Origin of the sequence: Desulfurobacterium atlanticum (assembly GCF_900188395.1) — a bacterium.
Taxonomy (GTDB): domain Bacteria; phylum Aquificota; class Aquificia; order Desulfurobacteriales; family Desulfurobacteriaceae; genus Desulfurobacterium_A; species Desulfurobacterium_A atlanticum.
Window position 1 is genome coordinate 1 of sequence record NZ_FZOB01000014.1, and the last position, 45,156, is coordinate 45,156.

The window sequence follows — 45,156 nt, forward strand, 5'->3', positions numbered from 1 at the left end:
CGTGGTATAGGTTTATATTTAGCTGCATGGTTGTCCTCCTGGTAGTGGTTTTGGTTTTCTGAAAATTTGAATGTTTAGTGCTCTTAATATTTTAACTACCAGGTGGGCAGCCTTTTTCCTTTGGTGTGGGTGGGGAGTATGTGTATACCTATGCAGGAACCTTGCCATAAGAAGCATTGACTCTTCACAGGTAAAATGGAATTCTGAAGGTTCATTCCTTAATGATGCTCATAAAGACCTGAAAGCTGATTTTGTCATGGCAAATCCGCCATTTAACGATAGTGACTGGAGTGGTGATTTATTACGAAAAGATGTCAGATGGAAGTATGGAGTGCCTCCTGTCAGTAATGCAAACTACGCATGGATTCAGCATTTTATATTTCATCTTGCTCCTCATGGAAAAGCCGGCTTTGTTCTTGCAAAAGGAGCTCTTACTACAAAACAAACAGCCGAATATGAGATAAGGAAAAACATAATAGAAGATGACCTGATTGACTGTATCGTAAATCTTCCGTCCAAGTTGTTTTTAAACACCCAGATTCCAGCCTCTTTATGGTTTATCCGTAAAAACAAAACTACCCGTAAAGGTGAAATTCTTTTCATAGATGCCAGAGATATGGGAAAACTCATAAACAGAAGAACAAGGGTTTTAACAGAAGAAGACATAAAAAAGATTGCTGACACCTACCACAAATGGCAAAAAGGAGATGAAACTTATGAAGATATAAAAGGCTTCTGTAAATCTGTAAAAATTGAAGATGTTAGAGAGCTTGACTATGTTTTAACTCCCGGCCGGTATGTTGGTCTTCCTGAAGAGGATGATGATTTTGATTTTGAAGAAAGATTTACAAAGCTAAAAGCTGAATTCATGGAACAGTTAAAGGAAGAAGAGAGACTGAATAAACTGATACTTGAAAGTTTAGAGAGAATAGAGATTCCACAGAAGGAGCAGGATAGTGAAGCTTGAAAAAATATTAGAGCAACCTGAAGGAAAATAAAAATGGAATGCTCTGAGCCCGGTTTTGCTTTTAGAGTTACATTTAAAAAAGTTAATTATGTAGAACTTGAAAAACCAGTTGCGACCGATTACGACCGATTAACAATAAAAGAAAAAGAAATTCTTCTTTATTTACTTGAGAATCCTGAAATAACAAAGAAAACGGAAGAGGAAGTATTAAAAGCTGCTGAAACAAAAGTAAAAAAGGAGAAAAGCAATGACCGATAAAGTGCCGAAGGGATGGAAAAGAGTGAAGTTGGGGGATATTATAAAATGAAAGAAATCTTTGAACAACTTGAATTGAAGCTAAAAAATAGTATTTTTAATAGAGCATCTGATATTATAAAAGCTCTTTTAGAATTTCTCCATAAAGAGAAGTTTTTACTTCAAAATGACATTAATGAAAGAGCTCTTACACACAAATTGGCTTTGTATTTGCAAAATTATTTTCACGATTACGATGTTGATTGTGAATATAACAGAATGATGAAAAACAATGAGTATATAAAAAAGACATTAAATCTTCCGGCAGACGAAGGAATAATTATTTCCGATACAACTCAAAAGACTGTATATCCCGACATAATAATTCATAGAAGGGGAAATAATGATAATAATTTGCTGGTGATAGAAGTTAAAAAATCAGTAAATGTTAATGAAAATGAAAGAAATTTTGATTTTCAAAAATTAAAAGCATTTACAGAGCAATTGCGCTACAATCTTGGATTATATCTTGAATTTAATGAAAATGGAATTTCCGACTTTAAGTTGTTTGAAAATGGGGAGAAAGTAGGAGAGTATGATGGGTGAAAAGATACCAAAAGGCTGGAAAAAAGTGAAACTCGGTGAGGTAGTGTGGTTTAATCCTAAAGAAAAGCTATTAAAAGGACATTTTGCAAAAAAAATACCGATGGAAGCTTTGTCCCCTTTTACAAGAAAAATTCAGTTTTTTTATTTAGAAGAATATAAAGGAGGTGTAAAATTTAGAAATGGAGACACACTGGTGGCAAGAATAACACCGAGTTTAGAAAATGGAAAAACTGCTTTTGTTGACATTTTAAAAGCAGATGAAATAGGTTTCGGTTCTACGGAATTTATTGTTTTAAGAAATAAAAAAGGTATAACTGATAAAAAATTTGTTTATTACTTAGCTCTCTCTCCAGTTTTTAGAGAGACAGCTATAAAGTCTATGACAGGTAGTTCTGGGAGACAAAGAGTTCAAACAGAGGTTGTTAAAAATCATGAAATCCTTCTCCCTCCGCTCCCCGAGCAAAAAGCCATCGCATCGGTGCTTTCGTCGTTAGATGATAAAATAGACCTTCTCCACCGCCAGAACAAAACCCTTGAAAAAATGGCAGAAACCCTCTTTCGCCAGTGGTTTATTGAAGAGGCAAAAGAGGATTGGGAGGAAGTTTCTTTAGGGGATAGTGAACTTGCCAAAATAATTAAAAGTGGAATTAAGAAATTTGACGGTATAAAAATTTATCTTGCCACTGGTGACGTTAATGATACTAAAATTCAAGGTGGTGAATGCATTACATATTATAAAAGACCTTCAAGAGCAAATATGCAACCAGTAGAATTTTCGGTTTGGTTTGCTAAAAAAGGTGGTGTAAGGAAACTACTTATGTTTGATGATTATTCAGATATTGATAATATTATTCTATCAACTGGATTTACTGGATTAAAGACGACTGAATTAAGTCATTATTATATTTGGTGTTTTATATTATCAGAAGAGTTTCAGGAAATAAAAGATTCTTATGTTAGCGGAACAGTTCAACCTGATATAAATAATGAAGGGGTAAGACAAATAATGATATTAAAGCCTGATAAAGAGACTTTGGAGAAATTTAATAAAATCGTTAAACCTTATTTTATGAAAATTCAATCAAACAAAAACCAAATCCGTACATTGGAAAAACTGCGGGATACACTCCTGCCAAAACTGATGAGTGGAAAAGTAAGGGTGAAAGTATGAAAAACGGAAGGGGAATCTATTTCCATCTCCATCTTTAGACTCTATTCCAGATTTTTAGCCGAAAATCTGGACTTCACTCCAGAAATATCCTATATTCCCTTATGATACTGGAGTAGAGTCATATTTTTTGGAGGTATAGATGGAATTCCTGCTAAAGCTATCAAGAAGAAAGATAGAAAATAACAGTATCAAAACTAAAAGATATCTTTACGAAAAATTTGACCTTAATAACAGATTAATCGCCATATTAGGAGCAAGAGGAACAGGTAAAACAACTCTAATGCTTCAAATTATCAAAGAAAAATGCAAACCTTCAGAAACTGTTTATCTTAGTCTTGACCATATCTTTTTCCTTGATAACAGGTTGATTGATGTTGTTGAAAATCTTTACACCCGATACGGGATAAGAAATTTCTTTCTGGACGAAATACATAAATATCAGAACTGGCAGCAGGAAATAAAGAACATCTACGATTTTTATAACGATATAAAAATTGTTTTTTCAGGCAGTTCAAGTATTAACATCCAGAAATCAAAGTATGACCTTTCCAGAAGGTGTATCACTTACTTTTTAAATGGGCTTTCTTTTAGAGAGTTTTTAAATATTAAATACGGAGAAAACTATAAACCTTACTCTTTAAATGAAATTATAAAGAATTATAAAGACATAGCTTTTGAGATTGCAGAAAACGATAAGATTCTTCTGGATTTCCATGAATACTGCCGCTATGGTTACTATCCTATATATTTTGAAAATCCAAAAACGGTTGTTTCTAAAATAGTTAACATGTATGAAAAAGTGATTTATGAAGATATAGTTGAAGTGACAAATCTAAATACCGAAAATCTTATAGTTTTAAAAAAACTTATCTACTTTATAGCAACTATACCTCCCGGCGAAATTTCCATAAACAGTCTGAGCAGAAATTTAAAAAAAGATAATAAAACTATTATGAGTTTTATCTCAAAACTAACAGATGCCAGACTTTTAAACTTGATTTATAAAGAAGGAAGTTCTTCTGTCATGATAAGAACCCCCAGAAAAATTTACATTGAAAACGGAGCTCTTTATAACGCTATAAATGAAGAGATAAGAAACCCTGTGAATACAGGAAATTTGCGAGAAATCGTTTTTACAAATCAATTAAAAAACAGCAATTCCAGTATAAAATACAGCAAAGAAATCGGAGACTTCATAGTAGATGACTTCTACTTTGAAATTGGAGGAAAAAACAAAGGGAGAAGACAGATAAAAAAAGCAAAACAAAGCGGTTTCCTTGTAAAAGACGATATTCTCTACGGAGAAGAGGGAACTATTCCCTTATATCTGTTTGGATTTTTATATTAAACTGTGGATAACTTTTATTTAGCATTTGATAAAATTTCATAAATGGAATCTGAGGATGGTGAATGTTATGCCTGACCTGAACGAAAACTCCATTGAAAATTTTGCCATAGACCTTCTTAAATCCCAGGGCTGGGATTATGCTTTTGGGCCTGATATTGCCCCTGATGGAGTTAGACCTGAAAGGAAATCTTTTGAAGATGTTATTTTAGAAAGCAGGTTAAAGAAGGCGCTAAAAATTATAAATCCGAATATACCTGAATCTGCAATAGATGATGCAGTAAAGCAGGTAAAAAATCTTAATTTTCCTGAATTAATTTCCAACAATGAAGCCTTTCACCGTATGCTTACAGAAGGGGTAAGGGTCAGCTATCAAAAGAATGGAGAAGAAAGAGGGGATTATGTCTGGCTTGTTGATTTTGAAAATCCTGAGAATAATGATTTTTTGGTTGTTAATCAATTTACTGTAATTGAAAACAATGTAAATAAGCGGCCGATATTGTTCTTTTCTTAAATGGCATTCCCATTGTTGTAATGGAGCTTAAAAATCCAGCAGATGAAAATGCAACCATTAAATCAGCGTATAATCAGATTCAAACGTATAAGCAGGCAATACCTTCCCTATTTAACTACAATGAAATTTTAATTATCTCAGATGGACTTGAGGCGAGAGCTGGAAGTCTATCCGCCGGATTTGATAGGTTTATGGCGTGGAAATCTGTTGACGGTAAGAGAGAAGCATCAAATCTCATGGGACAGTTTGAGGTTTTAATAAAGGGACTTTTAAATAAAAATACCCTTCTTGACTCCATCAGATTTTTTGTTGTTTTTGACAAATCAAAAAAAGAAGATGAGAAAGGACAGGCAACCGTTACGATAACAAAAAAAATAGCCGCATATCATCAATACTATGCTGTAAATAAAGCTATAAAATCAACACTCAGAACAGCAAATAACAGTAAAGGGAATAATCTTTTAAAAGAAAGTCCGGCATCCTACGGCCTTCCCGATGTAAAAACTCAACCTGAAGGAGATAGAAAAGCAGGGGTTGTATGGCACACGCAGGGGGTCAGGAAAATCCCTTTCTATGTTGTTTTATACAGCTAAAATTATTCAGATAATGGACAATCCTACAGTTGTTGTGATTACAGATAGGAACGACCTTGACGACCAGCTATTTGGCACTTTTGCAGCTGCAACTCAGGCTTTAAGGCAGGAACCGATACAGGCAGAAAGCAGAGAGCACCTGAAAGAACTTTTAAAAGTGGATGCCGGAGGAGTGGTTTTTACTACCATTCAAAAATTCTGGCCTGATGATGGGAATGTTTATGAAACCTTATCAGAGCGGAGAAATATTGTTGTTATTGTTGATGAAGCTCACAGAACGCAGTATGGATTCAAGGCAAAAATAGATAAAGAAACAGGAGATATATCCTACGGTTTTGCCAAATATTTGAGAGATGCCCTGCCAAACGCAACCTATATAGCTTTCACAGGAACACCTATTGAGAAAACAGATAAAAACACTCCGGCAGTTTTTGGAAATTACATTGATATTTACGATATTTCTCATGCTGTAGAAGATGGAGTAACTGTCCCGATCTATTATGAAAGCCGGTTGGCAAAGGTTGAGCTTACTAAAGAGGGAAAAAAACTGATTGAAAAGTTTGAAAAAGAACTTGAAGAGCAGGACTTATCAGATTTAGAAAAAATAAAAGCAAAACGGATGAAACTTGAAGCTCTTATAGGAAGTAAAGAAAGAATAAAAAAGATTGCAGAAGACATTGTGAACCATTTTGAACAGCGTCTTGAAGCAATGGACGGCAAAGGTATGATTGTAGCGATGACAAGAAAAATTGCCGTAAGGCTTTACAACGAAATAGTTAAACTTCGCCCAGCCTGGCACAGCGACGACCTTAAAAAAGGATTTATAAAAGTTGTGATGACAACTGCTCCTTCTGATGAGCCGGAAATTTCAAGATTTCACCTGACAAAAGAACAGAGAAGAATTCTCGCAGATAGATTTAAAGATCCTGAGGATGAATTAAAATTGGTAATAGTTGTTGATATGTGGCTTACTGGCTTTGATGTGCCATGCCTTCATACCATGTATATTGATAAACCGATGAAGGGACACACCCTGATGCAGGCAATAGCAAGAGTCAACAGGGTTTATAAAGACAAAGAAGGTGGTTTAATTGTTGATTATCTTGGGATAGCTGCTGATTTAAAAGAGGCTCTTTCTTTTTATGCTGAAAGTGGAGGGAAAGGAGATCCAGCAAAATTACAGGAAGAAGCTGTAAAGATAATGCTTGAAAAGATGGAAGTTGTAAGAGACATGCTCTTTGGATTTGATTATGAAAGATACTTTAAATCTGGTACAAAAGAAAAGCTAAACATTATCCTTGAAGCAGAGGATTTTATTCTTGGCCTTGAGAATGGCAAAAAGCGGTTTATTGATGCAGTAACTGCTCTTTCAAAAGCTTTTGCAATTGCGATTCCGCATCCTGAAGCTCTTAAAATAAAGGAGGAAGTTGCTTTCTTTCAGGCTGTTAAGTCAAGGCTTATAAAATTCACATCGGGAGAATACGGAAAAACACCTGAACAGATAGGAACAGCTGTAAAGCAGATAATTGATAAAGCTATAGTTTCCACTGACGTAATAGATATTTTTGATGCCGCAGGACTTAAGAAACCTGATATATCAATCCTTTCTGATGAGTTTCTTGAAGAAGTAAGAGCGATTAAATACAAGAACGTTGCAATAGAAGTGCTTAAAAAACTCATAAATAATGAAATAAAAGGAAAAATGAAAATAAACCTTGTTAAGAGCCGCTCCCTGATGGAGTCTCTTGATTCTCTTATAAAAAAGTATAACAATAGATTGCTGACAGCTGCAGAAGTTATTGAAGAACTTATAGAACTTGCAAAAGAGATAAAAGAGAGTGAGAAAGAACCGGCGGAGCTTGGACTTACAGATTATGAATACGCTTTTTATTGTGCTATTGCTAACAATGAAAGTGCAAAGGAAGTTATGGGAAAAGAGAAGCTGAGAGAGCTTGCGGTTGTTCTCTTTGAAAAGGTAAGAAAAAATACATCCATTGATTGGACGATAAGGGAGAATGCAAGGGCAAAGCTCAGGGTTATAGTTAAAAGGACACTTAGAAAATACGGCTATCCACCTGATATGCAGGCTCTTGCCACAGAAACAGTTTTAAAGCAGGCAGAAGCTATTGCAGATTCTCTGATTTAAAAACATTAAAGGTCAGTATCATTTATTTTTATTCTAAACTGGCAGTTTAAAACTTTGCTGGCAGTTTTACACATTTTCATTCTTTCATTGAAAATATTGAAAAATTCAAGAATATCCGAAATTTCTGTATCCATCTTTATAACAAGCTTTATAATTCTCTCATTTCTGTCTATTTCTATATTGTTGTAATACACAGCATAATTAACTCTATCATGAATATCTTCTCTTAAATGGTCTCTGTTTCTTACTCTGTTCCTTGTTACATGGCACTTATCGGCAATAACCACAGCTGCAGCTACAGGTGTTACAGGCACTCCGGTGTCAGATTCATGGTTTCCTATTGCATACATTAGCTCTGTTAATTCTTCTTCTGTTAGCTCTTTGTATCTTTTAAGCAGCTGATATGCAAGAAGTGCTCCCGACTGAGCGTGATTATGTCTTGAAACTATATTTCCTATATCGTGTAAAAGCCCTGCTATTCCAGCAAGCTCTGTTTCTTTTTCTGAGTAGCCAAGTTTTTTAAGAATTTCTCTTGCCTTTCCTGCAACCCATACAACATGTTTAAGACCGTGGTATGTGTATCCCATATTTTGAAGAAAGAAATCTGCTCTTTCTATATAAAATTTCACCTTATCGTCTTTCAAAAGTTTCCTGTAGGTTAATTTAAATTTTCTCATTTTATTTCTTCCTTATATTCTACACCTGTAGTGCTAATTTTAATAAATATGTTTGAATATCTCTCCGCAATAAAATAGAATATTTACGACAAGTTTAAAGTCAAGGAGCGATGTATGAAGGAAACAATAAAAAGAAAGGTGCAGACAGCTTTAAAAGATATATACGGAAAGGAATTTGAAGTTTTAAATAAGGCATCTTTTGAACCGCCAAAAAGAAAAGAGTTTGGAGATGTGGCTACAAATATTGCTTTTCTTCTTGCGAAAGAGCTTAAAAAAGCACCTAAAGATATTGCACAGGAAATTGCAGCAAAGCTTTCAGAAAATCCAGAATTTGAGAAAGTTGAAGTTGCAGGTTCTGGATTTATAAATCTTTTTCTTTCAAAAGAGTTCTATATAGAGCTCTTAAAGAAAATTGTAAATACAGAATTTTATCTGTCTGATATTGGTAAAGGGGAAAAAATCCTTCTTGAGTATGTTTCTGCAAACCCAACAGGTCCCCTGCACGTAGGACACGGAAGGGGAGCAGTTGTGGGAGATGTGCTTTCAAAGATTATGGAAATAGCAGGCTATAAAGTGGAGAGGGAGTTTTACATTAACGATGCAGGAAGACAGATAAAACTTCTTGGTATCTCTGTTTATTATAGAATGCAAGAACTTGCAGGAAGAAAACTTACTCTACCAGAAGATGCATATCGTGGAGAATATATTGTTGAGATAGCAAAAGAACTTATGTTAGCTCATCCTGAACTTATTGATATGGAAGAAGATAAGGCGATTGAGATTATTGCAAACTACGCAAAAGAAACTTTACTTAAAGAGATAAAAGAAACGCTCAGTAAACTTAAGGTTGAATTTGACAGATGGTATAGTGAAAAAAGTTTATACAGTTCTGGGAAAGTTGATGAAGTTCTTAGAAAACTTCAGGATAAGGGACTTGTTTACGAAAAAGATGGAGCACTATGGCTTAAAACTTCTCTTTTTGGAGATGATAAAGACAGGGTTGTTAAGCGTTCAAATGGAGAATACACCTATTTCGCTTCAGATATTGCATACCACTACGACAAAATAGAGCGAGGATACGATAAAGGAATAGATATATGGGGAGCGGACCATCATGGCTATATTCCAAGAGTGAAAGCTGCAATTGAAGCTCTCGGACAGTCGGCAGACTGGCTTGAAGTTATATTGGTTCAGCTTGTTAAACTGTTTAAACATGGAAAAGAAGTTAAAATGTCAAAAAGAGCCGGAAATTTTGTCACTCTTGACTGGCTTATTGAAGAAGTTGGGGTAGATGCTGTAAGGTTTTTCTTTCTTACAAAAAGACACGATACACCGCTTGATTTTGATATTGACCTTGCAGTTTCAGAAAAAAGCGAAAATCCCGTCTATTATGTGCAGTATGCTCACGCGAGAATATCCAGCATCCTTGATAAGGCATCTGAAGCCGGTCTATCTCCTTCAGAAGATCATCTTGGGCTTATAAAAGATGATGAGTTTGACCTGATAATCAAATGTTACGGCTTAAAAACAACTCTTGAAAATGCAGCGGTGAAAAGAGAACCTCACCTTCTTCCATACTATCTTATTGACCTTGCATCTTCATTTCATAAATATTACAACAAAAACAGAGTTATAGATAATGACAATCCGGAACTTTCTTCTGCAAGGCTTTATATTGTTAAAGCTGTGAAAAGAGTTATAAAAATAGGACTTGATATATTAAACGTTAATGCTCCAAGGAGGATGTAAAAATGGAGGGGAACAAAAAGCTTTACTACATTTTGATGGGAGCGGCTGTTGTTTTATTAACAGCATCCTACGGTGTTGGTTTTTATGTAGGAAGAGATACAGGGTATTCAGAAGCAAAAAAGGAGTTTGAAATTGAAAAGAAAAAGCTTCTTAAAACTATTGCTTCTTTAACTCCCCTATCAAGGCCAAAGCCTGAAGAAAAAGTGGTCGTTGTTAATGCAAAACCTGAAGAAAAAAAGTCTGAAGAGAAGAAGACTCAAACAGAAAAAGAAGCAACCACTGAAGTTAAAACAGTGAAACCGGAAACTTCTGAAAAGAAACAAAACAGTGCAGAAAAGCAAGCTGAAATAGCAAAGAAAGAGGAAAAACAGATTAATAAACCTTCCGTGAAAACAGAAAAAGTTTCTACCAAAAAGAATTACTTTATTCAGGTTGGAATCTTTAGAAGTGAGGTAAATGCAAAGAAACTTGTTAAAAAACTATCTCAGAAAGGTATTCCAGCCACTGTAGATAGGTGGAAAGGTTACTACAGGGTTAAAACCCAGATGCTTACTCAGGATGAAGCTAAAGCTCTTCTGAAAAGGTTAAAGGAAGAGATGAAGCTTTCTGGGATTGTAAAAAGGAGGTAATTCTTGATAGATACACATGCTCATCTTCATTTTCCACAGTATGATAAAGATAGAGATAAAATAATAGAAGAATGCAACCAGAAACTTGATGCGGTTGTTACTGTAGGTTGCAATTTTGAAGACAGTAAGAAAGCTTTGGCTTTAGCAGATTCCAATTATAAAATTTACGGTACTGCTGGAATTCATCCTCACGATGCAGTCAATTATGATTTAAATATTAAAGAAAGTTTGAAGAATCTTTTACAACATGAGAAAACTGTTGCCGTAGGAGAAGCAGGACTTGATTTTTACAGAAATCTGTCTCCGAAAGAAAAGCAGGAAGAGATTTTTAGATTACAGATTGAACTTGCAAGAGAGTTTGAAAAACCGATTGTAATTCATACAAGAGAAGCTTCTACTGAAATGTCAGAATTTATCAAAACTGAAATGGAAGGAGTGAAAGGAATAATTCACTGCTTTAACGGTGATAAGGAACTGCTTGAAACCGCTTTGAAACACGGATTTTTTATCTCTTATGCTGGCCCTGTAACCTATCCTAAGAATGAATTTTTAAGAGAGACGCTAAAGAATGTTCCATCATCAAGACTTCTTGTTGAAACCGATGCCCCTTACCTTTCTCCACAAAAATTCAGAGGAAAGAGAAACCATCCTGTTTATGTGGCCTATACGATCAAAACTATAGCCGAATACCTTGGACTTAACTTTTCAGATGTTGACCGTATAACAACTGTAAACGCTAAGAGAATTTTTAACCTTCCAATGACAAAAGAGGAAAAATCTCCAAAACTTGTTTATAAAGTTAGGAATACTCTTTATATCAACCTTACAACAAAATGTCCATGTCACTGCACTTTCTGTTTCAGGGGAAAAGAAGATTATGTGCTTGGTTATAACCTTAACCTTGATAGAGAACCGATAGCGGAAGAGTATATGTATAGAATTAAAAATCCAGGAATTTACGATGAGTTAGTATTTTGCGGTTATGGAGAGCCTTTTGAGAGATTTGATGCCCTTTGTAAGATTGCAGAATGGATAAAAAAGATGGGGGCAAAAAAGGTAAGAGTAAATACCAACGGACTTGGATATCTGATTACAAATGATAAAAAAATTCTTGACAAACTAAAAGGTCTGGTGGATTCCTTTAATATCAGTATTAACGCTTCCACTCCTGAAGAGTATTACAAAATTGTCAGGCCGTCTTTTGGAAAAGGAAGTTTTGAAAGTGTGTTAAAATTCATTCAAGATGCGAAAAAAGCTGGATTTGAAGTTGTCATTTCCGCCGTTGATATAGAAGACTTTGACAAAAATGCATTTATTCAATTTGCAAAAAAACTCGGTGTCAACTGGAAAATAAGAAACTGGAAAGTTATTTAACGGAGGCAGCTGGAAATGGCTGGAATTGTTAGGTTTGGTATTTCAATAGATGAAAAGCTCCTTGAGAGATTTGATGAATACATAGAAAAAAAGGGATACGTAAGTCGTTCAGAAGCTGTCAGGGATCTTATAAGAAATGCTTTAATAGAGGAATCTGTAGGAGAGGATAAGGAAGTTTTCGGAACTATTACTATTGTTTTTGACCACCACCAGAAAGAGCTTGAGGATAAACTTACTGATATAGAACATGACCATATGAACAATATAGTTTCCTCTCTTCACGTTCATATAGACCATCATCATTGTATGGAAACAATTGTTGTTAAGGGAAAAGCAAGTGAAATCAGAGCACTTGCAGATAGGATAATAAGCCAGAAGGGAGTTAAACACGGTAAACTTGTTGTTACCGGTATAGAGCCTTGATTTTGTGTAACCTCTAACCATATTTATTTCATCAGAAATCAAGGAGGTTTCAAAATGGCTGGACATTCCAAATGGGCAAATATTAAACATAAAAAAGCTGCGCAGGATGCGAAAAGAGGAAAAATCTATACAAAACTTGCCCGTGAGATAACAGTTGCAGCAAGAGAAGGTGGTGGTGACCCTGAGTTTAATCCGAGACTTAGAACCGCTATTGAGAAAGCAAAAAAATTTAACATGCCAAAGGAAAATATAGAAAGAGCTATCAAAAGAGGAACAGGCGAGATAGCTGGAGAAACCTATGAGGAAGTAACCTATGAGGGATACGGTCCCGGGGGAGTAGCAATCATAGTTAAGTGTTTAACCGACAACAGAAATAGAACAGCTTCTGAAGTAAGGCATGCATTCTCAAAACATGGTGGAAATCTTGGAACTTCTGGATGTGTATCATGGATGTTTGAGAGAAAAGGCGTTATCACGGTTTCAGCTGAAGGGCAGGATGAAGAATCTGTAATGATGGTTGCCATAGATGCAGGAGCTGAAGATTTTGTTGCTGAAGATGGCACATTTATCATTTACACACAGCCATCAGACCTTGAAACTGTTAAAAAAGCGCTGGAAGAGGCCGGGATAAAAATAGAGGAAGCCAAACTTGACCTTATACCTCAAACCACAACAAGGGTGGAAGGTGAAACGGCACAAAAAGTTTTGAAACTGCTTGAACATCTTGAAGATCTTGATGATGTTCAGGAGGTATATTCAAACTTTGATATGCCTGAAGAGGTCCTCAATAATGCATAAATACATAGCTGCGACAATTTTCTCTTTATTGCTTTCTTCTTCAGCAATTGCTGTAGATATCAATTCAGTTGTAAAAAAAGAGTCATTTGCACTTTTAAAAGACCAGTTTGGTGTTGAGATAAGGGAAAGTAGTTCTTCGTCTGTTCTTGATATTCCATGGAATGAACCTGGAGTTCAGTTCTGGTTGCAGTATTACAATAATGGAATGAATAGATTGAAGCTCGTTCAGCAAATTAAAAGATATGAGATGTTTCTCCCTTATGTATTACCTGTTATTAAGGAGGAAGGAGTTCCTGAAATCCTTGCATATCTTCCTATTATAGAAAGCAATGGAAACCCAGCTGCTGTGTCAAGAGCAGGGGCAGCAGGATTGTGGCAGCTTATGCCAAGAACGGCAAGACTTTATGGGCTCAGAGTGAACAGATACATAGATGAGCGTTTTGACATAGAAAAATCAACAAAAGCGGCTGTAAAATACCTTAAAAACCTTTATAAAATTTTTGGAAGATGGGATCTTGCAATAGCCGCCTATAATGCGGGACCGGGGAAGATAAACAGGCTTTTAAAGAAATATAACACAAATTCTTTCTGGGATCTGGCTAAACTTCCTGATGAAACTCTCAATTACGTTCCTAAATTTTACGCTGTTGCTCATCTTATAAATTCTGGAAAAATAAAAGTTGCAAAGAATGAACGTGAGCTTTTAAAAATAAAGATTCTCTCCAAAACAAGTTTATATACCATTTCACGTAAGTTAAAAGTGAAATACTCCCTTCTTAAAACATATAACAAACAATACCGTTCAGGAGTTGTTTATCCACACAGGTATGTTTACATTCCCTCTTTTGCCATCAGAAACAGGACATTTCTTGCAAAGGCAAAGGACGCAAAAATCTTCATTTATAGACCTTATAAAACGGAAAAAGTTACAAAAATTGCCAGAAAATTTGGTACAGATATAAAAACCATGAAAGTGATTAATAGAATTAAAGGGAAATATGTTTATAAAGGTCAGGTGCTTATAATTGTTGCTTATAATGCAGATAAGGAGAATGTGGCAATAAGATGAACAATACAGTGAAACCCACAGATACTGTTATTTTTTATGATAGAGAGAAAAACAAAAAGTATTTTATAAATCTTTCTATTACTCCGAAATTTGGAACAGAAAACGGAGTTATAGAAACCAAAGATGTAATAGGTATTGAATATGGTAGCGAAGTGAAAACCCACAAAGGATATCCTTACCTTATCTTACCTGCAACCCTTTACGATTTTATAATGTATAAACTTAACAGACTAACCCAGATAGTTTACCCGAAAGATGCTGCCTATATAGCTTTACGTCTTGATGTGAAGCCTGGAGATAAAATTATTGAAAGTGGCGTCGGAAGTGGTGCAATGACAGCCATATTTGCTCATATTGTTGGTCCTTCAGGAAAGGTTATTTCCTATGAAAAAAGAGAAGAATTTATCAAAAATGCAACTTCAAATCTGAATAAATTAGGTTTTCTTGATAGAGTTGAAATAAAGCACAGAGACATTTCTGAAGGTTTTGACGAAGATGATGCGGATGCTGTTTTTCTTGATGTAAGAGAACCGTGGCTTTATCTTCATCATGCCTATAGCGCTCTTAAAAAAGGTAGAATGCTTGGAATTCTTATTCCTACTGTAAATCAAATTATAGAAACTCTAAAAAAACTTGAAGAACTTTCTTTTATAGATATTGAGGTTCTTGAAATTTTATTAAGACATTATAAAACAGTTCCAGAAAGATTAAGGCCAGAGGACAGAATGCCTGCTCACACAGCATTCCTTATTTTTGCCCGTAAAGTTTAGATTCAGTAAAAAATTTTTCATACAAAATCGTAAGAAAAAATGAAACAGTTATCGCAAGTATTACCCTGATTCCTATCATAACAAATCCGTTGGCTCCAAAAAGCATAAAAAGAGCAGGATCTTCAATTATTGCATGGGATATTAAAAGAAATGTTGCTACAAAAAAGATATTCTTACTTTTTAAGTTTCCCGATCGAAACTCACTTATTAAAATTCCAGCTCCATAGGTTATACCGAGAAAAAGACCTATAAATATGGGGAATGATGTGTTCACCTTTTCCTGATATTTTTTTATGAAAGGTAAAGACTTAGAAAAGTTTATAAAGAAAATAATTATAGAAATTAGGACAACTATTTTAAAAGATAGCGTTGTTGCTTTTGTTATTGAAGATACTATCATTTTACTAAAACTATTAAATCTTGAAAGCTCTATAGCTGAATTTGTATTTATGTTAGAAGAAAAACTAAACGGGATAAAAGTAACAAGTAAAGCACCTATAAAAGCAGTAAAAACTCTCAAAGCTATAGAGTAGAACACAGAAATTTCCAACTTTTTCATAATTGCAGATTCAATTAATATAGCATGAGCTATTCCAAGAAAAACTCCTATAATGGTCCATTGATATGGTGAGAGATTTAAAGGTGCAAGGAAGGCAACAGCTGCATAGATGTTAAAAAGCATTCCTGCAGCTATACCTACTGCGCTTTCAGGTGGAAGGTGTAAAATTCCTGTTACAGGTTCAAATATAAAAGATATCTTATTTAGGATGTTAAAATAGAAAAGCACATCTGCAAGTATGTAAAGGGGGAAGATCAGCTTTATTATGAAAATAGATGTTTTAAATGCAAGGAGCAATGTTTCTCTAATATTTATCATTAAGACACTCCAGAACTTATGATTTAATTAAAGTTAAGATGTGCAAGATGTAAGTCAAGTAGAGATTTTTTTCTGAAATTTTAGAGATTGGAGCCCGAAATGGGCTCCAAAAAAAATTTATTCAGTTTCTATATTAACTTCATATATAGCTGTTGTTCCACTTTCTTCAAAAGATACTATAAGTAAAGGCTTTCCGTTTGGAGATTTATCAGCAGGCACAAAAGTTATTCCTTCCGGTGCTTTGTTACCTTTTGTAAACTCAGGTAGATAATAAACAAATTGAGGATTTTCAGGGTCAGAGATATCGTAAACAACTATTGAACACTGTCTTTCAAGAGCTATAAATGCGTATATTTTGCCGTTTATCTCTCCTATAGCAACTCCTTCAGGTTCAACACCTTTATTTCCACTTCTTCCATCCATTTCTCCATCGTCATGGTTGAACAGTTCAGGCTCCTTCGCTTTAACTATTTTGCTTAACTCATCACCGCTATCCCAGACAAGATTTCCGCTTTCATCCCAGATAGCGAAGCTTCTTCCGCCAAAAGCGTAAAGCTCTTCGTATTCTCCATCATTATCAGTATCTCCAAGATCGGTCATCACTTTCAGGTCGTTATCGTCTTCATAATCGGCTGCTATTGAGCTGTCTAAATCGATTTTTTTTATTTTTTCTTCATCAGAATATCCATCATAATCTCTACCGTCTCCTTCGTTGGCGGTAACAAGATAAGTTTTCCCATCAACAATGTAAGTAGCTATTCCATCCGGTTGGTAAAGTGCAAATAATCCATTGAAGTTTTTCATCTCTATTTTGCCGTTTTCTTCAATATCTATTGTGTAATTACCAGGTGTATAGCTTTTTCTACCAAGTGACTTAACATAATCAATCGCAAGATTTCCAAGGTCTATCTTTGCTATAGCATTATTTTCCTGTAATGTAACATAAGCGTAATTCCCACTTACTGCTACATACTCAGGCTCAAGGTCTTTTGTTTGATTATCACTTGGTGTTCCTCCGAGCCTTACAGGTGTTCCGTCATCTGCTGGTGTTAAAGTAATATTTCCAAAATCTAATTCTGTGTAGCTATAATCTGATGTGTTAATTATTCCAACAGTTCCCTCAGGATCAAAAGTATAATCGTCGTTTGGTTCTCCTTCGTTGGCAACAATAATTTTACTTCCATCCTCATTAAAAGTTACCATATCAGGTAGATAACCTACTTCTATCTCTTTTTTGAAGTTTCCATCAACATCAAAAATTACAATTTTCCCTCTTTCCTGCTTTGAATCATCTGTAGCATCGACAACTTCAATAGCTACCGCAACTTTCCCGTTTTTAACAGCTACTGAATTTATTCCATCACCGTAAGCTGTAATGTCTATACTTTTTATTAAAGTAGGAGATGTGATGTTTGAAACATCAAAAATGTCAAGAGTATCATTTGCACCGTTTGTTACAAAGAGTCTTTTAGTATCAGCATCATAAGCATTAATTTCACTACTGCTTTCAGTACCGTTGATTGTGGAAAGGAGTTTTAATGTGTCACCAGTAAACTTTTGTATTGGTTTTTCTTCTAATGGAAGTGCCTCAAGTTCTTTTCCTTCAGCATTAAGTGCTTTAATGTAATCTATAAATGTCTCAGCGTATCCAAAATATGTATCTGTTCCACCTCTTTCAGACAACACTTCACCAAAAGTTATATATCCGTCTTTTCCACTTGCAATATAACTGTTTGTTACAACCTTATACATTTTGCTTTCATCTATCGCTTGCCATTCTCCGGTAACTCTATCCATTATTTCAAGATTTGAAATTCTCTGGTTTTTAGGTTGGGATAAGTCAACTTCATATCTTATTCCATAGGCATAAGGGAATGAACCTGTGGAACCGCCATTGTCTTCAAAGTTTGTAATTGCATCTTCAAGCACCTGCTTAATTTCAGCACCTGTCATTTCAAGTGTATAAAGGGTATTGCTGAAAGGTAGTAAATCATAAACTTCACCTACGGTAATATTTCCCTCATCTATAGCTATTCTTACACCGCCGGCATTTTGAATAGCAAGATCGGCATCGTCAACTTTCTCATAGAAAGATTTAGCAACTAATGGAGCTATCTCGCTTCCGTGTTCATTTAATTCACTTACTCCGTCGTACTTATCTCCTGGAATTCTATTGTGCCCTAAAAATTCTTTTGAAACTCCTATTGTTAAGTTTTTAAGCTCATTAATCTGCTGGGAATACTTATCAAGAACAGCTTGAGCCGTAGGATCAGGATCAACAATTTCCAACTTTCCATTACTATTATTTATTATTTCTATTATCTTTGCTCTGGTTTCGTTATCCACTTCAGTTTTATTTCCATCAGCATCTTTCTGTAAGAAAGTATCTCCAAGTAGGATGGTATCAGTACCGGAACATTGAATAACTTTTCCTTCTCTATCAAACTCGACATCCAGTTTTCCAACAGCATAAGAATACTGCCATGCGGAAGCTATACATGCTTTAGTTCCGTCTTCCCTTTCAATCACAATCGGATAAGAATTAAATTGAGAAGATAATCCATAATCTGTATAATTTCCAAGTAAAGAGTGAGAGTCTCCATCAATAATTACATCAACATCATCAAGCTCTTTTGCAAGATTTATATCATTTTCCATACCAAAGTGACTGACAAGAACTATTTTATTTATCCCTTGTTCTTTTAATTCTTCTATATATTTTTCTGCAGTTTCTTTTTCATCAAGGAAATCAATGTCGTCACCGGGATTTGAGGAATCGTGGGTTTTTTGAGCATACCCAATACCGATAATTCCTATTTTTTCTCCATTCCTTTCAACAATTTTGTAGGGCTTCCAGTAACCATTCAACACGCTACTTTCTTGAGGTACTATGTTGGCACTTACTACTGTTGCGTTAAGCTTATCAAGGTAACTTTTTAACCCTTCATTTCCATCATCAAATTCATGATTTCCAATAGTTATTGCATCCCAGTCAATCAGGTTTAAAAGTTCTGCTGTTGCATTTCCTTTAAATAAAACATAGTAAAGAGAACCTACAATTGTATCCCCTGCATTTAAAACAACAGCATTTGGAGAAGTTTCTCTCAATTCTTTTATTTTTGCTATTGCTCTTGGAAGTCCCCCCATTTCCACATAGGTTTTTGTGCCATTTAGATAAAGGCTGAAACTTTCTTCATCGAGGTGGGAATGAATGTCGTTCATGTGGACGAAAGTAACTTTAAAATTTTCAGAAGTTTCGGTAGTAGTTGTTGAAGTATCACTTCCACCGCCACAGCTTCCAACTAAGATAAGACCTGACAATAAGACAGGAATATAAAATTTTTTCGATCGCATTCTGGCAACCTCCTTAAAAAGTTTTGAAGTTGCCAGAATGATAGTAATTTGGTGCTGAAAATTAGTAAAGATTGTTAAGGATTAAAGTATAGAATTTCCAAATTAGATTAGAGTAGTTATAGATTTTCTTTAAGTTTTTTTACCTTTTTATCCATGGTTAAATTCACATCCCTTCTCTCATCTATTCTTATTGTTGTCATCACCCTTAATGCACCTTTTTCAAAAGGGCGTTTATGAATTTTAAGAGCAAGAGCCATTAATTCTTCCACGTCTCCCTGGACAATTACCCCCATAGCAGTTAGCTGAAAGTTGTATCCTTCCTCTTTTAAAATTTTATAGGCATAAGATACAAACTCACTTACACACGGATTTCCTGTTCCTACAGGAACAACTGAAATTTCCATTACAGCCATTACTCTTCCTCATCAAATATGTATTTTAGAAGTTTCTCAAGCTCTCTCTTCTGCTGTGGAGAGTATGGAGAGTTCTCTTCTTTTAGCTTGATTAAACATGCTTTTTCAATTATCTCTTTCGTAACGAATATAGGAGCTCCTGTTCTAACTGCTATGTTTATAGAATCACTCGGTCGGGCATCAATTTTAACAATTTCCCCATCTTTTCTTTTTATAAATATAGAAGCAAAATAAATCCCTTTATCAAACTGATTAATAACAACCTTTTCCACTTCACCATCAAGAGATGCTATTACATTACAGATGAGGTCATAAGGGAAAGGTCGTGGTGGAACAGCTCCAAGTAAGCAGTTTTCGAGAAGCTCAGCTTCATAATCTCCTATCCAGATGGGTATTGCAAAGTTTTCATCTGTATTTCCAAGAATTATCATCGGCAGACCAGTAAACTTGTCATGTGTGACACTTATAACCGATACCTCTACCATCTCTACACTCCTGCAGGTTGTTTTATTTTCCCGATTAAATAAAATGGCGTAACTTCATCTATCTCAACCGTTATCAGTTTACCTATTAAAGAATCATCTCTATCTATAATTGCAATTTTGTTTGTTCTTGTTCTTCCTGTTAACTTATCAGGATTGTTGGAACTTATCCCTTCAACAAGAATTTCAACATCTTCCCCTTTAAGTTTTTCATTTTTCTTAAGAGCTTGTTTTTTGAGAATTTCGTTAATTATTCTGAGCCTTCTGTTTTTTTCCTCTTTTGAAACATCATCTTTAAACTTAAAGGCTTTTGTCAAAGGTCTTGGAGAATACTCGAAAACAAATGCCTGGTCGTATTTGACACTCTCTATCAGGCTTACTGTTTCTTCAAAATCTTTCTCAGTTTCACCCGGAAATCCAACTATAAAGTCCCCTGAAATAGCTATATCAGGTACTTCTGTTTTGAGCATATCTATTTTTTCAAGATACTCTTCCCGTGTATAACCTCTGTTCATTTTTTCAAGTATTCTGTTTGACCCGCTCTGAGGAGGAAGATGAACATATTCACACACCTTTGGAATTTCTTTAATAGCTTTAACTATTGAATAATCAAAACCTGCAGGATGAGATGTTGTAAATCTAATTCTTTCAATTCCATCAACTTCAGCCACCATATAAAGAATATCTGACAGAGTATATTTATCATATTTATAAAAATCAACATTCTGACCTAAAAGATGAATCTCTTTAACTCCTCTGGCAGCAAGACCTTGAACTTCCTTAAGAATTTCTTCTGGCGGAACACTTCTTTCCCTGCCTCTTACATAAGGCACTATACAGTAAGTGCAGAACCTATTGCAACCCCTCTGGATAGTTACATACCCTATGTAAGGATTGTTAAGATATGGAGAGATTGAAGGGATTATTTTTCCTTCATCTTCAAAATAGTGGTTTACTATCTCTTTAACTTTTTCTCCTTTAATAGCTTTTTCAAGAAACTCGGAAACTTTAAAGAAATTGAACGTTCCCATAAGAATATCAACGTAAGGATACTTATTCACTATATAATCTGCATCCTTTTGAGGAACACATCCTGTTACAACTACAACAGCTTCAGTTTTTTTCTTTTTTATCTTTTTAAGCTCACCTATAAAGCTAAACGCTTTGTTATCAGGTTTTGCCCTTACACTACAGGTATTTACAACTATAACATCTGCCTCTTCAATGGAATCGGTTTTAACATATCCATTTTCCGCCAGAATACCGGCTATCTTTTCAGAATCATTTACGTTCATTTGACAACCAAAAGTTTTAATAAAAAACTTTTTCATCTTGCTTCACACACCCTATCAACTATTGCTTCAGGAGGATATATGTAAAACTCAACTCTTCTATTCAAGGCTCTTCCTTCCACAGAACTGTTTGGTGCTATAGGATTCTTATCTCCGCACCCTTTTGCAAGTATATTACCACTGCTTATTCCAAGTCTTTGCAAATAACTTCTAATAACTTCAGCCCTCTTTTCTGTAATATAGGAATTAAACTGCGCGCTGCCACTATTATCAAAGTAAGTTGCGATTACTATCAGATATTTCCCAAAATTTTTTGCTAAGCTATCAAGAAGCTTTGTATTTTTAATATTTTCTCTGTTAATTTCAAAAATGTATGAGTCTTTAACAACTATCCTGACTTTGTCAGGTTCTTCAAAAAGAACAAACTTTCTATTTTTTATCTCAACTGGAAACATTGGATATACAGGAACAACCTCAACTCCCGTTTCTTTTTTAAAATTTTCAACCTCTTTTTTCAAAACATAATCTGTAAGTTTAAATTTTGGAGACTGGTGAATTGAATTTTTAAGAACCTTCACAGTTAAAGGTTCTGCAGGTTTTTTTGACTTTACCAATTGCTTCTTTTCTAAAGGTTTCTCAGGTGCAACATTTTCTTTTTTCACTTCCGTTTGATATTTTTCTGGTTTAGCTGGAATCACTGTTTCTGTTTGCTTAACACATCCTGAAATAGAAACTGCCGTTGATACTACAAACAATAATGGTAAAATTTTAATCCTCACAAATCCCTCCAGTGAGAAATAGCTGTAATTAATTTAAAACTTTATAGGGAGGATATCAATGGAGATAAGAGAAATTGCACAGAAAGCAAAGAAAGTGAGCTTTGGCTTAACAAGCATATCAACAGAAATCAAAAACAGAACTCTCTTGACTGCTGCAAAGTTAATTGATGAAAAAAGAGCGTTAATTAAAATGGAAAATGAGAAAGATTTAAAAACAGCCGAAGAGAAAGGTTTATCTAAAGCAATGATAGACAGACTCCTGCTTAACGACAAGAGAATTAAAGGAATGATTGATGTTCTTTACGATGTTGCCAAAATGGAAGATCCTGTTGGTTCTGTTATAAAAATGTGGAAACGGCCTAACGGATTGAAAATAGGTAAGATGAGAGTTCCCCTTGGAGTTGTAGGAATAATATATGAGTCAAGACCAAATGTTACTGTGGAGGCAGCATCCCTTTGCATAAAAAGTTCAAACGCAATAATCTTAAAAGGTGGAAAGGAAGCTATAAATTCTAACAGGATTCTTGTTAACATTTTAAAGGAAGCTGCTGACATAGAAGGTTTTCCTCCTGAAGCTATCCAGTTTGTTGATTCAACAGATAGGAGTGTTGTGAAAGAGATGGTTCAGCTTGATGAATATATAGATGTGATAATACCAAGGGGTGGTGAAGGCCTCATAAGATTTGTAGCTGAAAATTCCCGCATTCCTGTTATAAAACACTATAAAGGTGTATGCCATGTGTATGTTGATAAATTTGCAGATTTAGAGAAAGCGTGGGACATCTGCTTTAATGCTAAAGTCCAAAGACCTGGCGTGTGCAACGCGATGGAAACGATGCTTGTTCACAGTGAAATAGCAGACGGCTTCATGCCTGAGATGATAAGAAGATTTAAGAAAGCAGGAGTTGAACTGAGAGGTTGTGAAAGAGCAAGAAGTTATGACAGTAAATATATCAAGCCAGCTACAGAAGAGGACTGGTATGCCGAATACCTTGACCTTATTTTAGCTGTTAGAATAGTTGATTCTCTTGAAGAAGCTATAAACCATATCAACACTTACGGTTCTCACCACAGTGATGCAATCGTTACAGAAAATTACACAAATGGAATGAGATTTTTAAGTGATGTTGACTCTGCTGCCGTTTACATAAACGCTTCAACAAGATTTACAGACGGAAATGTGTTTGGGCTTGGAGCGGAGATGGGAATTTCAACAGATAAAATTCATGTAAGAGGACCTATGGGACTTGAAGATTTAACAATTCCAAAATACATAATTTTTGGTGATGGTCAGGTAAGGGAGTAATTTATGAGAGAACAGATATTTAACTATATATTTCTTTTTTTAATTGCAGTATTTCTTATAAACATTTTCATCTGGGTTCCTGTAACCCTTTACAAAAAATTTAAAGGTAAGAAATGAAAGAGGCTCTTTTTGGAGGAAGCTTTAATCCTGTTCACATAGGACATCTCGTAATTGCACGGGATGTCCTTGAATCTTTTGGCTTTGACAAAATTGTTTTTGTTCCTGCTAAAATTCAGCCGTTAAAAGGTAAACTTTCCCTTCCTTCCTCTTTAAGGTTAAAGCTCCTTGAAACAGCAACAGCAGATATTGAATATTTCTCTGTGTGGGATTATGAAATCAGGAAAGACGGAGTCTCCTACACGGTTGATACTTTAAAAGAGTATGTAAGGATAAAAGGGAAACAACCTGTCTTTATTATGGGTGGTGATTCCTTTAGCTCTTTACATTTATGGAAATCTCCAGAGAAAATTCTTGAGATAGCAAAGATAATTGTTGTCAAAAGACCCGGAAGAGAGATTGATATTAGCAAACTGCTTGGTGAAATAGGTGTAAAGAAAGTTGTTAAATTCTCAACCGTTAAAGAGAAAAACTCTTTAAGCGAGGCCGATATATTTGTTCTTGACGGCAGATTGATTGAAATAAGCTCCACCGAAATAAGAAAACGTCTTGAAGAGAAAAAAGATATTAGATTTCTTGTTCCAGATAGGTGTATTTCTTTACTAAAACAGTTTTATTCCTGATTAAAAAGGATGGATATTAACATGAAGCCATTATCGGAAGAGATTTTAAAAGCGATAGAGAATAAAAAAGAAAAAATAGCTCTTAAAGAAGGTAGCTATAAGTTGGACGGTTTAATTAAACTAAAATCTTCTTTAAAAATAAAAGGAGAAGGAAAAGATAAAACTGTTATTGAAATAGACATTCTTTTTTCGGGTAATCATCAAGTTGAAATTCAAGATACTACCTTAAAGGTAAGAAGATTTATTTCCAATAAAAATATCAGAACAGAAAATGCTGACTTCATCTGTGATGAAACAATAACTTCCATAGCCACATCTGTTGAAGAATTTAAAAAACTATTAAAAGAAAAAACCGACCAAATATGGCTGACAGAAGGGATATTCAAAGTTGATAAACTTTACATTCGTTCAAATCTAATTGGGGAAGGTAAGGATAAAACAAAAATAGTGGCAGAAGAATCAGTGGTGGAAAATGTTACACTTGAATCTTTAACCTTAGAAGCAGAAACTTTCACGGAAAAGGAAAAATTCAAGTCCAAAGATATCAATCTTGCATTTAGAACACTTCTTATTAAAAAAGATTTCCTTGAAAAAGAAGTGGACGATAGATTTTTAAAACATCTTAAAGTGGACAAAGATGGAACTTTGTATGCTTCTGATGGTTATTTCCTTTATGCTTTAAATAAAGCTAAAACTTTAAAATGGAAATTTCCTTTGGAGCATATTAATAGCTCTTTTAAAGTCAAATATCCTGAAAACCTGAAAGTCCTGTTAAAAATCGTATTTAAAGAATGCAAATCTTTTTCTAAACGGAAATTGGAAGAATTAACAAAGAAAATACTTCCAGATGAAAAAGATTCTCTTGAATCCATTATTGGAGATGTGTTTGCGTCAAAAAATACTGAACATATTAAATATCTTTTTAAAAGGTTAAAACAACATAACTTTTATGAACTTGAAATTTCTAAAATTTTTGATTGGGAGACCTGTTTTAAGGATAAAGCCAGAATAAGTATTGGTGATGACGGTACAATCTATATTTTTCCAAGCTCCTATGCTTTTGCTATAAATCCAGATGGTTCTCCTAAGTGGAAAAACAATAGAGAACTTCTTAGAGATTTCTTTTTCTATATTGTTACTAAAGATACAATTTACTATTCAAGCAGATTTCTTCAAACATTGGCACTTAATTTAGACGGTTCTATTAAATGGAAGTTTAAGCACGATAAAGATGAAGAAATCAGAAAGTTGGAAATCGATTCTGAAGGCACTCTTTATGTCGTTACTGAAACATTACTATATGCTGTAAATCCTGACGGTTCCTTAAAATGGAAATTTAGTCCACAATTTCAAGAACCTGAGTTTCATATCTCTTTCACCGGAGATCAAATAATTTCTGAAGATATAATATTTGACTTTAAAATCCTTGAAAAGGATAAAAAGAAAACAATTTATATATGCACAAGAAAATTTCTTTACTCTATAGATTCTACAGGTAGAGTAAACTGGCAGTTTAAGATTGAAAACGGAAAACTTCCCACAAAATTGGAAATAGATAGAAAAAATAACACCGTTTATCTTCTTTCTTTTAATGACGGGATTTATGCTCTTAACTTTGATGGATTACTGAAATGGAGGTTTAAAGAAGAAAGCTCAAAGAGTAATTACTTTGGTACATCCTGGGAATACATGCTACTTGGAAATGATGGAACTGTTTATACAACAGATACATTATCAGTTTACTCTATTGATTCTGAAGGATTTGTAAAATGGAAATTTTCTCCAGGCAAAGAAGATAGTATTGAAAGAATAGGAAAAATAGAGTTTAAAGATGATGGAAAGCTATTCGTTCTCACTAACGACAAACTATACCTTTTAAAAAATGACGGTCATGTAAAATGGGAATTTCAACCTTCAATAAAAGAGCATGAATATCTTCAAAATTTAACAATTTTAAATAAAGATGCCGTGGCAGTTTTGATAAAAAAAGCCAACGAAAGTTCCTATTTATCAGAAAGCTTTGACTCATTTTCAAGCTATGTAATTTATACTGATACTGATTTTTAAATGTTTTAACAAGAATTAGCGAATTTAAATCCCGATTTTTTCATTTAAAACTTTGCCTTTTGGGTTAAATGGGGATATTCCTGTTCAGGAATGATGCAACGCCATCTGAGGGTGTTTGAAAATTCTCATTTGTCTCTAAAAGATATTGAGATTCTTCGGCTGCAAAGCAGCCTCAGAATGATGATGAAAGTCATCCTGAGGGCAAAGCCCGAAGGATCTCTTAAAGTTAATAGCATTTTTCAAACACTCTCGCGCTATCTGGACAAAATTTAGAACTCTTGATAAAATTTATAAAAATATGTTTTAGAGTGGGAAAAGGCGTGAGATTAAAGCTAACATTTGAAGCACCAGGGGGATTAAAACTTCCTTTCCATTACCATTATATTTTGCAGGGATTTGTTTTGCATAACATTTCTCGCCCTCTGGCAGAGTTTATTCATTCTGTCGGGTATGGGAACGGTAATAAGGTTTACAAACTACTTACTTTTTCTAATTTGTATGGCAAAAACAAGGTTTTTAAAAGAGAGAAACAGATATTTTTTCCACAAAGTTTCCACTTCTATATATCAAGCTACGATTTAAACGTTTTATCAGATATTGTAAAACAGCTAATAGGAGCGAGAAATTTAAACATTGCAGGACAGGAAGTTTTTTTATCTTCTATAGAATCTTTTGAAGAATCTATTATAACGGAAAGAGTAATATTGAAAACACTTTCTCCAATAACAGTTCATGAAACAATAAACGGTAAAACTGTATATTACAATCCATATCAAGAAAAATTCTATCAACTTCTAATAAGAAATTTAATAAGCAAGTATAGTGTTATTACAGGACAAGCTTTTTCTGATAGCATAGAAATTTTGCAGATCAAAAATTCAAAATACAGGAAAGTTATAACTTTTTATAAAAATAACTTCGTGATAGAGGCATGGAAAGGAAAATTTGAAATAAAAGCTCCGTTAAAGATTATAGAAATAGCTCTTAAAACAGGATTGGGAGCTCGTAACGCTCAAGGCTTTGGTATGGTGGCAGTTGATAAAAGTGGGGAGAATTAGGAGATGAAAAAAGAAGTAAAAATAGCTTTTAAAACTCTAACACCGCTCTGGACAGGGGATGCAGAAGGTAAAAGTGAAAAATTAAAGCTTACTGGAATTATTGGTTCTTTAAGGTGGTGGTTTGAAGCATTGGTTAGAGGGATGGGATATTATGCATGTGATTCAACTTCCGATAACAAGTGCAAAGTTGAAATAAAAAACCCAGGAGATATTGGCAAAATTCATGAGAAAATGTGCCCTGTATGTTTTCTTTTTGGCGCAACAGGTTGGAAAAGCAGATTTTCATTGAATATAGAAAACGATAATTTGAAAAAGCCTTATGATGGAAAAGTGGTTGTTAAACTCAATGATGGCAATGGGTGGCATTATGAAGCCGGTCTTATGGGAGATGCAACGCTTATTTTTCAGTATGATGAATTCTATTTGTCAAAAGATTTAAATGAAGTATTTCCTTCCATTTTAAAAATTCTTCTTTATTTAATTCAGGAATACGGAATGCTTGGGGCTAAAACTTCTATGGGGTATGGCGTAGCAAGGTTTAAAACTGCTGATAATGAACTTTCAATTAAAGATGGCAATTGGAAGAATTTTACTAATTATTTAGCATTGTTTGATAATAAATTCAATCCTGAACAAATTAATGACACTGAGAGAAAGAGAAAAATTGAAAATAATTTAAAAAATCTTCCTAATCTAAAAGACATGTTTTTTGTGAAATTTAAAATTGATGGAGAATTCAAGGAAATTTTAGAAAATATAAAGCAATTTTATAATCCTGAAAATAAAATTTCTGAAGACTTCAACTGGTTGATAACTTCTCCTGTGGTAAGGAAAGTGATAAGAAAAGAAATAAAATCACAATTTAATTCTAATAATGATTTAAGACACTTTTTAATGGGAAAAGTTAAAGGTAAAAATTCTACTTTTTCGGCAATTCAGGTTTCTCATGTTTACACAAATAACAAGAAATTTGAATTCAGGATTTATGGATGGCTACCTGATAAAAAACCTATTCAAGGCAAGGTGAAAGATGTTTTAAATCTCTTGTCTCAACTCTTCAATGATGTGCCCTGGAAAGGAATATATGACAGTAGGCAAAAAAAGAAAGTTAGCCTTTTGCCGTCAAAAGTTGAAGATGGCGTATGCTGGCAAAATAGCAATTTAAAATTATTGGATAGTTGTAAAAATGTGAAAAACCTATTCCTTCAAGAAGGAGAAAACCAATGAAATACGATTTTTATTCCTTTTTAAAATCTGAGAGAATAGATAGAATTTCATATAATCAGTTTAAAAATAACCAAAATCTGTATTTTATCCATTCCAAACGAGATAAGTTATGGGGTAATAAACCGGGTGGAAATTATTCCTTGTATTTTAAAAGTAAAGGTTTTGTATATAATTTTTGCCCTGATGAAATATGGAAAAGATTAAACACATTGGGAAACGATACCAAGTTGCTAAAAACACTAAAATTCACTTTAACTCTCACTTCAAACCTCTACACAGCATCAGAAAATAATTTCTATTCAATAGATAACCAATTCGCAAAGGAAAAAGCAACAGGACTTCTTGTATTTAAAGGAAGTTCGCTCAAAGGAGCTTTAAGGCAGGCAGCTGTTGAAAACCTTGAAGATGCATTATTAAAAGGAAATTATGGGGAAAAATTTGATGAATATATGAAAGAAAGCGAAGAAACTATCTTAGAAGAGGAAGAAAGCAACAAAGATGATAGATTCTTTTTTAAAAAAAGAGCCAGACTTGTGAAACTTTTTGGAAATGAAAAAGATATAAACTGGTTTACATTTAAAAGTCTCCTTGCAACAGGTGGTATAAAAGATGTTGGTAAAATACAAGCTATTCTTGGAAAAATTTCCAGTGCTTTTGAAAAATATTTAAAACAGAAAAAGGTTGTAAACAGTGAGGGGATTTGCAGAGGAAGGTTAATATTTTCCGATTTACATTTTACAAAGGTAGCCCTTGATGTAATTACACCACTTAAAAGAGAAACAAGAACACCAACATCAGGGCCTATTTATTATGAGGTAGTTCCTGCTGGAGAAAATACGACCGGAGCAATTATATGGTTTCCTTTTGATTTAATTACTAAAGGAAAACTTGATGAAATAGATGAAGAATGGAAAGCAGATAAGAAAGTAGTAAAAAAAGCTTTTGAAAAATTAAAACAAACAGGAATAGGTGCAAAAACAAAGGATGGCTGGGGAAGGTTTGAGATTCACTGGGAGGAATAAATGGCACTAAAAGATTTAATTGATAAAAGAAAGGATGTTCTTTTCGCTGAAATCGGGGCATTGATTCATGATTTGGGTAAGTTGAGTAAGGAATTTGTGGAATATTATGTTGAATCTACTGATCCTAAGACTTGGAAGGAAGACTTACACTCTAAAACAATATTTCCTTCTCATTTAACTTGCATAGATGAACTTCTTGAGCGAATTTTCTGTCAATATAACAAAGGAAATTATGATATAGTTGAAAGAGAGTTATTAAATGTTATTAAAACTAAATTGGAAAAAGCACTTAATTTAAGATTTGATACTAATGATTCATTTCTGAAAGAAGTAGAAAAGAGACTTAAAATTCAGAAAAAGGGGAAAGTCAAATCATTTGCTGAGCTTAAATCAGCTTTAACTCATAAGGGTAAAAAATATTCAGACCAAGGAAAAGGAGAAAAATTAGATGAACTACTGGATCAAGTTTTTAAGCCTTTGATTTATATGGAAAATTTAAAGAAAGGGGTCAAAGAAGTTGGAAATTTCTTTGAAAATGATTTTTCTATCATAAATACCGCATTATGCAATATTCTAAACAATGAAAATATAGCCATATCTAACTTTATAGCAGAACACCATTTCAAAACTTGCATTTCTAATACTATTTCTTTGATTCTGGCGGAGAAAGATGGTGCCGATGGTATAGACTCTGCCATTGACAAAATGGTAACAAACCATAAGATTGCAAAGCAATCAAAAAATTATACTTATATCTCAACCGCCTTCGGGTATGAAAATCAAAAGATTGATTTAACCTTACCGGACACAGACGATAAATCTTTAACCAGAATCAGAAACGATTATGCTGATAAACTTGCAAATATTCTTGAAAATCTAAAAGACATAGAAAATGATCCAGATAAAATTCAAAACTGGATTAACAAAAGAGAAGAGCTTTTAAGAGAAACCAGAAAAGCCTTTTTAAATGCCCTTGGAGAAACAAGAAGACCTGCAAACGATGTAACTTTATGGGATCACTCTTTTTCTGTTGCTTCCCTTTATAAAGCTGCCCTTGCTCAAGTAATAATAGATGGCTGGAAAGCCCCTAAAGATATAAAGTGGAAATTACTTGGTATAAGATTTGATGGAAATGATTTTTACAATGCAGTTCCTAAGATAGGAGATCTCCTTGGCAGAAAAGCGCTTGTGCAAAAAATACTTGATAATATAAAAATCCTTCTTGAAGTTATTATACCAATTGGGAATGAGATTTACAGAGATGAAAACGGCAGTGTTTTTCTCGTTCCTGAGAATTGCGAAAATGAGGAAATTTTAGAAATAGATAACGATGTATGGAATTCCATTAAAAATATAAAATTACCCGTAGAATTGAATTATAGAGGTGAGTGGAATGAGAAAAAATTAGAAAATATTGTATCTGATTGTTCTAATATAGAAGAACTCATTGAAGAGTTATCATCTTTTATTTCTCAAGGAATTATTAAACCCAAAATTATCCTTTCAAAATCATCCCGCGGTGCTTTAAATCTTGGACAAATTCTTTCCGAAGAAAAAAAATGGGAACCTGATGTAGAAAGATTAAAACAGAAATGGAGTGGTAAAAACGAAGGTTATGAAAAGTGCATCGTTTGTAACTTAAGGCCTGTTCCGTTAACAGATGAAGAATATGAAAACTTAATAAAAAGTAAAGATTGGCATGACCTTTCAGAAGAAGAAAAGAACAGTATAAAAGCCTATGAGAGAAAAGAATGCCTTGATTGTCTTAAACTGTCATTAAACAGAGTTGAAGAATGGTATAGAAACGCAAATTGGAAAAGAGGAAATCCTGAAAAACCATCCTTTGACACTTCAATCTGGATTGATGAAGTCGCAGATGAAAACCATAGAATCGCTCTTCTTTATCTAAAATTTGACCTTGAAAAATGGCTTAACGGAGAAATGCTTAATACATTTTTAAGCAATCCTTTGCTTGAAGAGGAGTTTAAAAAACAGTTGGAAAATGAACTATACAATGTGTCAGATTATAATCGCCTTATAGAACTTCTTGAAGAGGCATTTAATAAAAATGACTTTAACCAGAAATTCTCCATAACTAAACAAGATGGCAGCAACTTGACTGTTAAAGACCTCTTTCAGGTATTAATTGGCAAAATTTACGCTACTTCTCCTACTGAATTGTTTCAATCAATTGTTGAAAACAGAGAACCTGATTGGCAGGATAGATACACCTGCCCCTCATGCGCTACAAAAGGAGATAATAAACATAAAGCAGCTGTTTTCCTTTTGCATACAACCCGCAAACATCCTTCATTTGCCCGTTTAAGGAGAATCTGGGAAACAACTAAAAATTTTGGAATTGATATATTTGAAGAAGTAAAAAGAAAACTCAATTCTAAGAAAAGATATGTGTTTGAATTTACAGACTCCCCAAATCTCAAAACCACCCACACATACTATTTCAAAGATGATAAAGATAATAAAGGAGAAATTGTAGTTTTAGAAAACAATAAAGCAGCTGTAATCTCGGCAGCTAAGGAATTTACTCCAAAAAGTGGACAAATCCTTTACATTTTTACTGATAAATTTTTTAAAAATCAAATTGGTAGTTTAAATATCAATAATGTGGAAAATCCAAAACCATATACGCCAATTATTCCCTACCAGTTTGAACCTTCAAATACGATGTTCTTTGTTCCCCTTAAAGAGGTTTGGGAAATCATTAAGCACATTAAGAAGAAATACGAAATTGAATTCAACAAAGTTCAAAACAGACTTCCTATAAAGGTTGGTTTTGTTGCTTTTCACAAAAGAATGCCGATGTATGCCGTGCTTGATACTGCAAAAAGATTGATGGAAACGAATAATTCCCCTGAAATGCTTAAAGTGTGTGAAATTTCTGAATTAGAAACTGAGGAAAATTGTAGATTATTTGAAGGTAAGCTTAGGAATAAAGTTAAAAAAATTAAATTTGATAATGAAGAGATTTATTATTTTTCTTATGCTACCGGTGATCCCAACAAAGAAGACCTTTTCCATCCCTATTTCATAGTGGAGAACAACAACGGATGGAAAGTGCCTATAAGTGAAAGTGAAAATGAAAAATGGAAAATTATCAAGCATGTTAAAAACTTGCAGACAGGCAATAAAGTCTGGTTTTATCCTTCCTATTTTGATTTCGTCTATCTTGATACAAATACAAGAAGGCTTGATGTGGGGAAAGAAAGAAAACACTGGTTATTTAAAGAAAATTCACCGAAACCTTATAGATTAAATCAGATAGATGAATTTGAAAACTTGAGAGAATTGCTGCTTAATAAATTAAAATTGACTTCATCTCAACTTCTTAATGCTTACGGAATGCTTATCGGAAAACTTCAAAATTGGGAGATAGATAAAACTGACAACTTTCCAATTACAGATAAGCCTTTTGAAGAGTTTGTTGAAAATGTGATTTTAAGCATTCCATTTAGATTAAAGCTAAAAGAAGAAACAAAGAAAGGGCAGATTAGCAGGAAAGATTTTGAGTTTTTGAAAAAAGCTATGTTAAACGGTGTATTTTTTGACTTTATTGATATGTGGCATACTGTCTTAAAAAGAAAATTTTATGAGGAGGAGCAAAATGTCTGATACATTTATACCTTTTAAAGCTAAAAAATACCTTGCCATTGCAAAAGAACCTGTATTTGTTGGAACAGGTGGATATAGAATAGGAAGAGTTGATAACACTATAGTTAGAGACCCTGCAACAAATCTTCCTAAAATTCCGGGCTCCACAATTTCGGGAAATGCAAGATATTACAGCTGGCTTTCTTATAAATCGGAAGGTATGAATTTAAATCTTGGTTGTTCAAAAGGTAAGAAAACTGAAGAACAGGACCCTTGCGGAGAATGTCCTGTTTGTCTTACCTATGGTTTTGTTAAAGACAAAAAGGCACATTCAGGGCTTGCCTATTTTTCAGATGCAAGAATTTTATTTTTCCCTGTTTCCACAATGATTGGAACAGTATGGCTTACTTCTGATGAAATTTTAAAAGAATTTGTTGAAACTGGTGGAGACGAAATTTCTGTGGAAAACAACTCTTTCCTTTATTCCCAATCCCTTGAAAGTTCTTTACCCAAAAATGACGAAGGAAAAAAATTTTTAAACTTTGGCTGGATAATGCTTAAAGCTTCTAATTCCATTAATCCTGAAATCTGGAAGATAAAAAAAGATATTGAGAACGATGAAATAACAGATTTAAGCGGTGTCTTAAACAGAGTGGGAACTCGTATTTGCGTAGTTTCAAAAGATGTTTTTCATCACATTGTTAATTCCAATCTTGAAACAAGAACATCTGTTTCTATAAATCCTATAACCGGTGCAGCAGAAAGTGGAGCATTATTTACCTATGAAGCACTGCCAAGAGGAGCGGTTTTTATCCTTGATGTTACTTATGAAAATCCTTCTAACTATATGAAAGATGAATCAATTGAGATAGTAATTGGCACAGTTGAGAAAGGATTTAAACTTTTTTCTTCTCTTGGTATTGGAGGAATGGGAACAAGAGGCTTTGGGAAAATTGAAATTATAGATAACTGGCTTGGTGAAAAGGAATACTTGGAGAAATTAAAGGAATTTATTGGTAAGCTGAATAATAATCTCAATGAATTAGAAACAAAGATTAGTAAAATAAAACAAGAAATAGAAGATGAACAGGATAACAAGAAGAAAGAAGAATTGATAAAAGAGAAAAATAAATTAGAGAAAGAGAAGCAGGATATTGAAGAAAAGAAATCTCTTTGGATAGAATATGTTGAGAAAGTAAAAAAACAAAAAGAAGCAGATGTTAATAACGAGAACGAGATTTTAGATATTCTTAAAGAAATACTTTCCTCAAGCAGGGAGGCTAACAATGAATAAAATCAATCTTGATAAAATTTGCGCTGAATACGGAATGGATTTGTTGACATTTCCTGAAAGTTTATACAATGAGGCTAAAAAGATTTTACAGGGCAGTAATAATAAAGAAGATTTCGAAGGTAAGAATTATGATGACTCAGACTGGAGAGAAAGTTTAAAAGAATTTAAAAATTACAATCTAATTAATCCACTTCAAGATTTAAAAAACAGAGTCAGGAAAGACAATCAATTTGATAAATTAAAAGAAAAACCATCTTCATTTAATTCATCTACTTTTGAAACAGAAATAACTAAAGCCCTTGGAATATTAGTAGAAGACGGCCCTTTTGCCTACATGATATGGCTTAAGTCTCAGGACAGAGAACCGCATAGAGCAATGCTTATCCAGACTGCAAGGATTCTTGCTGAACTAAAAGTTATTGAGAAAATTGAAACAAACGAAAATTTGAAAGAAAGGATAGAAAAGGCATTCCTTAACCTTTCTGGAAAGCTTCCCAAACTCCTTTTTGCAAAAACTGTCCTTGAAAAGATGCTTATTTACGCAAGATACAAGGCAAAGGCGATGGAAAATAAAGTAAGTGAGGGATAAAGATGACTGAAATTGAATATAAATATTTTGAAATCAGGCTTAAAGCCCTTTCTCCTATCTCCATAACAAGAAGAACCTTCAACATCCTTTCTGAAACTTACTGGTTTATTCCTGCATGGACTATGTGGAACGCTTTTGTAAAGCTTTTTGCATTGTTTGAAGGCAATAGAGATTATAAAGATGCTAAAAGTAAACTCAAATCTATCAGATTAACAAATTTTTATATTATAGAAAACAACGAAGCACTTTTTTCTTTTGATGAAACCAACCGTAAAAAATATATTTCTTCCGACCTTAAAAATGCCATCAATCCTCTATCCAATACTTCTCTTGAAGGTGCGTTGTATGAAAGGGAATATATCCATGCTAAAAATTTTATCGGCTGGGTGAAAATAAACAGTTCCGACAGTGATTTAAATACATTTTTTTCCGAATTAAAAGGAAAACTGTTTTTTATAGGAGCTGATAAAAATACAGGTTTTGGAAAAGTTAAAGTTGAAAAAATCAGTGAAATTCAAGTAGAAAAGCCTTCTTCTGATAAAACCAAGCCTAAAAACTTCTTGTTTAAACCAAAAAATAACAACTACTTGCTTCCTGTAGAATCTGACGAAAAAGAATTTTTTCCATTAACCTTGAGAGAATGGGATAAGGAAAAGGGAAGCGGCATGAAAATAGTTCTTATAGAGGGTTCTCAAAATGATTGAAGCCATATATCGGTTCGGTAAGTTTATGGCGGGAGATAAGAAAACTGAAGATTTTATGACAGACAAAGTTGAAGCTGATAGGTTAATTATTTTAGAGTTTGATAGTGATGGAAATTTTATGGGTATTTCAGATACAAGGAACATTTCCGGTATTGAAAGCAAACTTCTTTATAAAAAAGTTAGAGCTTCACGCAGATGTAATTCAAATACGCCAACTTTCTTTTTAAACATTAAACATCCAGAAAAGAGTATCAGATGTCTGGAATCAATTTTTAATTGGCTTAAAAAATACTCAGAGAACATTGTTTGTATTAAAAATTATGAAAAGGTAAAGGAAGAACTTTTAAATTATCTAAAGAATTTTCCACCTGAGAAAAATGAAAAAATTTTATTAACTACAACGTTTAACGGAAAATTTCCAGGAGAAATAGAAAGCATAGTAAAAGCATTTAAAATCGGTTATATGGAAGAATTTGAACCGGTTGAAGGTGTGTGTTCTCTCTGTGGAAAAAGAACTAAAGTTTCAGGAAAAAAATCACCTTATGCCTTTTACACTCTTGACAAGATAGGCTATATATCCGGCTTTTCAGAGAAAAATCATGAAAGGGGATTCCCTGTATGTATAGACTGCTTTTTACTCCTTGATTTTGCTAAAAAGGTTATAGCTTCACATAAATTTTCCCTTACCAAATATGCTCCTTCCTATTGGCTTATCCCGGATCTTGTATTAACCGAAGTAGTTGACGAAAATACACAGGAAGTTTTTAAAAACATATTTGATTTAGAATTCTTAAAAAGGAAGTTAAATCTTACAAATAAAGAAAAACTTAAACTGTCCGATACTGACGAAGATATTCTTGACGTGTTAAAAGAACTTAAAGATACAGTATCTTTTCATTTTATTTTTCTAAAGATAAACAATTCTCAGGAGCAAATAAGGCTTTATATTCAGGATGTTTATCCATCAAGAATAAAAAAACTCTTTGAAGTTAAATCTGCCATAGAGTCTGTTTTTAAACCGGAAAAAGAGTTTACTTTCAGCACTATCGGACAGTTTTTCTGGAAATGGGATAGAAATTCCCGCTCACGTGATTTAGAAGAATTCTTCCTTGAACTGATAGATTCCATTTTCCGAAAAGTTCCGTATTCTGAAAACCTTCTTATTAAAATTCTGCTAAACGGTATAAGACAGACACTTTTAGATGAACTATTAGGAGAAAAACTAAAAACCGCAAACAAAGCTTTTGATGCTCTTCTTTCATATCTGTTTGTTAAAGCTACTACGGAGGAAACTATGATAAACGGACAGTTTGATAATCTTGATAAACTTCTGGAAGAACTTCCGCTACTCAAAACGGAAGAAAGTAAAGGAATATTTTTACTTGGTGTTTTAACTCAGCGTCTTATTGACAAGCAAGCTGCAAGTAGAGACGGCAGTAAACCATTTTTAAAAAAGCTTTCCGGACTTAAAATGAATGAAAGGGGTTTCAAAAAATTGATGACTGAATTAAGAGAAAAAATGGAAGCTTATGAAATTTTTAAAGGTTTTGAAAGGGAACTATTTGATATGGCTTCTGAATATTTTGCAAAAGCCCCATCTCCGTGGAAACTAAATGTAGATGAAATGAATTTCATATTTGCTGTTGGAATGGGAATGAAAAGCAGAATTTATAAAACCATTTTTGAAAAGGAGGAAGAAAATGATTAAAAATCGTAGAGAGTATCTTTTCTTCTATGATGTAACCGATGCAAATCCAAACGGTGACCCCATGGATGAAAACAGACCAAGAATAGATGAAGAAGTTGGAATCTGTTTTGTTACTGATACAAGGCTTAAAAGAGTAATAAGAGATGAACTTGCTGATATGGGAGAAGAGATTTTTATCCGTGAGGAAAGAAAAGAAGATGGAAAATTAAAAACGAAAGAAGAACTTTTGGATCTTTACAATAACGGAGATTACAACGAAATAATAAGAAGATGCATAGATATACGGCTTTTTGGTGGAACATTTGCAGTCGGCGATAACGCAAAAAGCTTTACAGGTCCTGTGCAGTTTAAATTTGGAAGATCTCTTCACAAAGTAAGTGTAAAACTTGTAAAAGGAACAACTGTAATGCCTTCTAAAGAAGGGAAAGGACAGGGAACCATGACAGATTTTTACATTATCCCTTACGGCTTATTTTGTTTTTACGGAATAGCAAATGAAAAAGCAGCAAAAGACACAGAACTAAAAGACGATGATTTAAAAAAAATGACAGAAGCAATGTGGAAAGGTATAAAAGAATCAACCGATGTAATTTCCCGCTCAAAGTTTGGTCACATGCCAAGACTTTTAATAGAAATTATCTATAAAGAAAACACTAAAACACATATGGGTGAATTAAATAGGCTTGTTTCCATTAAAAAACCTGAAACGCTTGACGAACTTGCAATAAGAGATATTGAAGAGATTGAGCTTGATTTTTCAAAATTAAAAAAAGTGGTTGAAGAATATAAAGATAAGATTGAAAAAATCTATTATGCAGTTGATAAGAGACTCAAGTTTGCTGAAGGTTCAGAAGTTGAAAACATATTTGAAGGAATACCATTGGAGAAGTTCCCATGGCTTGCAGAATAATTGCGTTTGATATATGGGGAGAGCTTGCTCATTTCAGGAGATTTTTTACCACATCTTCTCCATTGACTTTTTCCTTCCCACCACCAACCACAGTAAGAGGTATTATTGGATCTATCTTAGGATTTTCAAAGGATGATTATATAGAAATCACTAATCGTTTAAATATCGGTATCAGATTACTTTCTCCTGTAAAGAAAATACGTTTCGGTTTAAACATAGTTTTTACTAAAGGTAGTGGAAAAAAATTTGAGCCCACCCTTTTCAGAGACCGCAAAGGTGATAACAAAAAAACAATTAGAACCCAGATATCAGCAGAATTTTTGAAAGATCCTAAATACAGAATTTTTATATCGGGAGATGATAAACTACTTGATAAACTTTTAGAATATCTACCCTTTCATAAGACCGAATACACAGTTTCCCTTGGGCTTTCAGAATGTCTTGCTAACTTTTCGTTTACCGGAGAGTTTAAGGCTGAGCTTGTAGAAGAAACTTCAGAAATACACAGTGTAATTCCCACAGACAAAGTTTTCAAAATCGACATAGAAACTGACTTAAAGCTTGCGAAGGAAAGAATTCCCGTTTTTATGAACAAAAGAAGAGTTGTTCAAGAATATCAGGATGTTGTTTTTGATATTAAGGGTAAAGATTTAGAAGGGAGATTCAAAAATGTCTTCACAATCAGAGAAACGGGAGAGAACATTCACCTGTTTGCTTTCCCATCCCGATAAATACTTGATAAAGCATCTTCAAAATGTAGCAAAACTTGTTGAAGACACTTTTCCTATTAATGACGAAACCTTAAAGAAATTTGCTGTTTATGTGGCACAGTTCCATGATGTAGGTAAGGCAACACAATTTTTTCAACATTATATAAGAGGAGAAAAGATATTTTCTCAGGAAAAAAATCACTCTTTACTTTCAGCCATCATTCTTTTTTATTTTCTTCGTTATAACATGGATGAAAATCCTCTTTTATCTTTTCTTTCGTATGTTGCCGTTAAAAACCACCACTCTTTCCCTGAAGATGTATTTGAAGATGAAGGGGTTCTTACAGATATAGATTTGCTAAAAAAACAGCTTGATTCGCTTGAAGCTTCAATTTTCTCTGAAATGAAAGTAAAAATTGACCCAAACTCACTAAAAATAAACTTAGAAAATGTAATAAAAGATTTTAAACCTTTTCGTAGTTTAAGTAGATTCAAGAAAAAGTTTGGTGAAGTAAAAGACTATTTTCTTTACATTGCTTTTCTTTCCATCTGTTCTGCACTGCTTTTTGCCGATAGAAAAGATGCAGTTGATGTACCAGAGATAAAATATTCCGATATTTCATACTTGCACTTTAAAAGTTTGATAGATTCCATTCCTGCAAAATATTCTATTGATAAATTACGGCAAAAAGCCAAAGATGCTGTTCTTTCAAAAGTATTTGACCCATCCAAAAGAGTTTACTCTATAAATCTTCCCACAGGTCTTGGGAAAACCTATACTGGATTTCTTTATGCACTTAAAATGAGAGAGATTTTAAAAAAACAAATTGGAAAAAATTTTAGGATAATTTATGCTCTTCCATTTGTATCAATTATTGACCAGAATTTTGAAATTATTAAAGAAAAGTTACAACAGATTACAGATTCCTGCGACTCATCTTTAATAATTAAACATCATCATCTTTCAGAACCAGAATACAGAAAGGATGGAGAAAGTTTACCGTTTGATATTGGAAAAGTGCTGACAGAAGGATGGGAAAGTGAAATTGTGGTTACTACTATGGTTCAGCTTTTCAATGCTATTTTTCCAAAAAATCGTTCTCAAGCTTTAAGATTTTCTCGCCTGCACAATACTATTGTTATTCTTGACGAAATTCAAACAATTCCTCTTAAATATTGGGAGATTTTTTCTCAAATTGTTGAAAATCTTGCTGAAGTCCTTGATTTTTACGTATTATTTATGACAGCAACAAAACCAGTAATTTTCCCAAATTGTGTTGAACTTGCCGGGAAAGAATTTTTTAAAGGTCTTAACAGATATAAAATAGATGTAGATATGGAAAAAAAGACCATTGATGAATTTCTAAGCACATTCAAATTTGAAGAAGATAAAACTTACCTATTTATTCTAAACACAATTAAAAGTTCGCAAGAATTTTATAAAAAGCTAAAAGAGAAAGTTAATGGAGAAATTGAATATATCTCCGCCTCAATCACCCCTTTTGAAAGGAAACAGCGCCTTGCAAAAATAAAAGAAGGGAAAGTTAAGTATCTTGTATCAACTCAGGTTGTTGAAGCAGGAGTGGATATAGATTTTGACGTAGTGGTAAGAGACTTCGCCCCTTTTGATGCTCTAAATCAGTCAGCAGGAAGATGCAACAGAAATGGGGAAAAATCGGGAGCATTCAAAATTATAAGACTTGTCGATGAAAAGGGTAAATTTTACTGGAGCTATATATACGATTCAATTTTATCTTCCTGCACTTATGAAACTCTTGAATGTGTAAACAATTTGACAGAAGAACAGTTTATAAACCTTACTGAAAAATACTTTAAACTTGTTAAAGACAGGGCAGTTGATAATGTAAAAGAATTGGCTTTATTTTCAGAGGCACTTAAATATTTACGATTTTCAGGAAAAAATGGAAAAAGGTTCATAAAAGATATGAATCTTATTGAAAACGATTACGGAATAGAAGTTTTTGTCCAGATAAATGAGAATGCTGTAAACGTATGGAACAAAATGATTGATATAGTTAAAAAGTTGAAGTCTGGAGAGCGTTCATCTTTCAAGGATTATATGAGATTAAAACCAAAATTTTATGAATTTGTCATTAGAGTTAATGTTGATGAAAAATCTTTACGGTTCTTTTCTGAAGAACTTGCTTTTCATTATATTCCTTTCAGGTATAAAGATATCTATTACGGAAAAACTGGCTTAAAAGAACCCAATTTAATATGGTAATATGGATTTAGAAAAAGCATTTATTAACGGAACACTTATCTGGTATTACTACATTTGCAAACGGGAAGTGTGGCTTATTGCCCACGGAATAGAAGCAGAGCAGGATAACAGTTTCATTTCTATCGGCAGACTAATTCATGAAACTTATTATAAAAGTAAAAAGAAAGAGTTATTTATAGACAACAAAATAAAGGTTGATATTCTTGAAAGTAGAAAAGTCATAGGTGAGGTAAAGAAAAGTTCCAGATTTCTGAAAAGTGCCAGAATGCAGCTTGTTTTTTATTTGTATTATATAAAGAAAGTAAAAGGAGAAGAACTTACAGGCGAACTACTGATACCTGAAGAGAGAAAGAGAATCCCTGTAAAACTTACAAAGAAATTGGAGAAAGAGATTGAAACAGCTATAGAAGAGATAGAAGAAATAATAAATCTTTCAAAACCTCCAAAGGCTGAAAAAACTGTCTTTTGTAAAAATTGCGCATACAGAGAATTTTGCTGGAGCTAAAATGAAACAGCCTCTTATAATTTTTAAAAACGGTACAATCAAAAGAGAACAAAACACACTGTTTTTTATTGAGGAAAACGGAAGCAAGCATGTTATTCCTATAGAAGCAATATCAGAAATAGAAATCTTTGGAGAAATTAATTTCAACAAAAGAGTTCTTGAATTTTTAACGAAAAAGAAAATTCCTGTTCATTTCTATAATTATTACGGTTACTATACAGGCACTTATTATCCAAGAGAACATCTAAATTCCGGATATGTAATTTTAAAACAAGCTGAACATTATCTGGACTATGATTTAAGGCTTTTTATAGCAAAAATGTTTGTTTATGGAGCGTATCGCAACACAAGACAAAACTTAATCAACTATAAATGTGATGAGATTGTTGAAATTATAGATTTTAAATCATCTAACATAGATAAAGCTGCAACCATTGAAGAACTAATGGCTATAGAAGGCAACATAAAAGAGGCTTACTACAGCGGATTTAATCAAATTTTAAAACAATTTTCATTTGAGAAAAGAGAAAAACGACCTCCTGATAGTGAAATAAATGCAATGATAAGTTTTGGAAACACCTTACTTTATACAAAAGTGTTGAGTGAAATTTACTTTACCCATCTTGACCCTCGTATAGGTTATCTCCACGAAACAAACAATAGAAGTTTCAGTTTAAATCTTGATATTGCAGAAATTTTTAAGCCTGTTATTGTAGATAGGCTGATTTTTAATCTCGTAAACAGGAAGATTATTAGAAAAGAACATTTTGAAAAAGAAGCAGGAGCATACTTTTTAAACGAACAAGGGAAAAGAATTTTCGTTCAAGCTTTTGAAAGTCGCCTTAAAGATACCATTAAACACAGAAGATTAAATAGAAAAGTCTCACTTCAAAGGCTGATAAGACTTGAATGCTATAAATTGGTTAAGCACTTAATTCAGGATGAAATATATGAACCGTTTGTGATGAGGTGGTAATGTTTGTTATTTTGGTTTACGACGCTGGAGAAAAAAGAGTTCAAAAATTTTTAAAAATCTGCAGAAAATATCTTGTTCATGTTCAAAACTCAGTTTTTGAAGGTGAAATCACAGAAGCAGTATTGAAAATGTTAATAAATGAGCTTAAAACAGTTATTAATGAAGATGAAGACTCTGTATTAGTATATAAATTTAGAACCAAAAAATACTATGAAAGATTATCGCTTGGCATTGACAAACCTTCTCATGAAAAATTTGTTTTCTAACAACTGTCGGGAAAGAAAATTTATTTGATGGCAAGTTAAAACCTTGCCTCCCTAAGAATATCATAATACGCATAAGTTTTTTATAAATATCTTAATAATCATCTCCGACACTTGACTTGCGATATTAAGTAATGATAATATAGATATAAACCTTGACGTTCTTTGAAAAAAGAATAAATTATTTAAATAGGGTTTTAAGCGTACCTCTAAGGAATTGAAACTAGAAATAAAAAAAAAGAAAATGGAGGTAGAAAATGGGTTTTAAGCGTACCTCTAAGGAATTGAAACATAAATGATATATGTAAATGATTGCTTTCTGCTCGGAGGGTTTTAAGCGTACCTCTAAGGAATTGAAACTTTATACAGAAAACAAAATCAAAGGAGGTAAAAAATGGTTTTAAGCGTACCTCTAAGGAATTGAAACTTCAATAAAAGATAAGTTTTTAGAAAAATGTTATAGACTGTTTTAAGCGTACCTCTAAGGAATTGAAACCTGTATCCCTCTTCAACGTATTTCCTAACCCTTTCTTGTTTTAAGCGTACCTCTAAGGAATTGAAACGGGGGTTCTCCGCCATGCATAGCGTATAGTAAACTAGTTTTAAGCGTACCTCTAAGGAATTGAAACACGATATGCGTTGGTGGTGGAAGCTGTTTAAGTTCTGTTTTAAGCGTACCTCTAAGGAATTGAAACCTTCCATATCTAACCTCCTTTCTCGGTTTTCTATATTGTTTTAAGCGTACCTCTAAGGAATTGAAACGTGAGTATAGCGATATAGTTATAGAAAATAAGGATTGTTTTAAGCGTACCTCTAAGGAATTGAAACCGATGCCCTGTTCAAAAATAAAAATAGGGGAGATAAAGTTTTAAGCGTACCTCTAAGGAATTGAAACCGATGCCCTGTTCAAAAATAAAAATAGGGGAGATAAAGTTTTAAGCGTACCTCTAAGGAATTGAAACCGATGCCCTGTTCAAAAATAAAAATAGGGGAGATAAAGTTTTAAGCGTACCTCTAAGGAATTGAAACCGATGCCCTGTTCAAAAATAAAAATAGGGGAGATAAAGTTTTAAGCGTACCTCTAAGGAATTGAAACCGATGCCCTGTTCAAAAATAAAAATAGGGGAGATAAAGTTTTAAGCGTACCTCTAAGGAATTGAAACTAAACATTAATTTATTTACAATTTTATCAATCCTTAAGTTTTAAGCGTACCTCTAAGGAATTGAAACTAAACATTAATTTATTTACAATTTTATCAATCCTTAAGTTTTAAGCGTACCTCTAAGGAATTGAAACTAAACATTAATTTATTTACAATTTTATCAATCCTTAAGTTTTAAGCGTACCTCTAAGGAATTGAAACTAAACATTAATTTATTTACAATTTTATCAATCCTTAAGTTTTAAGCGTACCTCTAAGGAATTGAAACTAAACATTAATTTATTTACAATTTTATCAATCCTTAAGTTTTAAGCGTACCTCTAAGGAATTGAAACATAAATAAAAACAAAGAAAATGGAGGTAGAAAATGAGTTTTAAGCGTACCTCTAAGGAATTGAAACATATATCAATAGCACAAAAATCTAATTTCGTAGCAGGTTTTAAGCGTACCTCTAAGGAATTGAAACCTCTCAGCTCTTTCATCACAAGAGCCATTTTTTAAGTTTTAAGCGTACCTCTAAGGAATTGAAACTTAATATAGTCTTGTAAATTATATGCTGAATATTCCATGTTTTAAGCGTACCTCTAAGGAATTGAAACTTCTTGAACAAAACTTTTTAAAGTTGTCATATATGGTTTTAAGCGTACCTCTAAGGAATTGAAACCGATGATTACGTTCATTGCGAAGACGCTATATATATTGGTTTTAAGCGTACCTCTAAGGAATTGAAACTATAAAAGGAATAAGATGTTATAGGGTGGATATTTTGTTTTAAGCGTACCTCTAAGGAATTGAAA

Annotated in this window: 35 protein-coding genes, 2 pseudogenes and 1 CRISPR repeat array; of the genes and pseudogenes, 30 read left to right on the forward strand and 7 right to left on the reverse strand. The window is 33.4% G+C overall.

Annotated features, from left to right (window positions below; all coding sequences use genetic code 11):
* Window positions 1-148: 148 nt before the first annotated feature.
* The 6 genes and pseudogenes from CHB58_RS07995 to CHB58_RS08020 all read left to right on the forward strand — a co-directional run.
* A pseudogene (locus CHB58_RS07995) lies at window positions 149-967 on the forward strand (N-6 DNA methylase); the annotation flags it as partial.
* A 33-nt stretch (window positions 968-1,000) separates the two neighbouring features.
* Window positions 1,001-1,225 carry a hypothetical protein gene (locus CHB58_RS08000; RefSeq protein WP_089323586.1) on the forward strand — a complete coding sequence of 75 codons (225 nt, stop codon included), beginning with the start codon at window positions 1,001-1,003 and terminating at the stop codon, window positions 1,223-1,225.
* 12 nt (window positions 1,226-1,237) lie between these two features.
* On the forward strand, window positions 1,238-1,807 hold the full coding sequence (locus CHB58_RS08005) for a hypothetical protein (RefSeq protein WP_089323587.1): 570 nt from the start codon (window positions 1,238-1,240) through the stop codon (window positions 1,805-1,807).
* Window positions 1,800-2,978, forward strand: coding sequence for a restriction endonuclease subunit S (locus CHB58_RS08010; RefSeq protein ID WP_089323588.1), 1,179 nt, complete (start codon window positions 1,800-1,802; stop codon window positions 2,976-2,978). The genes CHB58_RS08005 and CHB58_RS08010 overlap by 8 nt, the downstream gene beginning before the upstream one ends.
* 139 nt (window positions 2,979-3,117) lie before the next feature.
* The gene (locus CHB58_RS08015) at window positions 3,118-4,326 is read left to right on the forward strand and encodes an ATP-binding protein (protein ID WP_089323589.1); all 1,209 of its coding nucleotides are present in this window, start codon (window positions 3,118-3,120) and stop codon (window positions 4,324-4,326) included.
* A gap of 67 nt (window positions 4,327-4,393) precedes the next feature.
* Window positions 4,394-7,576: pseudogene (locus CHB58_RS08020) on the forward strand (type I restriction endonuclease subunit R).
* A gap of 5 nt (window positions 7,577-7,581) precedes the next feature.
* Here CHB58_RS08020 and CHB58_RS08025 read toward each other — a convergent pair.
* Window positions 7,582-8,253 (reverse strand): HD domain-containing protein, encoded by a 672-nt coding sequence (locus CHB58_RS08025; RefSeq protein ID WP_089323590.1) that lies wholly within the window; start codon window positions 8,251-8,253, stop codon window positions 7,582-7,584.
* 114 nt (window positions 8,254-8,367) lie between these two features.
* Between CHB58_RS08025 and argS the strand changes: the two genes are divergently transcribed.
* The 7 genes from argS to CHB58_RS08060 are packed head-to-tail and all read left to right on the forward strand — an operon-like array spanning window position 8,368 to window position 15,065.
* Entirely contained in the window at window positions 8,368-10,002 is a 1,635-nt protein-coding gene (gene argS, locus CHB58_RS08030) for an arginine--tRNA ligase (RefSeq protein WP_089323591.1), read from the forward strand.
* A 2-nt stretch (window positions 10,003-10,004) separates the two neighbouring features.
* Window positions 10,005-10,631 (forward strand): SPOR domain-containing protein, encoded by a 627-nt coding sequence (locus CHB58_RS08035; RefSeq protein ID WP_089323592.1) that lies wholly within the window; start codon window positions 10,005-10,007, stop codon window positions 10,629-10,631.
* A gap of 3 nt (window positions 10,632-10,634) precedes the next feature.
* The gene (locus CHB58_RS08040) at window positions 10,635-12,005 is read left to right on the forward strand and encodes a TatD family hydrolase (protein WP_089323593.1); all 1,371 of its coding nucleotides are present in this window, start codon (window positions 10,635-10,637) and stop codon (window positions 12,003-12,005) included.
* A gap of 15 nt (window positions 12,006-12,020) precedes the next feature.
* On the forward strand, window positions 12,021-12,428 hold the full coding sequence (gene nikR / locus CHB58_RS08045; RefSeq protein WP_089323594.1) for a nickel-responsive transcriptional regulator NikR: 408 nt from the start codon (window positions 12,021-12,023) through the stop codon (window positions 12,426-12,428).
* Between the two features lie 54 nt (window positions 12,429-12,482).
* Complete coding sequence (locus tag CHB58_RS08050) at window positions 12,483-13,226, forward strand: YebC/PmpR family DNA-binding transcriptional regulator (protein WP_089323595.1); 744 nt, start codon at window positions 12,483-12,485, stop codon at window positions 13,224-13,226.
* Window positions 13,219-14,295 (forward strand): lytic transglycosylase domain-containing protein, encoded by a 1,077-nt coding sequence (locus CHB58_RS08055; RefSeq protein ID WP_180706461.1) that lies wholly within the window; start codon window positions 13,219-13,221, stop codon window positions 14,293-14,295. Before CHB58_RS08050 ends, CHB58_RS08055 begins: the two co-directional genes overlap by 8 nt.
* Window positions 14,292-15,065 carry a tRNA (adenine-N1)-methyltransferase gene (locus tag CHB58_RS08060; protein ID WP_089323597.1) on the forward strand — a complete coding sequence of 258 codons (774 nt, stop codon included), beginning with the start codon at window positions 14,292-14,294 and terminating at the stop codon, window positions 15,063-15,065. Before CHB58_RS08055 ends, CHB58_RS08060 begins: the two co-directional genes overlap by 4 nt.
* Here CHB58_RS08060 and CHB58_RS08065 read toward each other — a convergent pair.
* The 6 genes from CHB58_RS08065 to CHB58_RS08090 all read right to left on the reverse strand — a co-directional run bounded on the left by CHB58_RS08065 (window position 15,043) and on the right by CHB58_RS08090 (window position 22,262).
* Window positions 15,043-15,942: a hypothetical protein gene (locus tag CHB58_RS08065; protein WP_219350106.1), complete on the reverse strand. Its 900-nt coding sequence runs from the start codon at window positions 15,940-15,942 to the stop codon at window positions 15,043-15,045. The genes CHB58_RS08060 and CHB58_RS08065 overlap by 23 nt on opposite strands.
* A 117-nt stretch (window positions 15,943-16,059) precedes the next feature.
* Window positions 16,060-19,296 (reverse strand): NAD nucleotidase, encoded by a 3,237-nt coding sequence (gene nadN, locus CHB58_RS08070; protein ID WP_089323598.1) that lies wholly within the window; start codon window positions 19,294-19,296, stop codon window positions 16,060-16,062.
* Window positions 19,297-19,412: 116 nt separating this feature from the next.
* Window positions 19,413-19,709, reverse strand: coding sequence for an MTH1187 family thiamine-binding protein (locus CHB58_RS08075; RefSeq protein ID WP_089323599.1), 297 nt, complete (start codon window positions 19,707-19,709; stop codon window positions 19,413-19,415).
* On the reverse strand, window positions 19,709-20,194 hold the full coding sequence (locus tag CHB58_RS08080; RefSeq protein ID WP_089323600.1) for a bifunctional nuclease family protein: 486 nt from the start codon (window positions 20,192-20,194) through the stop codon (window positions 19,709-19,711). The genes CHB58_RS08075 and CHB58_RS08080 overlap by 1 nt, the downstream gene beginning before the upstream one ends.
* A gap of 2 nt (window positions 20,195-20,196) precedes the next feature.
* Window positions 20,197-21,522 (reverse strand): tRNA (N6-isopentenyl adenosine(37)-C2)-methylthiotransferase MiaB, encoded by a 1,326-nt coding sequence (gene miaB, locus CHB58_RS08085; RefSeq protein WP_089323601.1) that lies wholly within the window; start codon window positions 21,520-21,522, stop codon window positions 20,197-20,199.
* Window positions 21,519-22,262: an OmpA family protein gene (locus CHB58_RS08090; protein WP_089323602.1), complete on the reverse strand. Its 744-nt coding sequence runs from the start codon at window positions 22,260-22,262 to the stop codon at window positions 21,519-21,521. The genes miaB and CHB58_RS08090 overlap by 4 nt, the downstream gene beginning before the upstream one ends.
* 58 nt (window positions 22,263-22,320) lie before the next feature.
* Here CHB58_RS08090 and CHB58_RS08095 point away from each other — a divergent pair, with 58 nt between their 5' ends.
* The 17 genes from CHB58_RS08095 to cas2 all read left to right on the forward strand — a co-directional run bounded on the left by CHB58_RS08095 (window position 22,321) and on the right by cas2 (window position 43,198).
* Window positions 22,321-23,568, forward strand: coding sequence for a glutamate-5-semialdehyde dehydrogenase (locus CHB58_RS08095; RefSeq protein ID WP_089323603.1), 1,248 nt, complete (start codon window positions 22,321-22,323; stop codon window positions 23,566-23,568).
* Window positions 23,569-23,681: 113 nt separating this feature from the next.
* Complete coding sequence (gene nadD / locus CHB58_RS08100; protein WP_089323604.1) at window positions 23,682-24,308, forward strand: nicotinate-nucleotide adenylyltransferase; 627 nt, start codon at window positions 23,682-23,684, stop codon at window positions 24,306-24,308.
* A 21-nt stretch (window positions 24,309-24,329) separates the two neighbouring features.
* Window positions 24,330-26,375: a PQQ-binding-like beta-propeller repeat protein gene (locus tag CHB58_RS08105; protein ID WP_089323605.1), complete on the forward strand. Its 2,046-nt coding sequence runs from the start codon at window positions 24,330-24,332 to the stop codon at window positions 26,373-26,375.
* A 320-nt stretch (window positions 26,376-26,695) separates the two neighbouring features.
* Window positions 26,696-27,433, forward strand: a complete 738-nt coding sequence (gene cas6, locus CHB58_RS08110) for a CRISPR-associated endoribonuclease Cas6 (protein ID WP_219350107.1) — start codon at window positions 26,696-26,698, stop codon at window positions 27,431-27,433.
* 3 nt (window positions 27,434-27,436) lie between these two features.
* The gene (gene cmr1, locus CHB58_RS08115) at window positions 27,437-28,660 is read left to right on the forward strand and encodes a type III-B CRISPR module RAMP protein Cmr1 (RefSeq protein ID WP_089323607.1); all 1,224 of its coding nucleotides are present in this window, start codon (window positions 27,437-27,439) and stop codon (window positions 28,658-28,660) included.
* Window positions 28,657-29,682: an RAMP superfamily CRISPR-associated protein gene (locus CHB58_RS08120; protein WP_089323608.1), complete on the forward strand. Its 1,026-nt coding sequence runs from the start codon at window positions 28,657-28,659 to the stop codon at window positions 29,680-29,682. The genes cmr1 and CHB58_RS08120 overlap by 4 nt, the downstream gene beginning before the upstream one ends.
* A complete protein-coding gene (locus tag CHB58_RS08125; RefSeq protein ID WP_089323609.1) occupies window positions 29,683-33,312 on the forward strand; it encodes a CRISPR-associated protein Csx11 in 3,630 nt (1,209 codons plus the stop codon).
* Window positions 33,305-34,585 (forward strand): type III-B CRISPR module RAMP protein Cmr4, encoded by a 1,281-nt coding sequence (gene cmr4 / locus CHB58_RS08130; protein ID WP_180706464.1) that lies wholly within the window; start codon window positions 33,305-33,307, stop codon window positions 34,583-34,585. The genes CHB58_RS08125 and cmr4 overlap by 8 nt, the downstream gene beginning before the upstream one ends.
* Window positions 34,578-35,174 (forward strand): hypothetical protein, encoded by a 597-nt coding sequence (locus CHB58_RS08135; protein ID WP_089323611.1) that lies wholly within the window; start codon window positions 34,578-34,580, stop codon window positions 35,172-35,174. Before cmr4 ends, CHB58_RS08135 begins: the two co-directional genes overlap by 8 nt.
* 2 nt (window positions 35,175-35,176) lie before the next feature.
* On the forward strand, window positions 35,177-35,878 hold the full coding sequence (locus tag CHB58_RS08140) for a hypothetical protein (RefSeq protein WP_089323612.1): 702 nt from the start codon (window positions 35,177-35,179) through the stop codon (window positions 35,876-35,878).
* Complete coding sequence (locus CHB58_RS08145; protein ID WP_089323613.1) at window positions 35,871-37,586, forward strand: TIGR02556 family CRISPR-associated protein; 1,716 nt, start codon at window positions 35,871-35,873, stop codon at window positions 37,584-37,586. Before CHB58_RS08140 ends, CHB58_RS08145 begins: the two co-directional genes overlap by 8 nt.
* Window positions 37,579-38,496, forward strand: coding sequence for a type I-B CRISPR-associated protein Cas7/Csh2 (gene cas7b, locus CHB58_RS08150; RefSeq protein ID WP_219350108.1), 918 nt, complete (start codon window positions 37,579-37,581; stop codon window positions 38,494-38,496). The genes CHB58_RS08145 and cas7b overlap by 8 nt, the downstream gene beginning before the upstream one ends.
* Window positions 38,481-39,227 carry a type I-B CRISPR-associated protein Cas5b gene (gene cas5b / locus CHB58_RS08155; RefSeq protein WP_089323614.1) on the forward strand — a complete coding sequence of 249 codons (747 nt, stop codon included), beginning with the start codon at window positions 38,481-38,483 and terminating at the stop codon, window positions 39,225-39,227. The genes cas7b and cas5b overlap by 16 nt, the downstream gene beginning before the upstream one ends.
* On the forward strand, window positions 39,166-41,451 hold the full coding sequence (locus tag CHB58_RS08160; protein ID WP_089323615.1) for a CRISPR-associated helicase/endonuclease Cas3: 2,286 nt from the start codon (window positions 39,166-39,168) through the stop codon (window positions 41,449-41,451). The genes cas5b and CHB58_RS08160 overlap by 62 nt, the downstream gene beginning before the upstream one ends.
* Window position 41,452: 1 nt before the next feature.
* Window positions 41,453-41,956: a CRISPR-associated protein Cas4 gene (cas4, locus tag CHB58_RS08165; RefSeq protein WP_089323616.1), complete on the forward strand. Its 504-nt coding sequence runs from the start codon at window positions 41,453-41,455 to the stop codon at window positions 41,954-41,956.
* 1 nt (window position 41,957) lies between these two features.
* Entirely contained in the window at window positions 41,958-42,932 is a 975-nt protein-coding gene (gene cas1b / locus CHB58_RS08170; RefSeq protein ID WP_089323617.1) for a type I-B CRISPR-associated endonuclease Cas1b, read from the forward strand.
* The gene (cas2, locus tag CHB58_RS08175) at window positions 42,932-43,198 is read left to right on the forward strand and encodes a CRISPR-associated endonuclease Cas2 (protein WP_089323618.1); all 267 of its coding nucleotides are present in this window, start codon (window positions 42,932-42,934) and stop codon (window positions 43,196-43,198) included. Before cas1b ends, cas2 begins: the two co-directional genes overlap by 1 nt.
* Window positions 43,199-43,389: 191 nt before the next feature.
* Window positions 43,390-45,091: a CRISPR direct-repeat array (repeat unit 30 nt; unit sequence GTTTTAAGCGTACCTCTAAGGAATTGAAAC).
* Window positions 45,092-45,156 lie beyond the last annotated feature (65 nt).

What these genes read in the sequence shown, in the direction of transcription:
- nadD (WP_089323604.1), top strand. Translation starts at nt 23,682, where the DNA reads ATGAAAGAGGCTCTTTTTGGAGGAAGCTTTAATCCTGTTCACATAGGA.
- miaB (WP_089323601.1), bottom strand. Translation starts at nt 21,522, where the DNA reads ATGAAAAAGTTTTTTATTAAAACTTTTGGTTGTCAAATGAACGTAAAT.
- cas1b (WP_089323617.1), top strand. Translation starts at nt 41,958, where the DNA reads ATGAAACAGCCTCTTATAATTTTTAAAAACGGTACAATCAAAAGAGAA.
- CHB58_RS08135 (WP_089323611.1), top strand. Translation starts at nt 34,578, where the DNA reads ATGAATAAAATCAATCTTGATAAAATTTGCGCTGAATACGGAATGGAT.
- CHB58_RS08060 (WP_089323597.1), top strand. Translation starts at nt 14,292, where the DNA reads ATGAACAATACAGTGAAACCCACAGATACTGTTATTTTTTATGATAGA.
- CHB58_RS08010 (WP_089323588.1), top strand. Translation starts at nt 1,800, where the DNA reads ATGGGTGAAAAGATACCAAAAGGCTGGAAAAAAGTGAAACTCGGTGAG.
- cmr4 (WP_180706464.1), top strand. Translation starts at nt 33,305, where the DNA reads ATGTCTGATACATTTATACCTTTTAAAGCTAAAAAATACCTTGCCATT.
- cas7b (WP_219350108.1), top strand. Translation starts at nt 37,579, where the DNA reads ATGATTAAAAATCGTAGAGAGTATCTTTTCTTCTATGATGTAACCGAT.
- nadN (WP_089323598.1), bottom strand. Translation starts at nt 19,296, where the DNA reads ATGCGATCGAAAAAATTTTATATTCCTGTCTTATTGTCAGGTCTTATC.
- CHB58_RS08095 (WP_089323603.1), top strand. Translation starts at nt 22,321, where the DNA reads ATGGAGATAAGAGAAATTGCACAGAAAGCAAAGAAAGTGAGCTTTGGC.
- CHB58_RS08105 (WP_089323605.1), top strand. Translation starts at nt 24,330, where the DNA reads ATGAAGCCATTATCGGAAGAGATTTTAAAAGCGATAGAGAATAAAAAA.
- CHB58_RS08065 (WP_219350106.1), bottom strand. Translation starts at nt 15,942, where the DNA reads ATGATAAATATTAGAGAAACATTGCTCCTTGCATTTAAAACATCTATT.
- CHB58_RS08160 (WP_089323615.1), top strand. Translation starts at nt 39,166, where the DNA reads ATGTCTTCACAATCAGAGAAACGGGAGAGAACATTCACCTGTTTGCTT.
- CHB58_RS08140 (WP_089323612.1), top strand. Translation starts at nt 35,177, where the DNA reads ATGACTGAAATTGAATATAAATATTTTGAAATCAGGCTTAAAGCCCTT.
- CHB58_RS08055 (WP_180706461.1), top strand. Translation starts at nt 13,219, where the DNA reads ATGCATAAATACATAGCTGCGACAATTTTCTCTTTATTGCTTTCTTCT.
- CHB58_RS08000 (WP_089323586.1), top strand. Translation starts at nt 1,001, where the DNA reads ATGGAATGCTCTGAGCCCGGTTTTGCTTTTAGAGTTACATTTAAAAAA.
- CHB58_RS08125 (WP_089323609.1), top strand. Translation starts at nt 29,683, where the DNA reads ATGGCACTAAAAGATTTAATTGATAAAAGAAAGGATGTTCTTTTCGCT.
- CHB58_RS08015 (WP_089323589.1), top strand. Translation starts at nt 3,118, where the DNA reads ATGGAATTCCTGCTAAAGCTATCAAGAAGAAAGATAGAAAATAACAGT.
- CHB58_RS08050 (WP_089323595.1), top strand. Translation starts at nt 12,483, where the DNA reads ATGGCTGGACATTCCAAATGGGCAAATATTAAACATAAAAAAGCTGCG.
- cas2 (WP_089323618.1), top strand. Translation starts at nt 42,932, where the DNA reads ATGTTTGTTATTTTGGTTTACGACGCTGGAGAAAAAAGAGTTCAAAAA.
- nikR (WP_089323594.1), top strand. Translation starts at nt 12,021, where the DNA reads ATGGCTGGAATTGTTAGGTTTGGTATTTCAATAGATGAAAAGCTCCTT.
- cas4 (WP_089323616.1), top strand. Translation starts at nt 41,453, where the DNA reads ATGGATTTAGAAAAAGCATTTATTAACGGAACACTTATCTGGTATTAC.
- CHB58_RS08075 (WP_089323599.1), bottom strand. Translation starts at nt 19,709, where the DNA reads ATGGCTGTAATGGAAATTTCAGTTGTTCCTGTAGGAACAGGAAATCCG.
- CHB58_RS08005 (WP_089323587.1), top strand. Translation starts at nt 1,238, where the DNA reads ATGGAAAAGAGTGAAGTTGGGGGATATTATAAAATGAAAGAAATCTTT.
- CHB58_RS08145 (WP_089323613.1), top strand. Translation starts at nt 35,871, where the DNA reads ATGATTGAAGCCATATATCGGTTCGGTAAGTTTATGGCGGGAGATAAG.
- cmr1 (WP_089323607.1), top strand. Translation starts at nt 27,437, where the DNA reads ATGAAAAAAGAAGTAAAAATAGCTTTTAAAACTCTAACACCGCTCTGG.
- argS (WP_089323591.1), top strand. Translation starts at nt 8,368, where the DNA reads ATGAAGGAAACAATAAAAAGAAAGGTGCAGACAGCTTTAAAAGATATA.
- CHB58_RS08080 (WP_089323600.1), bottom strand. Translation starts at nt 20,194, where the DNA reads ATGGTAGAGGTATCGGTTATAAGTGTCACACATGACAAGTTTACTGGT.
- cas5b (WP_089323614.1), top strand. Translation starts at nt 38,481, where the DNA reads ATGGCTTGCAGAATAATTGCGTTTGATATATGGGGAGAGCTTGCTCAT.
- CHB58_RS08120 (WP_089323608.1), top strand. Translation starts at nt 28,657, where the DNA reads ATGAAATACGATTTTTATTCCTTTTTAAAATCTGAGAGAATAGATAGA.
- CHB58_RS08025 (WP_089323590.1), bottom strand. Translation starts at nt 8,253, where the DNA reads ATGAGAAAATTTAAATTAACCTACAGGAAACTTTTGAAAGACGATAAG.
- CHB58_RS08035 (WP_089323592.1), top strand. Translation starts at nt 10,005, where the DNA reads ATGGAGGGGAACAAAAAGCTTTACTACATTTTGATGGGAGCGGCTGTT.